The organism is Kitasatospora sp. GAS1066B (genome assembly GCF_041262605.1).
Lineage (GTDB): Bacteria > Actinomycetota > Actinomycetes > Streptomycetales > Streptomycetaceae > Kitasatospora.
This window is the reverse complement of sequence record NZ_JBGCCO010000019.1, coordinates 1-55,889: the sequence shown is the minus strand read 5'-3', so window position 1 is coordinate 55,889 and position 55,889 is coordinate 1. Positions and strand designations below refer to the sequence as shown.

Here is a 55,889-nt window from a genome sequence, read left to right as displayed (position 1 = left end):
GGGCTTGGACCGCGCCGTGGGCGGCGGCCAGGTCGCTCTGCGGCACGGCGGCCGGGGCCGACCCCGGGGCGTCGGCCTGCGCGAGGGGGGTCGCGAGCAGCCCGGCACCGGCGGCGAGCACGGCCGCGGTGACCGCGCGCCGGATGTTCTGACGGTTCGTCATGATGGCCTCCTCACGCGCCGATCTGGTACAGGGAGTGGGTCCAGGAGAAGGAGCCGTTGCTCACGTAGTAGTTGTAGTCCGCCCAGTTGTAGCGGTAGTCCGAGGGCCAGGGGTCGCCCCAGTAGACCCAGTTGTTGCTGAGGTCGTAGCCGTAGAGCACCTCCATGTGGCCGCCGCCCGAGGACCACTGGATCCGGGTCTCCACCGGCCGGTTGTTGTTGATCTCGTTCTGCACCGTGCCGTAGTAGAGGGACCCGGACACGTAGCTGCCCGGGTTGATGCCGATCCAGCTCAGCGCGTTCTGCACATCGTCCAGCGCCGCCTGGCTGTTGGGGCAGGAGGAGTCGATGGAGCGGCCGAACGCGGCGTCGCAGAACTGGTTCTGGCTGTAGTTGTAGCCGTACCAGGCGGCGATGGTGTCGCCGCTGGCCGCCCAGCACCAGTTGGAGTTCTGCTGTTGCTGCATACCGATGTTGAGGGTCTTCGAGCTGCCGTCGGCGGCCGTCTGCGCGCCGGCGGCGAAGGCCGGGCGGGCCTGGGCGAGCGGGCGCTGCGCCGTGGCGCCGGCCCCGGTGGCGGGCTCGGCGGCGGCGCCGGCCGGGGAGCCGGCGGCCACGGTCAGCGCCGGGCCGAGCGCGGCCAGCGCGACCACGGCGAGCGCCTTGCGCAGGCGTCCGGTGGCCCGGGATGGTCTGGAAGCGGACATGGCGTTTCCTCCTTGCGGGCAAGCAGGGAAAGGAAGTGGGGGACACGCGAACCCCGACGCCGTTCGCGGGCGGCGGCGAGGTGTGACAGAGCATCAGGCCGTTGACCGGCCCTGGTCAACGGCGTTCCCGGCGCCACCGCGTCAGGTGTGAATGCCGTCCCGCGAGTGTGAACGCCACCGGCCGCTGCTCTCCGCAGGGGTGACAAGGGGCGCCGGGCGTGTGAATATTCACCACCATGACCGCAGTTGGGAGGCCGCCTTGGGGCGCGTATCAACCCGCACGGCACCGCGCGGCGGCCAACCCGAGCTGGCCACGGTGCTGCGCACCGGCCCCTTCCACCTCGCACTGCGCACCGCGCTGGCCGCGCGCGGGCTGGCCCTGCACCGGGTGCAGCAGCACCTGGCGCAGCGCGGCGTGCACGTCGGGGTGACCAGCCTCAGCTACTGGCAGCAGGGTCGGCGGCGCCCCGAGCGGGCCGAATCACTGCGTGCGGTACGGGCGTTGGAGGAGGTCCTGGGACTGCCCGCGGACTCGCTGACCCGGCTGCTCGGCCCGCGCCGGGGACCCTTGGCCGAGCCGCCGCCGACCGTGACCACCCGCCCCTACCGCGACCTGATCTCCCCCGGCGACGCGGTGGACGAGTTGCTCGCCGAACTCCCCGGGCCGCGCGACACCGGCCTGCACACCCTCACCCACATCGAGCGGATCCGGGTCGGCGCCGACCGCCAACTGCTGCGCCGCGACTCGCAGCACGCGGTGCGCGCCCACCGCGACGGCATCGACCGGTACCTGGCGATCTACCAGGGCGACCCGGGCTGCGACGTCTCCCGGGTGCTGGTGCGGGCCGAGGAGAACTGCCGCCCGGGCCGGATCGCCCGCGACCAGGCCTCCCGACTCGTGATCGCCGAGCTGCTGCTGGACCGCCGGCTGCGCACCGGCGAGACGCACCTGCTCGGCTACGGCTTTGACGACGCCCCCGCGCCCGGCCCGAGCGGCGAGTTCGTGCGCGGCTTCAACTCCGGCACCGGGCAGTACGTCCTACAGGTGACCTTCCACCCGGCCGCGCTCCCGGTGCGCTGCCACCGCTTCGCGAGCAGCACGCCGGGAGCCGAGCCGTACGAGCGCGAGGAGCTCACGCTGGACGGCCAGCACGGCGTGCTCCTGGTCGCCGCCGGGCTGGCGCCGTGCCTGCTGGGGATCAGGTGGGACTGGGCGTGAAGCCGAGGACCACGCAGTCCTCCACCGGCCGGTAGCCGAGCTTCTGGTAGATCGAGTTGCTGGTGGGGTTGGCCAGGTCGGTGTAGAGCAGCACCTGCGCCGCCCCGCGCCCGCCCGCCAACGCCGAGACGGCGGCCGTCGCCGCGCTGGCGTAGCCGTGTCCGCGCAGCTCGGGCGGGGTGTAGACCGGGCCGATCCGGGTCATCCCCGCGAGCACCGGGGAGAGCCCCGCCAGCGCGACCGGGCGGCCCGCGACCTCCCAGAGGTGGAGTTCACCGTTGGCGGTGCGGCGGGCGACCAGGTCCTCCAGCTGGTGGAACGTCATGTTGACCTCGACGAAGAAGGCCTCGAACCAGCCGAGCAGCAATGCGTGGTCCGCCGGGACGGCCTGCCGGAACCGGCCGGCGACCGTGGGCACCGTCAACTCGCCCAGCCGGTACAGCCGCTCCTCCACCTGCACGGTGACCGTGCCGCCCGAGCGCTCGGCCCAGGCCGCGGCGAACGCCCGTGCCTCGCGCACGCCGCCCGAGACACCCGTCAGCTCGGGCCCGTCGAACAGCGCGGCCGCAAGCTCGGTGGCCGCCTCGGGCGGCATCTCACCGAGCCGGAGCGGCTGCGGCGGGGTCTGCAGCCAGGCCCCCGCCACCGGCGACTCGGCACTCGGGCGCCACCAGCCGAAGCGCGGGGGCTTGTTCGGGTCGCCGCCGACCGCACTGCCGGCCGCCAGCCGGTTCACCAGCGTGAGCAGGACGGTGTTCCGCGCCGGGTGCGCCTGAAGGAAGTCCCCGGCAGCTGCGCGGAACTCGGCGAGCGAATCGGTGAAGGTCCAGGTCATCTCCCGATGCTGGCCCATGCCCCCGCCGAACGCACCCGAATTACCGGACCCGCGTGCCGAGTTCCTCCCCCAGCACCACCGGGTCCGCCGTCGGCGCCTGGCAGGCGAAGTGGCGGCACACGTACGCCGCCGGCCTGCCGTCGAGCAGCGGCCGGTCCGCCAGCAACGGCACCTCGTCCCCCGCACCCGCCTCGCCGACGGCCACCACCGCGCCGGGCGCGGTGGCCAGCAGCGCGGTGCGGCGCAGCGCGACGGTCCGCGGATCGCCGGCCGGGCCGACCACCGCCACCTCGCGCGGTCCGTCCAGCAGCGCCTCGGCCGCCGCCAGCCCCCACCCGATGAACCGCGGCGCCTGCCCCGCCAGGGCCCCGACCACGCCCAACGCCCGCTCGGCGGCGGTGCGGTGGCGCTCGGAGCCGGTGTACGCGGCGTAGCTCAGCAGCGCCTGCGCGGCGGCGGTCCAACCGGACGGGGTGGCATTGTCGGTCGGGTCCTGCGGGCGCCGGATCAGCTCCTCCGCGTCATCCGCCGTGTCGTACAGGCTTCCTGACGCATCGTCGGTGAAGTGCTCGAGCACCGTGTCGAGCAGCCCGCCCGCGAGCCCCAGCCACTCGGCCTCCCCGGTCACCGCGTAGAGCGCCAGGAACCCCTCGGCCACGTCCGCGTAGTCCTCCAGGACCCCCGCGTTGGCCCCAGGGTGCCCGTCCCGCGAGGTGCGCAACAGCCGCCCCGGTGCGGTCAGATGGACGCTCAGCAGCAGGTCGGCGGCCCGCTCGGCGGCCGCCACCAGGTCCGGGCGGTCCAGCAGCGCACCGGTCTCGGCGAGCGCGGCGATCGCCAGCCCGTTCCAGGCGGCCACCACCTTGTCGTCCCGCGCCGGCGCCGGGCGCTCGGCCCGCGCCGCCAACAGCCGCTCGCGCACCCGGCGGTGCGCGCCCGCGTCCTCGGGATCCCGCAGCAACTGCAGCACCGAGGCACCCTCTTCGAAGGTGCCCGCCTCGGTCACGCCGAACAGCTCGCCCGCCAGCGCCCCGTCCGCCTCCCCCAGCGCCTCGGCCAGCTCGGCGGGCGTCCAGACGTAGTACGCCCCCTCGCGGTGCGCACCCTGGGCGTCCACGCTGTCGGCATCCAGCGCCGAGGCGAACCCGCCCTGCGCCGTGCCCAGTTCACGCACCAGGAAGTCCGCCGTCTCCAGCGCCACCCGCCGGGCCCGCTCCTGGCCGGTGGCCCGCCACAGGTGCAGGTAGACCCGGATCAGCAGCGCGTTGTCATACAGCATCTTCTCGAAGTGTGGCACCACCCAGCCCGCATCCACCGAGTACCGCGCGAACCCGCCGGCCAACTGGTCGTAGATCCCGCCGCGCGCCATCGCCTCGGCCGTCCGCTCCACCAACTCCAGCGCCACCTCGGACCCGGTCCGCGCGTGGTGCCGCAACAGGAACTCCAACACCATCGACGGCGGGAACTTCGGCGCCCCACCGAACCCGCCCCGCACCGGATCGAAGCTGCGGCTCAACCCCGTCAACGCCTGGTGCAACTCCGCCTTCCCCGGCGGATTGCCACCCCCCGCCCCGTACACCCCAGCCCGCTGCGCCAACTCCACCCGGATCCGCCCCGCGACCTCGGCCACCTCGTCCGGCCGCTCCCGCCAGGCCGCGTCCACGCCCTCCAACACCTGCCGGAAGGACGGCATCCCATGCCGCGGCTCGGGCGGGAAGTACGTCCCGAAGTAGAACGGCTCCTTGCCCGGAGTGAGGAACACCGTCATCGGCCACCCACCCTGCCCGGTCGCCGCCTGCACCGCCTCCATATAGACGGCATCGACGTCCGGCCGCTCCTCGCGGTCCACCTTCACCGCGACGAAGTGCTCGTTCAGGTAGGCCGCAACCGCCTCGTCCTCGAACGACTCGTGCGCCATCACGTGACACCAGTGGCACGCCGCATACCCGACGGAGAGCAGTACCGGCACCCCACGCCGCTCCGCCTCCGCGAACGCCTCGGGGGACCACTCCCACCAGTCGACGGGGTTGTCGGCGTGCTGCTGGAGGTACGGGGAGGTGGCATCGGCCAGGCGGTTCACCATGGCCGGAGTATCTCAGCCGACTGGCCCGCTGCGCGGACTGCCCCGCCAACACGCCGCGGAACTGACCTCACTATTCGAACGAAAGTCCACAGGTCGGTGATCTACCTCGCCGCGCGGAGCGTCCGGGCCGAATAAACCGCTGTTCTCCGCCGCAGGGTGCCCGCACCTCGTCGATCATGGCCAGTAATGGACCCGTACCGGCGGGTAGATAAAGTGGCGCGGTTAAGTGAATGGAAATCGGGCAACTACTGCCAGTTCATCGACAAGATCGGGAAGGACATAGTCTCGGATATTACGACCTGCGTGATTCGCGGAATGCTGACCACCTATACGCAGTCAACGGCTGCAATGTACGGGATACCGCTCGTCGACGATGTCTACTGCGGGCTGGCATGGGACTCGAAGCGACGGAACTGGGATGCCTCCGCGACGCGATTGCCCATAGCGGACGGAAAACCTCTCCTACTCGTCCCGAAGGTGATCGTACGACACGACCTCCTCCTCACGAAGCAGGAGCTCTTGGGGTTCTCACCCCGATACGCGGGTCCCGTCGAGATAGAGGCCTCCCGCAACGCGGACCAGCTCATCGGCCTTCTTCTCGACTTCAGCGACGAAGGCTGGCGGTGCTTCGCTGATCACGTATTCCTCACTGGGGAGGTACTCCCAGGACCACGTCATGCGCCCAGCACCCGGTAGGCGGCCCGGATGATCTCGGCAGCGGTGAGGGCATAACGCCGAGAGTCATCAGGCTCCTCCGTCACCTGCACGAGGTACTCGGCTCGGCGGAGCTTGGCGGCTGTTTCCGGATGCCGTTCGATCTCGACCACGACAGCCCACCGCAGGAGGAACCCTCGGAGAGGATCGAGGGTGTCGGAGTCGATGGCCTTGGTGATCGCTTCGGCCTGCTCGGTCTGCATCTCCAGCAGGCGGTCCGGGGCTACAACGGCAAGGGCAGCCTTGAGAGCGGTGATGGTCCGCTCCGGGCGCGGGATCAGCTCTTCGGCGTGGTGCTCCGGCTGTGCGGTCACGTCTCCTCCGTGCGTGTAGGCCGCTACCACGCTACAACGCGGCAGGCCCGCTGATCCTCCGATTCGGGTGACACATCGCCCCTTGCCTGCCCCTCCCAGTGACACGCCGCATACCCGACCGAGAGCAGTACCGGCACACCCCGCCGCGCCGCCTCCGCGAACGCCTCGGGGCTCCACGGCCACCAGTCCACGGGGTTGTCGGCGTGCTGCACGAGGTACGGAGAGGTGGCGCCTGCAAGTCGGTGCCGGACACCGCAGTGCCCGGGCGCCCGGGCCCGCCGAGCCCCGATCCGCTCCGTTCCGCGGGAGGGCGGCTGGAGTGGGGGCTGGTCGAGGGGCCGGACGGACCCGGGCGGTGCGGTTCAGCCGGTGGCTGCCGTCGTCACGCTCACGAGGTCTGGCCCGACGGGTGGCCGTGGCCGTGGCCGTCGTCGTGGCCGTGGCCGTCGTGGTCGTGGTCGCAGTCGATGCGCAGGGTCAGGGAGTTGTCGGCCTCCTGGTTCTGCGCGAAGTCGATCGAGCGGTACAGCAGCTCGTGCCGGCCGTCCGTGGTCAGCGTGATCGGGCCGGTGTAGGCCGTCCAGCCGGCGCCGTCGAGGTTGTACTCGGTGCGGTCCACGCCCGAGATGTCGTCCGTGGCAGTGAGGGTGACGGTCACGTCCGTCGTGAAGAAGTGGTCCTTCCGGCCAGCGGGGTCGGTGGCGGCGGTGGTGACCGGCGGCGTGGTGTCCAGCGGCAGGACGCCTTCCTCCTGCTCCATGGTCGGCTCGTTGTTCGGGGTCGGTGCGTCGGGGAGGTTGGGGGCGCCGACTCGGCCGATGGTGCCGGCGCGCAGCAGGAGGGCGGCCCAGTCGTCGTGGCCGGTGAGCCGGGTCTTCTGCCCGTCACCGTTGACGTCGGCAGTGACAAAGCCCTGCTGCTGGGTGCCGTTGCAGTTCCAGTCGACCCAGCCCTTGCTCCGCGGGGTGGTGATGAACGGGCCCTTCGGGTCGTTCTGGCAGTAGTGGACGACGTCGTAGTTCTTGCTGCTGAACGGGTAGGTGCCCTCGTTCAGGAACACCTCGTTCAGGCCGCGGGCCTCGCGGGAGTAGTCGGCGATGCCGGTGGTCGTGCCGGCGGTCAGGCCCCGGATCGAGTACGAGTAGTTCATGACGCTGAAGTACTGCGGCTTGTTGTTCGGGAGGTCCGCGTCACCGCCGTGCCGCAGGCTCAGGTTGTGGCCCAGTTCGTGCATGAAGTCGACGGCCTGTGCGGGGATCAGGGGGATGTCGGCCGAGAGGGCGCCCAGGCTGAGGATGAAGTCGCTGCCCGGGAGCGCGGCGATGCCGAGGGTGGTCGAGTCGGGCCACAGGTGGTCGGCCGAGATCGCGTAGTGGAAGATCGGGGCGCGGCCGGCGCTGACGAAGCCGCCCTTCTCCGTCTTGATGGTGTTGAAGGCGTCCCACTGGTAGTCGCCGTTGTCGTCCAGGGTGCCGAGGTTGGCCTGCTCGGGCAGTTGCCGCGCCTTGCTGAGGGTGCCCCAGGTCGCGTTGGTGTCGAAGTTGAGGATGCTGTCCGACCCGGCGTCGATGTGCAGGTTGATGCCGGTGGTCGGCGAGTGCTTGCTGTACGGGGAGTTCTTGAACGCCTCGACCACTTGGCGGATGGCCTGCGGGTCGAGCGCGTGGTTGTGGGTCGCGTCGGCCATCCAGTCGAGCTGGACGAAGATGTCCGGCTTGTTCACGGTGGCGCCCATCGCGGGCAGGTCGATGAACTGCGGCCCGCTGCCGTCGCCCGGATCGATGGTCACGCCGTTGCGCTTCCAGTCGTCGGGGATCCCGTCGCAGGTGGTGGAGTTGCAGTCGAAGGTGAACTGGACGGTCGGGTTCGAGCCCTCGCCACCGGTGCGACCGATCACGTAGCCGCCCGGTGCCGTCTGGGTGTAGGTGTTCGGGCCGGTGGTCGGGCTGTTCCAGCTCACCTGCACCGTGCCGGTTTCCTCACCGGCGACCCGGAAGGACGCGTTGCCCGCACTGCCGTCCGAACCGAGGCAGGGCCCGGACGACCAGCTGGCGGAGGCGCCCGCCGCGATCGCGCTCGGCTGACTGCCGATCAGGCAGCCCCTGGTCGTGGTGAAGCTCGCGAGCGTCAGGGCGCGGTCGCTGCTGTTGGTGAAGTTCACCGTCACGCTGCCGCCCTCGCGCCGCGCGGCGGCGGCCGGCGAGATGACGGCGGCGAAGGTGAGCATGGCCAGGGCCATCACCAGTACGGCGGAGAGCCCGGTCCGCTGCGAGTGGCCGGGCCTGCCCGGTCTGCCCGGTTCTCCGGCTACGGAGGGTGCACATTCTGTATCCATACCGTCACGCTAGGGCGCGCGCTGACGGTGGACCGTCATGACCTGACGGGTCGTCATCCTCTTGTCACCCTCTCGGACGCGGTCCGCTCGCCGCCGCTTCCAGCGGACTCAGGGCGGCGGCCCGGCGGGCCGGGACGGCCGCGGCGACGGCGCCGAGCGCGAGCAGGCCGTACATCAGGGTGAGCAGGTTGCTCAAGCACCCGCAATCACACAATCGGGACACCTGTTCGACCGACAACCCCTAAGATCGGTGCGACAACGGCTACTTGGCGCCACCCTGTCCGGAACTACGCGTGCAATCGAGGAGGAGATCGCATGATCCTCACAGCTACGGATGCCAGTCGTCACCGTTCCGGACACGTACGCTGAACGCCGTCGGCCCCGTCACCGCTCCCCGCGCGATCGGGGGGAGTCTGTTGCTCGGGCATGTGGCTCCCTTGCTCCGCCGTCCGTTGGACTTCATGGATTCCCTCCGCCGACAGGGCCCGGTCGTGCGCGTCCTCCTCGGTCGCCTGGTCGTCTACGTCGTCACCGACGCCGAGTTGACCCACGAGATGCTGACATCGCAGTCGCGCTGTTTCGGCAAGGGCGGTCGGCTCATCGAGGCGCTCAGCCGCTTCGCGGGCAACGGCCTGGCCACAGTGCCCGACGGCGAGGCACACCGGACGCAGCGCAAGCTCATGCAGCCGATGTTCAACCGACCCTTCATCGCCGCGCGCGGTGACGTGATGTTCGATGTCGCACGGGCTGCCGTCGCTTCGTGGGCCGAGGGCGTGCCACGCGAGTTGGACGAGGACATGCAGGAGTTGACGCTTTCGGTGTTCCTGGCCGCGCTGCTGGGAAGTGAGCCGCCGGCCGAAGTGCGGCGCCGCTTCCAGCGTGTGCTCCCGGACGTGATGGCGGGCACCATCCGACAGACCGTTCTCCCCGCGTACCTGGGGAGAATCCCCACCCCGACTCAGCGGCGTCAGCAACGCGGCCTCGTCGAACTGCGCGCATCCATCAGCGATCTCGTCGATGCGCACGAGCACCGCCGTCCCGCCGGGGACCACGGACCGGCCGGACTCCTCGACGTACTGCTCGGCGCCGGAATGAGTCGAACGCAGTTGGAGGACGAGGTGATCACGTTTGTGACCACCAACGGTCAGGCCTCGACCGCGACGGTCCTGTGGGCCCTGCATGAGATCGGCCGGTCACCTGACGTCCACGAGCGCCTGCGGGCCGAAGTCGAGCGGGCCGCCCCGGGACGGCCCCTACGTGGGTCCGACCTGCCGTCGCTGGTCTACACACGGCAGGTGGTCCAGGAGACCATGCGCCTGTACGGGCCCGCCTGGCTCCTCACCCGAACGGTCAACGAGGCGACGGTTCTCGGCGGTTTCTCCATTCCGAAGGGCGCGACAGCGGTGTTCAGCCCGTACATCCTTCACCGCGATCCGAACGTCTATCCCCATCCCGGACGGTTCGACCCGGACCGCTGGTCACCGGAACGGGTCGGGTCGATTCCCCGGACCGCCTACCAGCCGTTCGGCAGCGGCACCAGGCAGTGCATCGGCGAGAACTTCGCTTGGAGCGAGATGATCATCATCCTGGCCGAGGTGGCCAAACAGTGGACGCTGACCGCCGATCCCGGTGTGGTTCCGCGTATGGTGCCCAGGGTCACGATTCATCCAGACCGGGTCGTCATGACACCGCACGCCCCTTCCGCCGCGGTCGGCGACCAGTGACCACGCAGCAGCGCTCTCGCGTCATCGTCCCTCCGCTGTATTGCCCGTTGCCTTCTGCCGTCCACCCGGATGCGGCAGAGATCGGTGAGAACAGCCTCGAATGGCTGGAGAGATTGGGCTTCTTCGCGCAGGCGGGCCTGCGCGAGTCGCTGGTTCGCACGAGCGCGGCAGAGTGGGCCTGCCGAATAGCCCCGCGCGGCAGCCGGCACAATCTGCAGATTGTCTCGGACTGGACGCACCTGGGATTCGCCATCGACGACTGCCGCTTCGACGCGGGTGACATGGCCCAGCAGCCGCAGGTGCTGATTCCGTTGACCATGCGGTTGATGGCACACCTGGACCACCCCGAAGCACCGGTACCCGACGATCCGTTCGCCAGGGGCCTGCGCGATCTGTCCGTCCGGGCCCGTGAGTGTGCGCCTGCGGCAGTGGTGCGCCGCTGGGTCGAGGGGAACATGGAGTGGTTCTTCGCGGTCGCCTGCCTGACGGCGTACCGGACCTCCGGTGCGATGCCGTCGCTCGCCGACTACGTCAACCTCGGCCCCAGAGACCGGGCGATGAAGCTCACCGGTGCCCTCATCGAGCTCGCCGAGGGTACCTGTCTGCCCGATGCCGAGCGTGAGTCGGCGCCGGTTCGGGCAGTGACGCAGGCGGCGAACATGCTGGTGACGATCGGTAACGATCTGTTCTCCCTGAACCGGGAGAGCGATCAGGAGGTGCTGGAGTCCAACATCGTCGGTGTCATGCAGCACGAGCACGCCTGCACTCGAGAAGAGGCGCTGCACCAAGTGGTAGCCCTGCACGACCGCATCATGTGCCGTTACCTGGTTCTGTGCGAAAGAATTCGGCCGACAGCGAGTGATCGGGTACACAGGCATCTGAACCAGCTGGACCATCTGATCCGGGGCAATCTGGAGTGGAGCGGACGCGTTTCTCGCTACCACGACGGTGACGGCCGGCCCCCGTCATCGCTGTGGGCCATGATGCCGACGGACGACCGGCCGACCGCACCTGCGGTTCCGGGCATCGCCTGGTGGTGGGACGACAGGGAACTGGCCCAGCGGTGAGGCCGTGAAGTCGCCAGTACTCCAGCAGGACTTCGACGTTCTGCCTGCTCGCCGACCAGCGCTGGCGCCGTTGCCGGCAACGGCGAAAGCCCGCGCGCGGCGCTACGCCTGTTCCGGCGTCAGCCGGGTCGTGAAGCTGAACCGGTCGCCGCGGTAGAGGGAGCGGACGCACTCGATGGGGTGGCCCTCCCGGTCGCGGGAGACCCGGTTGATCAGCAGCATGGGCAGGGCCGGGCTGGTGCCGATCAGTTGGACCTCGCGGGGGGAGGCGAGGACGGTCTCGATGCGTTCGTCGGCTTCGGCGAACTGCACACCGGCCGCGCGCAGGAAGGCGTAGAGCGAGGTGGCCGGGTCGAAGTCGGTGGCGAGGGTGGGGAATCGCTGGACCGGGAGGTAGGTGCTCTCCACGCCGATCCGCTCGTCGTCGGCGAGCAGCAGGCGTTCGAGGTGCACCACGGGGGCGGCGACCGGGATCCGCAGGAGTGCGGCGAGGTCGGCTCCGGCGGGGAGCTGTTCGAGGGTGAGCAGCTGGCGCCCGGGGCGTCGGCCCTGCCGGCGGACGCCTTCGGTGTAACTGGCGAGGATGAGCGGCTGCACGAACTTGGGGCCCGCGACGACGGTCGAGCGGCCGCGGCGCTGGAGCCTGCCCTCCAGGCGCAGTTCCCTGATGGCTTGACGCACGGTCATCCGCGAGACGCCGAAGCGCTCGGCCAGCTCCCGTTCGGTGGGTACCGCGGCGCCCTGGCTCAGGGTGTCCAGGACTGTTGAGATCTTGTGCTTCACCTGGAAGTACTTGGGAGCCTCGCCGCGCTCGGGCAGGCCCTCGCGGGCGGGCCGCAGCGCGGCGGACGGTGGGGCGCTGGCCTCGGCCCGGCGTGTGGTCACCTCGTCAACGGTAGCCGAGCCGGGGTGTGGCGCGGCGCGCCGTTCGCCGAGCCGTCGTCTGCCGGGCAGCTTCCGGTCGTGCGCCGTCCGCCCGGCGCCGGGATCCTCATCGCGATTGGGCTAGCCCAATTGTACGTACGGACGCCCTGTGGTTCGGATCCCGTATCCCTCGGAGGAACTCGATGTACGGCAAGCTCAGAACAGCCAGTCCAGTCAAACCATGGACGAGCCGGGCGGTGACGGCCGTGCTGCTGGGCGCGGCGCTCGCCGCCCCGGCCGTCGGCCCGGTCGTCACCCCGGCCGCCGCCGCGACCACCAGCGCGAACCTGCTGCTCAACTCCGGTGCGGAGACCTCGCGGTGCAGCCCCGGCGGCTGGGAGGAGACCACCGTGCCGGGCTGGCAGCTCACCTCCGGCGACCCGGTGATCAACTGCTACAACGCGACGAACGGCGCCAACACGAGCACCCCCGGCTCGCCGACCAAGGGCACCGCCTACTTCCAGGGCGGCTCACGCGGCTCCTCGGAGATGACGCAGAGCACCGACGTCTCCTCGGCGGCCGCCGCGATCGACGCCGGCGGCGTGCACTCCACCGTCTCCGGCTGGCTCGGCGGTGTCGGCAGCTACAACGACGCCGCCGCGGTGAAGATCAGCTACCTCGACGCGTCCGGCGCCGCGCTGGGCACCTCGTCGATCGGCCCGGTGCTGGCCGCCGATCGCTCGAACACCACCGAGTTCCTGCAGCGCAGCGCCACCGCCGCGGTTCCCGTCGGCACCCGCTCGATCCTGACGGCGGTCGACTTCACCATGACCGGGACGCAGAACGACGGCATGGCCGACGACCTCTCGCTGACCCTGGACACCGCCGCCGCCCCGGCCCTGACCGTCCCCGCCTCCACGGTGCCCGGGTACGACCACGTCTTCGTCGTCATGATGGAGAACAACAACTACTCGGCGAGCTCGAACACCGTCGACGGCGGCGCCGGGATCATCGGCAACTCCGCCGCCCCGTACGTCAACAACACCCTGCTCCCGATGGGTTCGCTGCTGACGAACTACCACGCCAACACGCACAGTTCCGACCCGAACTACGAGGCGATCGCGTTCGGCAACTCGTTCGGCCGCAGCAGCAAGAGCACTCCGGGAGCCGACTGCATCACCAACCCGGCCTGCGCCGCGACGAACCCCGGGCTGAACGACAACCTCGATGCGGCCGGCAGGAGTTGGAAGCAGTACGTGCAGAGCCAGACCAGCAACTGCCAGACCGCCAGCAGCGGCAACTACGAGAACGACGACGTCCCGTTCTACTACGACCCCAAGATGCAGAGCGACAACGCCTACTGCCAGGCGCACTGGCAGCCGCTGCCCCAACTGCTCAACACCGACCTGGCGTCCACCGCGACGACCCCCGCGTTCGTCTGGGCCGACGCGGACTCCTGCAATGACATGGAAGGTTGCGGCATCGCGTCCGGCGACACCTGGCTGAGCCAGACCCTTCCCACGCTCTTCAACTCCCCCGCGTGGACGCAGCAGAAGTCGCTGCTCGTCCTCACCTGGGACGAGGACGGCGCCAACTCCCCCGGCGGCTTCGGCCCCGGCCAGACCAACCAGGTCGCCACCGTCCTGATCGGGTCGCAGGGCACCGCCAAGGCCGGGTACCAGGACCCGAACCGATACGACCACTACAGCACCGCCCGGGTCATCGAGGGCGCGCTCGGGCTGACCACGACGATGACCGACAACGACAAGTGGGCCACCCCGTACAACGAGGTGTTCACCAACGCCGGTGGCACCGGCGGGAACAGCGTCACCGTCGCCGCCCCCGGCCCGCAGACCTCCACCCTCGGCACCGCGATCAGCCCGCTGCAGATCCAGGTCTCGGACACGGACGGCAGCCAGACCCTGACGTACGCCGCCACCGGACTGCCGGCCGGCCTCGCGATCGACCCGAACACCGGCCAGATCACCGGCACCCCGACCGCCGCGGGCAACTCCACCGTGACGCTCACCGCCACCGACACCACCGGCGCGACCGGCAGCGCCTCCGTCAGCTGGACCGTCGACTCCGGGGGCACGGGCACCGCGTACTCGGTCCCGATCGTCAACCCGGGTGCCGAGAGCGGGAGTTGCCAGGCCTCCATCGGCACCGGAACCCCGGCCCAGGGCTGGACGCTGACCAACTCGCCGCAGCAGGTTTGCTATAGCGCCTCCGGCGGCTTCCCGACCGCCGCCCAGGGACCGACCGCCCCGGCGTCCCCGGGCAACGCGTTCTTCGACGGCGGGAGCACCGCCACCGCCTCGATGACCCAGACCGACAGCGTCGCGGCCCAGTCCGGCCAGATCGCCGCCGGAAACCTCCCCTACACCCTGTCCGCCTGGATCGGCGGCTACGCCGGCCAGGGAGACGACGCCGGACTCGTCGCCACGTTCCTCAGCTCATCCGGCGCGTCACTCGGCACCGCCACCCTCGCCCCGGTCACCGCGGCCCAGCGCGGCAACCAGACCGAACTGCTCGCCGAATCGGCCACCGGCACCGTGCCCACCGGCACCGCCTCGGTCAAGTTCACCGTGAACTTCACCCGCCAGGCGGGCAGCGGCGACGACGGCTACATCGACGACATCGCCATGACCCTCGGCAGCTGACCCTCGACCCACCCGGCGCCGCCGGCGGGGCTGATCCGCTCGACAGCCCCGCCGGCGGCGCCCCATGGCCGACGGCAGCACACCGCCGGATTCCGAAGGCCCGGGCCAGTACGCTGAGCCGAGCAGCACCAAGCCCTCGAGCACGCTCAGAGGAGGCTCGCCATGACCACCGAGATGGTCGCTCCCGCGTGGATGCACTCCCAGATCACCGCGGAGCAGTACGACTCCTGGTCCGAGGAGCAGTGCGCGGGCATCGAGATCGTGGACGGGATGGTCGTGGTGAGCCCGAGCGGCTCCAAGCGGCACAACCGGCTGGCCCGGCTGGCCCGGCTGGCCCGGCTGCTGGCGAACGCCCTGGACGCCGCCTCGGGCCCCGACTGGAACGCCGACACGGACTTCGACGTCCGACTGCGCGACGTGCCGCTCACCAACCGCCGCCCTGACGTGGTGGTCTACCGGGCCGACACCATCGACAGCACGCCCACCCGGCCGGAACACGTGCTGCTGGTCGTCGAGGTGGTGTCGCCCGGGTCGGAGACCACCGACCGGATCGTGAAGGTCGAGCAGTACGCCAGGGCCGGGATCCCGTTCTACTGGCGGATCGAGCAGGCCGCGAACGGCATTCCGCTCGTGTACACCTGCGTCCTCGACCCCGCGAGCGCGAGCTACCGCGACGGCGAGGTGTTCACCGGCGTCGTGCGGGCCGCCGCACCCTTCCAGGTCGACGTCGACCTCCGGAGCAGCTGAACCGCGACAACTCCCTGCGGAGCCAGGGCACCTCAGTCCCCCGGAGCAGAGACCGCTCGGACGTCGGAGGACTTCAGGAACGCCAGGCGGTGGTTGTAGCGGATCGGGTAGTACGTCTCCTGGCCCACCACCAGGGTCCGGTCGTCGGGGGCGTCGCCGTCGATGTTCTTGTCGTAGAAGTAGTCGGCCGGCCGGGGCGTGGCGTCGGCGGCCAGGTACAGCTGGCCGGCCGGGATGGTCGCCTTCAGCGGCTCCACGGGGAGGACCGGGATGGCGGGGTAGCCGGCGTAGGCGGCGGCTTCGGGATAGGCACGGCCGTAGACCGGGATGGTGGCGAGGCCCGGGCGCGGGGTCAGCAGGGTCACCGCGACCGGCTCGGCGCGCCGGTCGGTCCTGGCGGCCTGGCCGTTCGGGTCCAGGAACCAGCACTCCTGGCCGTCGTACCAGATCGCCGTCCAGTCGCCCTGCCGGTCGGCGACGACGTAGCGGGTGCCGGTCACCGCCTTGTCGCTCCAGTCGTCGGCCCTGGTGGTGCCGTTGTTGATCAGCGGTGCGCCGGCCTGCGGCCGGGTCCGCAGATAGACGAAGTTCTCCGGGCGGGCCGCCACTTCGGCGACGGGGGGCTGGTTGGTGGCGTCGAAGGCGGGGGCGATCGTCACTGTGTCGCCGACCCGTGGCGGGACGTCGGTGCCGGGCCGGATCGGGGCGCCGAGCAACTCCAGGTAGTGGGCCCAGTCCCAGAAGGTCCCCGGGTCCCAGTGCATCCCGGCGACGGAGTCCTGGGTCGGCCCGGGCACGTCGTCGTGGCCGATGATGTGCTGCCGGTCCAGCGGCACGCCGAACCGGGCGGCGAGGTAGCGCACCAGCTCGGCGGAGGACTGGTACAGCTGCTCGGAGTACCAGGTCGGCCGGTCGGTGGGCAGGGCGAAGCCCTCGTGCTCGATCCCGATGCTGTGCATGTTGATGGTCTTGTTGCCGGCCTGCCAGGCGATGTCCTTGGTGCGCACCAGCTGGGTGACATGGCCGTCGGAGCCGCGGACCAGGTAGTGCGCGGTGGCCTGCTCGCGCGGGTTCTGGAAGGAGGCGATCGCCCCGTCGTAGTCGCTCTCGGTGTCGTGGATGACGATGTAGCGGATCGCCTGACCGTCCTCGGGGCGGTTGGCCGGGTTGTAGTTCCCGTACGAGGTCGGGTCCTTCGGGTCGGTCAGCGCGTACGCGGCGGGGGTGACGTCGCAGCCGAGGTCGGCCGGGCACTCGGCCGGCTCCTCGCTCCCGTCCGGCTGGTCGGCCGGTGGGGGCATGGCCCCCGGCTCGGGCCGCAGCAGGTCGGGGTCGGGCGGCAGGACGACCCGCTGGCCCTCGGAGGTGGTCCGGGCCGCTCCCGTCCGCACGGTCCGCAGCACCCGGTCCGCGAACGCCCGGCCCGCGCCCGCCCCGGCCACCGCCACGCCGTCGCCGCCGAACCTGGCCACCGCCGCGTACCACCGGGCCGGATCCGTGACGGCGGCCCCGCCGGCCTCCCGCTGGTAGCGCGCGAGCAGCGCGGCACCGCCGCGGATGTTCTGCTCGGTGTCGGCGCGCAGCCGGGCCGCCGGACGGTGGATCAGCGCCGCGGCCGCGTCGAGCGTGTGCAGCGCCGGGGAGTCCACGATCCGCCTGGCCGCAGGGGCGGAGCGGGCCACCGCGCCGTCGCCGCGAGCGTCCGGCTCGGCTGCCGGGCTCGGTCGACCGGCCCGAGCGGGCCGAGCGGCGTTCGCGGCGGTGACGTCGACGCCGGTCAGGCCGAGAACGCCGTAGTTCCCCGTGGTGCTCGGCTGCCCGCCGTGGGACTCCCAGCGGCTCTCCTGGTAGGCCAGCGCCAGCAGCAGACCTCGCGGCACCCCGAACTCCCGTGCGGCTGCGTCGAACCGCCGTTGCAGCGACTGGGCAGCTCGGGCGCCGGGCGTGGTCGACGGGGCCGACCAGGCCGGCCCGGTTCCACCGACCAGCGCCAGCACGGCAAGTGCGGCCGGCAGGCGGCGGGAGGCCATTGAGAGATTGGACATGCCATGGTTCTACCGTGCGCGACGGCCCGTGACACGGAGTGACACGGGCCGTTCGATCAGGGCGCCGAGGCCTGGACGCCGATCAGGGTGCGCGGAGTCCGGCACGCCGATCAGGGCGCGGAGTCCGGCACGCCGGGGCTCTTGTCGTAGGCCTTGGTCGGGTTCATCCCGACGCCGTTGATCGCCACCGTGTCCTGGGTGCTGACCTGGCCGCACTTGGTGGAGTCATCCGCGGTCTGCCCGTTGGCATTGCTCAGCGCCGCCTGCGTGTTGACCGGCGGCGGCGCCTGCGCGGCGGTGCCGGCGCCCGAGGCGGGGGCCGAACCGAAGGTGGTGCCGCTGGTCCAGTCCTTGCCGATCACCAGGGTGATCCCGGGGCCCGTGCCCGGCTTGACCGCCGTGGCGGGCAGCCCGACCGAGGCCGCCACCTCCTGGGCGTCGGCCTCCCGGCCCGCGGTGTAGGTGACCTCGCTGGTGTCGGCGTTGCCGACCAGGGTGGTGCCGGCGGTGAGCGAGCTGTAGCCGGCCGTCTTCAGGGCGTCGGCCAGGTCGCTGGCCCGCCCGGTCACCCCGCTGCCGTTCTTCACGTGCACCGCGATCTCGCTCTTCGGCGCGCCGGCGCCCGCGGCCGGGGCGGCCGGGCTGGCGGGAGCGGCCGGAGCGGAGGAGGACGGTGCGTTGGGGTCGACCGTCGAGGTGGCCTGCGCGGCGGCCGAGGACTTGGAGCCGTCACCGGCGGTCAGCGACTGGTCGTTGATGATCGCGCTGAAGAGGTTCTTCGCCGCCGGGTCGACCACCACCCGACCGTCCTCGCCCTTGACGGTGTCGGGGTCGTTCTGCATCGTCGTCATGGTGATGCGGTTCGCCGGCACCTTGTTCAGGTCGTCGGCCAGGCCCACCAGGTTGGTGATGCCGCTCAGACCGTCGTCGACGGTCAGCGCCTTGGTGGCGGCGTTGGCCAGCGAGAGCACCGCGGCGGGGTTGGTCAGCGTCCCCGCGCTCTTCAGCTGGCGGACCATCGAGCTGAGGAACATGTGCTGGGCCACCGTGCGGCCCAGGTCGCTGCCGTCGCCGAAGCCGTGCCGGGTCCGGACGAACTGCAGGGCCGCCATCCCCTGCAGGGTGTGGTTGCCCTTCTTCAACTTCAGGTGTGAGTACGGGTCGTAGACGTTGTTGTCGACGCAGACCGGCACGCCGCCGATCGCGTCCGACATCTGCACCACGCCGGAGAAGTCGACCATCATGAAGTGGTCGATGGGTATACCGGTCAGCTGGTGGACTGCCGCCACCGTGCAACCCGGGCCGTAGGACAGGCTGCTGTTGATGATGTCGCGGTGCGGCTTCATCGAGGTGTGGTTCTGGGTGTCCGTGCAGCCGGGCAGCTGCGCCATGGTGTCGCGCGGGATGCTCATCACGGTCGCGTTGCTGCGGTCCGCCGAGACGTGCAGCACCATCTCCACGTCGGCGTTGGCACCGGCCCCGCCGTTCGCGCAGTCGCCGCCGATCGCGCAGTCGGCGGCGGTGGCGCGGGTGTCGGAGCCGATCACCATGATGTTGATCGGCGTGCGGCCGAAGGCGTCGGGCTTCTCGTGGCCCGCGTCACCCGAGGTGCCGGCGAAGAGCGCCGAGTGCTTGATGTTGCCGTTCAGCGTCTCGTATATGTAGCCGAAGGTCCCGGCGGTCACCAGCACCAGACCGGCCGTGGTGTAGGCCAGGATCCGCAGGCCTCTGCGCTTGGGCTTCTTCTTGCTCTTGCGCGCCGCCGCCCGGCCGCCGGCCGCCGGAGCCGGGGGCTGGGCACCGCGGGCACGACGACGGGGCCCGGGACCGGGGGTGTCCACCTGCATCTCGCTCACGTCCGCCGCCTTCGTTCGTGCCTGGTCGTGACTATCGGGACGTCGGCGTGTCGCGCCTCGGTTCCCCGGCGCGCAGCATAGCTGTCCACCCTTTGAAGCCGAACTGAGGAGGAACACGCTATGCGACCACTCCTGCCGGCCGACCGGCAGGGGCGGTGGCGCCCGTGGCAGCCGGGCGGCGCCGTGTCACAACCCGGGCCGCCGCCTTGTCCCTTCACCGCAAGCAGTGATCACAGGGAACGGAAGCGGTGGACCGATGCGAGTAGCGGTAGCGGGCGGTACGGGTCTGACGGGGCGACACCTGGTCACCGCGCTGGCGGCGGCCGGGCACGAGCCGGTGGTGCTGGCCCGCTCGCGCGGGGTCGACCTGGTCGCGGGCACCGGGATCGAGCAGGCGCTGGACGGCGTCGAGACCGTGATCGACGTCACCGACCGCAAGACCGTGCGACGGGCGGGCGCGACGGCCTTCTTCGAATCCGCCGGGCGCCACCTGCTGGCGGCGGAACGGCGCGCGGGGGTGCGGCACCACGTGGCGCTGTCGATCGTCGGGATCGACCGGGTCGACCTCGGCTACTACGCGGGCAAGCGGCGCCAGGAGGAGCTGGTGCGGGCCGGCGAGGTGCCGTGGACGGTGCTGCGGACCACCCAGTTCCACGAGTTCGCCGAACGGTTCCTGGCCGCGCCCGGACCGCTGGCCGTCGCACCGCGGATGCTCAGCCAGCCGATCGCGGTCCGTGAGGTGGCCGCGGCGCTGGCGGCGCTGGTGGACGGGCCGCCGCAGGGCATGGCGGCGGAGCTGGCCGGGCCGCGCGAGGAGCAGATGGTCGACGCGGTCCGCCGACTGGCCAGGGCCAGGGGGCGGCGCTGCCTGGTCCTGCCGCTGCGGATGCCGGGCGCCGCCGGGCGGCCGATGGCGAGCGGCAGCCTGCTGCCCACCGGCCCCGGGCCGCGCGGTACCCAGACCTTCGACCAGTGGCTGGCCGAGCAGCGGGGCTGAAAGCCCGCTACTCCTTGGGGCTCTCCGGGTCCTCGACGAAGTCGATCCGCTTGAACCGGCCATTCATCGACTTCAGCAGGAACCAGGTGGCCACGCCGAGGCCGCAGAAGACGACGAAACCGAGCAGGCCGGGGGTGACCGAGTTCGGGTCGTAGGCCAGCTCGGTGGCGGCGTGCGCGAGGTTCACGGAGGTACTCATGGCTCCATGGTGACCCGGCTGCCCGGCGCCCGGACCACCGGGGTGGGGCGTGTCGCGAACGACCCGCCCCACCAGCGGTGTCGGGCTACTGCGCCGCGCCCCCGGCCAGGGTGGCCGCGCGCAGACCGGCGAACAGGTCGTCCTCCGGCAGGTCGGTGTCGACCAGCGAGCGGGCCAGCTCGTAGTCCTCGGTCGGCCAGACCTCCCGCTGCACCGAGAGCGGGACCCGGAACCACGGGCCGTCCGGATCGATCTGGGTGGCGTGCGCCAGCAGCGCCCGGTCCCGGGTCTCGAACCAGTCCGCGCAGTGCACCCGGGTGGTGATCTCGCGCTCCGCCCGGCCGCTCTTCTCCCAGCCGGCGATCCACTCGCCGTAGGGCGACTCGTGCCCGTTCTCGGTGAGGTAGGCGTGCAGGGCGCGGATCCGGCCCATCGGGAAACCGTGGTTGTAGTAGAGCTTCAGCGGCTGCCAGGGCTCACCGGCCTCGGGGTAGGCGTCCGGGTCACCGGCGGCGTCGAAGGCCAGCATGGTGATCTTGTGGGTCATGATGTGGTCGGGGTGCGGGTAGCCGCCGTTCTCGTCGTAGGTGGTGATCACCTGCGGCTTGAACTCGCGGATCAGGCGCACCAGCGGCTCGGCCGCCGCCTTCTCGTCCTGCAGCGCGAAGCAGCCCTCGGGCAGCGGCGGGAGCGGGTCGCCCTCGGGCAGCCCGGAGTCGACGAAGCCCAGCCAGGCCTGCTCGACCCCCAGGATCTCCCGGGCCGCGTCCATCTCCTTGCGCCGGACCTCGTGAATGTTCTCCTCGACGTACGGATCGCCCTGGAGCTTCGGGTTGAGCACAGAGCCGCGCTCCCCGCCGGTGCAGGTGGCCACCAGCACCTCAACGCCCTGGGCGACATACATGGCCATGGTGGCCGCACCCTTGCTGGACTCGTCGTCCGGGTGCGCGTGCACCGCCATCAGCCGCAACTGCTCAGTCAACGCCTGGTTCCTTCCGGGAATGTCCGGGCTCAGCTTGTCCCCCTATAGTGACGGACTGGACGCCCGGCACATTCCCCGCGCTCGGTACGCGAATCGATGCGCCCACCAGCGGCCGCCACCGAAGGGACCGAACCTGCCATGACCGCCACCAGCAGCACCTCCCCAGGGCCGCTCCCCCAGGGACGCTACGGCCGGCGCAGCGACCAGCAGGCGGACCGCACGCTCAAGGTGATCGGCATCGCACTGGCCGTTCTGCTGGTGGCCCTGGTGGCCTGGCTCGGCAGCTCGTACATCGTCACCGCGAGCAAGCTCAACGGAGCGGTGCCGACCTTCGACATCGTCTCCGACAGCCAGGTGCAGGCCGAGCTGTCGGTCCTCAAGGACTCCGGCACCGGCGGCACCTGCACGATCCGCTCGCAGGCCGCGGACGGCTCGGTGGTCGGCCAGCTCGACGTGCCGGTCCCCAAGCAGGGCACCTCCTTCGTGCAGTCGGTCACCATCCGCACCACCGCGCGCGGCACCACCGCCGAGCTGATGGGCTGTACGCCCGCGAAGTAACCCGTGCGGGTGGGCCTTTCCGCAGGTCCGGCGGAGCCCGCAGCGGCCTGGCCGGGCCGCCCGGCGGGCGGTCCGGAGCCGCCCGAGCCGCAAACGGACCGTTAACGCGCCACTACAGGACTCCCACCTGGGGCCGGAGATTGTTAGGCTCGTGGTTTCGCCCCTTCCGTGCCGCACGGCTCGGACGTGGGCGTTGCTTTGTAGAGAGCACCAGTACCACTGCTGACGAATACCCTCAGCACCTCCCAGCACCGACGAGGAGCACCCGTGACCCAGACCAGCGAGAACGTGACCTGGCTCACTCAGTCCGGCTACGACAAGCTCAGGGACGAGCTGCACCAGCTGACCGGTCCCATGCGCGCCGAGATCACGCAGAAGATCGAGGCCGCGCGCGAAGAGGGTGACCTCAAGGAGAACGCCGGTTACCACGCCGCCCGCGAGGAGCAGGGCAAGATGGAGCTGCGGATCCGCCAGCTCACCCAGCTCCTGGAGCGGGCCAAGGTGGGCGAGGCTCCCGAGGACTCCGGCGTGGTCGCCCCCGGCATGGTCGTGACCGTGGCCTTCGACGGCGACCCGGACGACACCATGGCCTTCCTGCTCGGCTCGCGCGAGGTCGCCGGCGACGACCTGGACGTCTACTCGCCGCAGTCGCCGCTCGGCCGCGCCATCGACGGCAAGCGGATCGGCGACAGCGCCGAGTACGAGCTGCCCAACGGCAAGAAGGCCGGCGTGAAGATCCTCGAGGTCAAGCCGTACGTCGGCTGACCCGAGCCGCGCCGCGAACGTGCGAGCGCCCCGGACCGTGAGGCGGTCCGGGGCGCTCTGCCGTATCCGTCCTCCAGTGCCGGCTATCCGACCGCGGAGCGGACCCCGCCTATCCGACCGCGGAGCGGTACTTGCGCACCGACAGCCAGGAGAAGACCGCCATCACCAGCAGCGAGGAGACGATCGACACCCCGATCGCGTGCTGCATCGGCCAGGCGTCGGCCACCGGCCCGATCTGGTTGCCGAACAGGTCCCGGCAGGCCTGCACGGTCGCGCTGAACGGGTTCCAGTAGGCGATCGGCTGCAGCCAGCCCGGCATGCTGCTGACCGGCACGAAAGCGTTGGAGATGAAGGTCAGCGGGAAGAGCCAGATCAGCCCCGCCGAGGTGGCCGCCTCCGGGCTGCGCACCGAGAGCCCGATCAGCGCGCCGATCCAGGAGAACGCGTAGCCGAGCAGCAGGAGCAACGCGAAGGCGGCCAGTGCCTCCGCGACGCCCTTGTGGATCCGCCAGCCGACCGCGAACGCCACCAGCGCGAGCACCAGCAGCGTGAAGGCGGTCTGGCACAGGTCGGCCAGGGTGCGCCCGACCAGCACCGCCGAGCGGGTCATCGGCAGCGAGCGGAACCGGTCGACCAGACCCTTGGTCATGTCCTCCGCGATGCCGGCCGAGGCGCCCGCCACCGCGAAGGTGACGGTCTGCGCGAAGATGCCGGCCATCAGGAACTGGATGTAGATCGACGAGCTGGACCCGGCGCCCGGGATCCTGATCGCCCCGCCCATCACGTACGAGAAGAGCAGGACGAACATCACCGGCTGCATCAGCCCGAAGACCACGATCTCGGGGATCCGGGACATCCGGCGCAGGTTGCGCCGGGCGACCACCCAGGAGTCGTGCATCATCGCGGCGAGGCCGCGCCGCTGACGCGGGACGGCTCCGCCGATCGCGTGCTCGGTGGCGGTGTTCACGGTCATCTCAGGCCTCCTCGCCCGACTCGCCGTTCTCGGCCAAGGTGGCGTGCCCGGTGAGCGACAGGAAGACGTCGTCCAGGGTGGGCCGGCGCAGTCCGATGTCGTCGATCTCGATGTCCCGCGAGTCCAGCTCGCGGATCACGTCGGCGAGCACCTTGGCACCGCCGCTGACCGGCATGGTGATCCGGCGGGTGTTCTTCTCCACGCTGGGCTCGCCCACCGCGTAACTCTTCAGCGCCTCCACGGCGGTGGCGATCAGCTCGGCCTCGTGCACCACCACCGCCACCCGCTCGCCGCCGATCTGCGCCTTGAGCTGGTCGGCGGTGCCTCGGGCGATCACCTTGCCGTGGTCGACCACGGCGATGTCGTGCGCCAGGCGGTCGGCCTCCTCCAGGTACTGGGTGGTGAGCAGCAGCGTGGTGCCCTGCTCGACCAGGGTCTCGATCACCTCCCAGAGCGCGAGGCGGTTGCGCGGGTCGAGGCCGGTGGTCGGCTCGTCCAGGAACATCACCGGCGGGCGGACCACCAGCGCGGCCGCCAGGTCGAGGCGCCTGCGCATGCCGCCGGAGTAGGTCTTGGCGGTGCGGTCGGCGGCCTCGGTGAGGCTGAACCACTCCAGCAGCTCCAGCGCCCGGGCCTTGGCGTCCCGCGCGCTCATCTGGTAGAGCTCGCCGACCATCTGGAGATTCTCACGGCCCGTCAGGTACTCGTCCACCGCCGCGTACTGGCCGGACAGGCCGATCAGACTGCGCACCTGGTTGGGGTGCTTGAGCACGTCCACCCCGGCCACCGTGGCCCGGCCCGAGTCGGGGCGCAGCAGCGTGGTCAGCACCTTGACGGTGGTGGTCTTGCCCGCCCCGTTGGGGCCGAGCAGCCCGAGCACCGTCCCCTCCGGCACGTCCAGGCTCACCCCGTCCAGGGCCCGTACGTCGCCGAAGGTCTTGACCAGGTTCTCGGCTTGGATGGCTGGCGGCATGGGCCTGTCCCATCTCCTCAGGGTCGCGGGCACAGTACAGGTCCACTCTTCCGCGCCCGACCCCGCCGGGCCACCGGAATATCATGAACACCAGGCGCATCAGCGCGAGACGACGTACCCCGCGCCGCCCAACTCCCCGACCACCGCCAGGCAGTGCTCGGGTCCCTTGGTCTCCAGGTGCAGGTCCACCTCGACCTCCGAGAGCCCGAGCGTCGGGTCGGTGCGCACGTGCGCGACGTCCAGCACGTTGGCGTCCACCTCGGAGAGCACGCCCAGCAGGTTGGCCAGCGCGCCCGGGCGGTCGGTCAGCCGCACCCGCAGCGACAGGTAGCGCCCGGCCGCCGCCAGGCCGTGCCGCAGCACCCGCTGCATCAACTGCGGGTCGATGTTGCCGCCGGAGAGCACCGCGACCACCGGGCCCTCGAAGGCCTCGGGGTGTTCGATCAGGGCCGCGATCGGGCTGGCGCCGGCCGGCTCGACCACCAGCTTGAGCCGCTCCAGGCCGAGCAGCAGGGCCCGCGACAGCGACTCCTCGCTGACCGTGCGGACCCCGTCCGCCAGGGTGCTGACCAGCTCGAACGGGATGTCGCCGGGCCGGCCGACCATGATCCCGTCGGCCATGGTGTGGAACGAGGGCAGCGTCACCGGGCGGCCGGCGGCCAGCGAGGGCGGGTAGGCCGCCGCGCCGGCCGCCTGCACGCCGACCACCCGGACGTCCGCACGCAGCGGCTTGACCGCCACCGCGATCCCGGCGAGCAGCCCGCCGCCGCCCACCCCGACCAGGATGGTGCGCACCTCCGGGCACTGCTCCAGGATCTCCAGGCCCACGGTGGCCTGGCCGGTGACGATGTCCACGTGGTCGAACGGGTGGATGAAGACCGCCCCGCTCGCCTCCGCGTAGCGCTGCGCGGCCTCCAGCGCCTCGTCCACGGTGGCGCCGTGCAGCCGCACCTCGGCGCCGTACTCGCGGGTCGCGGCCACCTTGGGCAGCGGGGCGGCGCGCGGCATGAAGACCGTCGAGCGCACGCCGAGCAGCGAGGCCGCCAGCGCCACCCCCTGCGCGTGGTTGCCCGCGCTGGCCGCCACCACTCCGCCGGCCCGCTGCACCGGGGAGAGACCGGCGATCCGCACGTAGGCGCCGCGCAGCTTGAACGAGCCGGTGCGCTGCAGGTTCTCGCACTTGAGGTGGACCGGCGAGCCGATCAGCGCGGAGAGGTGGCGACTGCTCTCCATCGGGGTGATCCGGGCGACCCCGGCGAGCATCTTCTGCGCACCGCGCACGTCGTCCACGGTGATCGGCCAGCTCTGCATGGGGCCAGCGTAGGGCGCCGACCGGCGCCCTACGCGGTATTGACCAGCTGCTGGACTCAGTTCAGTGCCTGGGCCAGGTCGGCGACCAGATCGTCGGCGGACTCGATGCCGACCGACACCCGCACCAGGTCGGCCGGGACCTCCAGCAGCGAACCGGCCACCGAGGCGTGCGTCATCCGGCCCGGGTGCTCGATCAGCGACTCCACGCCGCCCAGCGACTCACCGAGCGTGAACAGCTTGGCCCGGTTGCAGACCTCGACGGCCGCCTGCTCGCCGCCCTCGACCCGGAACGAGACCATGCCGCCGAAGGCCTTCATCTGCTTGGCGGCCACCTCGTGGTTGGGGTGCGAGGCCAGGCCCGGGTAGTAGATCTGGGTGACCCTGGGGTGCCGGGCCAGCAGCGCCACGATCTGCTCGGCGTTGGCGGTGTGCCGGTCCATCCGCACGCCCAGCGTCTTGATCCCGCGCAGCACCAGCCAGGAGTCGAACGGGCCGGCCACCGCGCCCATCGCGTTCTGGTGGTAGGCGAGTTCGTCGCCGAGACCGGCGTCCGCCGCGACCAGCGAGCCGCCCACCACGTCCGAGTGTCCGCCCATGTACTTGGTGGTGGAGTGCACCACCACGTCCGCGCCGAGCGCCAGCGGCTGCTGCAGGTACGGGCTGGCGAAGGTGTTGTCCACCACCAGCAGCGCGCCCGCCTGGTGCGCGATCTGCGCGACGGCCGCGATGTCGGTGATGCCGAGCATCGGGTTGCTGGGCGTCTCCACCCAGACCGCCTTGGTGTTCGGCTTGAGCGCCGCGCGGACCTTCTCGGGGTGCTGGGTGTCGGCGACGTCGTACTGCACGCCCCACCGGGTCAGCACCTTGTGGAAGAGCCGGAAGGTGCCGCCGTAGGCGTCGTTGGGGATCACGATGTGGTCGCCGGGCGCCAGGATCGTGCGCAGCAGGGTGTCCTCGGCGGCCAGCCCGGAGGCGAAGGCCAGCCCGCGCTGCCCGCCCTCCAGTGCCGCCAGGCACTCCTCGAGCGCGGTGCGGGTCGGGTTCGCCGACCGGCTGTACTCGTAGCCGCCGCGCAGGCCGCCCACGCCGTCCTGCTTGTAGGTGGACACCTGGTAGATGGGAGGGACGACCGCCCCGGTACGGGGGTCCGCTTCCTGACCCGCGTGGATGGCAAGGGTCTCGAAGCCCTGAGGGTGCTGATGATCGGTCATGCAGCCGAGCGTAGTGCCAGCCAGGAATCCCCGGCGGCCGCCGCGCGTTCACCAGACATGCTGTTCAACCGCCACAAGACCGCGCTCGTCACCGCCGATCAGGCCCTGCCAGGCCGCCCGGCGCCCGCCTTCACCCTGGCCGAGCCGCACACCGTGCTCGGCCACCCACTGACCGGGCCCTACCCGGCCGGTCTTGAGGTCGCGGACTTCGGCCTCGGCTGCTTCTGGGGCGCCGAGCGGATGTTCTGGCGCCTGCCCGGCGTCTGGACCACCCTGGTCGGCTACCAGGGCGGTCACACCCCCAACCCGACCTACGAGGAGGTGTGCAGCGGGCAGACCGGGCACACCGAGGCCGTCCGGGTCGTCTACGACCCGGCGCTGATCTCCTACGAGACGCTGCTGAAGACCTTCTGGGAGGGGCACGACCCGACCCAGGGCAACCGCCAGGGCAACGACGTCGGCACCCAGTACCGCTCCGCCGTCTACACCCACTCCGCGACCCAGCAGACCATCGCCGAGTCCTCCGCCACCGCCTTCCAGCCCGCCCTCACCGCGATCGGCCTGGGCCCGATCACCACCGAGATCGCCCCCGCCGGCCCGTTCTACCCCGCCGAGCCCTACCACCAGCAGTACCTCTCCGACGCCAAGAACCCGGGCGGCTACTGCGGCCTGGGCGGCACCGGGGCGAGCTGCCCGATCGGGGTGGCCAGGACCGACGGCTGAACCGACGCACGGACGAGCTGCTGCGGGATCTCCCGCGCAGCGGCCACGGCCCACCCCGACGTCTCGGGGCGGGCCGGCGCCGGCGGTCGGCCTGCGGGTCAGCCGGCCCGCAGCACGTCGGCTCGCAGCATCTCGGCCCGCAACGCCTCGGTCAGCCAGCCGAAGGCCGGGCCCAGGCTGATGCTGACCGGCCAGCCGTTGATGGTGGCGATCAGCTGCCAGTACCGCTCGTAGCGCGGGTCGTTGCCGTTCTCCATCCGGTCCAGCAGCCAGGCCCGGAACTCCGGGTCATCGGTGCGTCCGAAGAAGTCGGCGAAGGCGCCGGCCAGTTCGGCGAGCACCGGGACGGCCATCGGGGCGCCGGGGGCGATCCCGGAGTCCAGCGCGGCACCGGCCCTGGCCACCACCAGGTCCACCAGTGCCCGGTTGGCCGCGACGTCGTCGGCGGCCCCGGTCGCCGTGTCCCTGGCCTGGTACTCGGCGGCCTTGCGGACCCCGGCCCGGAAGCCCGGGTCCTGGACGAGTTCGGCCAACTCGATCCAGGCGTCGGTCTGCTCGGGCGTCGGGTCGTCGGGCAGCTCGGGCATCGCGGCGCGCATCTTGGCCATGAACTCGGGCCCCACCTCGATCCCCTCGAAGGCCTCGTCGATGAAGTCGTTGATCAGGCGGCGGCGCTCCTGATCGGTGAGCTTGGCGAGCTTGTGCATCAGTTCCATCTCCTCCGGTGTGGCCCCCCGCCGGGCCACCGCGCGCAGCACGGACCGGCGCAACCGCAGCGTGCGGATCTGCACGTCCAGCGCCTCGGCGTGCGCGTGGGCGACCTCGGGGACGGTCACCTCACGGGCCAGCAGGCGCTGGATGGTGGTGAGGTCGACGCCGAGGTCGCGCAGCGTGCGCACCAGGTCCAGGCGCGCGAGCGCGTCGGATCCGTAGAGCCGGTAGCCGGCGGGGGTTCGGTCGGTCGGCGGCACCACGCCCACATCGGACCAGAACCGGATGGTCTTGACCGGCAGACCGGTCAACCGGGCCAGCTCACCGATGGTGCGCAGGGTGTCGTCGTCCATGGCCACCACCTTGGGGTCTCCCGTCACTGGAGACTCAAGACTAATCGCGGCGTCACACCGCGCTGCCGGCCGTCCAGTCGGCCCAGGAGAGGTTCCAGTCGCTCAGGCCGTTGGCCGGATCCACCGTCCGGTCACCGGAGTTGACCACCTCCACCACGTCACCGACGAGCGAGGAGGCGTAGAACCTCGCGCCGTCGGTGCCCGGGTTCCCGGCGCCCTTGACGTCGCGCAGCGCGATGCAGCCGTGGCTGAGGTTGGCGTGGCCGTAGGCCGAGGCGGGCGACCAGTAGTTGCCGTGGATGAAGGTGCCGGAGGCGGTCAGGCGCTGGGCGTGCGGGACGTCGGGGATGTCGTACTCGTCGCCGAGGCCGACCGTGGCGCTGTCCATCCTGGTCGCCTCGAAACGCTCCGAGATGACCATCTTCCCGGCCCAGGTGCGGTGTTCCGGAGCACCGCCGATCACCTGGTAGACGGCGCCGACCCGGCCGTCGGTGGTCACCGTGAGCGTGCCGGCCGCGAGGTCGACGACCGAGGTCTGGGCCCGCCCGACGGTGAAGGCCACCTCCTTGGACTGGGTGCCGAACACGCCCTTCGCGCCCTCGACGTCCTTGAGCCGCAGCTTGAGCGTCACCTTGGTGCCCTTCGCCCAGTACTGCTGCGGGCGGAAGTCGAGCCGGGTGCTGGAGTACCAGTGGCCGACCACCGGCACGCCGGGGTCGGCGGCCACGGTGATCGCCTGCTGGACGGCCTTGCGGTTGGTCACCGGCTTGTTGAAGGTGATCGAGATCGGCATGCCGACGCCGACGGTGGCGCCGTTCTCCGGGGTGAAGGAGCCGGCGAAGGTGCTGGCGGGCTTCGCGGTGCTGAACGAGGCGGTGCTGTCCGCCGCGAGCTTGCGCGCGTCCGTGGCGGCGGCCGCCACGCTGTACTTGGTGCCGCTGCTCAGCGGCGCGGTGCTGGTCCAGCTCCGCGCGTCGGGCGCGAGCTGCCCGGCTATTCGCCCGCCCGCGGCGTCGGTGACGGTGACCTGGCCGAGGGTGCCGTCGGTGACCGTGACGGTGACGGGGGCGGTGAACGGGGCGTCGGCGGTGCCGTCGGCGGGCGAGACGGTGATCCGCGCCGCCGAGCCACCCACGGTGGGTCCGGCCGACGCGCCGGTCCCACCCACCGTGCCCCCGACCTTGCCCTTGCTGTTGCAGGCCGCGACCAGCATCACCGGCGCCCCGAGCAGCCCGGCCAGCACCCCGCGTCGACTCCAGGTCCCGTCGCTCGCCGTCACGTCCGTCTCCCTACCCTGATGGCCAATTCGGATCTAACGACTCATTTCAGGGCGAACCGGTTCCCCCGAAGAGGATCAGATCGTATGAGATGACCCGAGAGTGCGCCAAAAATGGACATACCGCCCAACCGGCAAGCGGCGGGCGGTATGCGGGAAGCGACGGTGGGCTACTCGACCTCGAACTCGTAGCTGTCGTCCTCCGGGTCGAACGCGGTCTGCGCGGACTCCCAGGTGGCCTGGGTCAGTTCGATCCCGGGAACGTCGCCGAGCAGCGCGACCGGGTCGATGAAGTGGGCGAGCGAACCCGACGGGTCCACCTCGATCGCCTCGACGGACTGGGCGCGCTCCTCGTCGTCGAGGTACTCGTCGGCCTCGACCTGGGCGAGCGCGGCGGCCTTGAGGGCGCCCTCGTCGGTGATCTCGGCGATCAGCTCGATGCTGAGCCGGACGTAGCGAGGGGCGTCGGTGTCTTCGATGCTGGTGCCTTCGGTGCTGGTCATGGGGCGAGCGTAGGCGAGAACCGGGTCCGGAACCCAATGAGGGCGCGGACAGCGGAAGAACGACGAGGGCCGGCCCCGGGAAACCCGGGACCGGCCCTGCCGGTGCCCCGCCCAGCTCCCCCACCCGGGAGCCGCGGAGCCGCGCCACCGAGGGCGCGAGGTGCCGTGGGAGCCGCCACACCCTGCCTCCCCACCGAGACGCGGCAGAAGCAGGGGCGGGACGACGACGGCTCCCACGTGGAGCCCCTCCGACCCGCGGACGGGTCGGGAGGGAGACACAGTGCACCGGGTCAGGACCGGTCCGTGTGTCCGACGGCACGGCGATCGGGGAGCCGCTCCCGGTCGCCGCCGCCGTCACGTTCGGCGTCTTGCCGTGCTCACTACAGTGCCGCACGGGTGTTAACCGGTTGCTGCGTCCAGATGTCGCGGGTGTACCAACCGCGATCGCCAACGAACCATCAGGTAAACCGCGCCTCGGCTCGGCTCGGCTGACGGTGCGTCAATACATCGGTGCGTCAATACATCGGTGCGTCAGTGCGTGGAGCGCCCTGCCATGAAGGCGAGCAGGTCCTGGCGGGTCACGATGCCCTGCGGCTTGCCCTCCACCAGCACCACGACCGCGTCGTTCGCCTCCAGCACGCTCATCAGGCCGGTCACCGACTCGCCCGAGCCGACCACCGGCAGCGGCGCCGACATGTGCTGCTCCAACCGGTCGCTCAGCTGCGCACCACCGCTGAACAGCGCCGCCAGCAGGTCGCGCTCGGCCACCGAGCCGATCACCTCGCCGGCCATGATGTCCGGGTGCCCAGCACCCGGCGAGACCACCGGCATCTGCGAGACGCCGAAGTCGCGCAGCACCTGCACGGCCTCGCCGACCGTCTCGCCCGGGTGCATGTGGACGAACTGCGGGATGCCCTCGTGCTCGATGGCGTCCTTGCGGGCCAGCACCTCGCCGATGTGCGCCTCGTCCTCGGCGGTGGGCAGGAAGCCGTAGTCGGCCATCCAGTCGTCGTTGAAGATCTTCGACAGGTAGCCGCGGCCGCCGTCCGGCAGCAGCACCACGACCACGTCGTCCGGGCCCAGCCGCTTGGCGACCTCCAGCGCGGCCACCACGGCCATCCCGCAGGAGCCGCCGACCAGCAGGCCCTCCTCCTTGGCCAGGCGACGGGTCATCTGGAAGGAGTCCTTGTCGGAGACCGCCACGATCTCGTCGGCCACCGTGCGGTCGTAGGCGGTCGGCCAGAAGTCCTCGCCGACACCCTCGACCAGGTACGGGCGCCCGGTGCCGCCGGAGTAGACCGAGCCCTCCGGGTCGGCGCCGATCACCTGGACCGCGCCGCCCGAGGCGTCCTTCAGGTAGCGACCGGTGCCGGAGATGGTGCCGCCGGTGCCGACGCCCGCGACGAAGTGGGTGATCTTGCCGGCGGTCTGCTCCCACAGCTCGGGACCGGTGGAGTGGTAGTGCGAGGCCGGGTTCTCCGCGTTGGAGTACTGGTCCGGCTTCCAGGCGTTGGGGGTCTCGCGGACCAGGCGGTCGGAGACGTTGTAGTACGAGTCGGGGTGCTCGGGGGCCACCGCGGTCGGGCAGACCACCACCTCGGCGCCGTAGGCCCGGAGCGTGTTGATCTTGTCAGTGGACACCTTGTCCGGGCAGACGAAGATGCACTTGTAGCCCTTCTGCTGGGCCACGATCGCCAGGCCCACCCCGGTGTTGCCGCTGGTCGGCTCGACGATGGTGCCGCCGGGCTTGAGCGCGCCGGAGGCCTCCGCCGCCTCGATCATGCGCATCGCGATGCGGTCCTTGACCGAGCCACCCGGATTGAAGTACTCGACCTTCGCCAGCACGGTCGCGGAGATGCCCTCGGTAACCTTGGTGAGCTTCACCAGAGGGGTGTTTCCGACCAGCTCGATGATCGAATTGTGGTACCGCACGGGGGTCCTCCCGGTCGTTGGCCTTGGCAGTTCTTCGGTGCCTCAAGCCTATGGCTCCAGATGGCCGATGCCGCCCGATAGCGCGAAGGTGTCAAAGGGTATGGAGGCGATGGGTCCACGCGCTGTAAGAAGGGTGAAGTACCCACCAGCGGCGAGCCGCGCGTTAAGAGAGGACCGGCACCGCGTACCGCGGGTGACCGGACGGATGCGAAGGGGGTAGCCGGATGCCTGGGGCGCAGCATTCGAGGGCGCGGGTCGCCCGACGGATCGCCACCGCGGCGGCGTACGGCGGCGGCGGGCTCGGCCTGCTGGGGGCCGGACTGGCCGGAGTGCTGTTCACCGAGAGCCGGCTCGCGGTGCGCGCGGTCGGCCTGCTGGAGGGCGATCCGCCGAAGGCCGACGGCGTCTACGGGGAGGGGCTGGCCGACCACAGCGCCGAGCGGCAGGAGCCGCTGGTGCTGGCCTTCCTGGGCGACTCCACGGCGGTGGGCCTGGGGGTGCGGCGCAGCCGGGAGACCCCGGGCGCGCTGCTCGCCACCGGGCTGGCGGCGGTCGCCGAGCAGCGGGTGCGGCTGGTCAACGTGGCGGCCTCGGGCGCGCGTTCGGACGACCTGGCACGCCAGGTGCGGCTCGCACTGGTGCACCGGCCGCAGGTCGCGGTGATCATCATCGGCGCCAACGACGTCACCCGGCACACCCCGGCCGCCCAGGCCGTGCGACAACTCGGCGAGGCGGTCCGGGATCTGCGCACCCTCGGCTGCGAGGTGGTGGTCGGCACCTGCCCGGATCTGGGCACCATCAAGCCGGTGCGGCCGCCGCTGCGCTGGCTGGCCCGGCGGGTCAGCCGGCAACTGGCGGCGGCGCAGACCATCGCGGTGGTGGAAGCCGGTGGGCGGACCGTCTCGCTCGGCTCGCTGCTCGGGCCGGAGTTCGCGGCCAGACCCGAGATGTTCGCCTCCGACCGGTTCCACCCCTCCGCCCAGGGTTACGCCACCGCCGCGATGGCCGTGCTGCCCTCGCTCTGCGCCACCCTGGGGCTGTGGCCCGAGGCGGCCGAGCAGGAGCCGCCGGCCCGGCGCGAGGCGGTGCTGCCGGTGGCGGTGGCCGCGGCGACCGCGGCCGGGCAGTCGGGCACCGAGGTGGCCGCCACCGCGACCGGCGCCGGCGGCAAGCGCTGGGCGCTGGTCAAGCACCGGCTGCGGTTCGGCCTGCCGGAGGGCGCGCAGCCGCTGTCCGGCGAGTCGGCCAGCTCACAGCCGGGCACGGATGACGTACGCGCTACTTGAGAGTAACTTTCCTCTCCGTAGCAGCCGGACACACACCAGGGAGCCGTCATGCCCGAAGCCGTCATCGTCAGCGCCGCCCGTTCGCCGATCGGCCGCGCCTTCAAGGGCTCGCTCAAGGACGTCCGGCCGGACGACCTCACCGCCCAGATCATCGCCGCCGCGCTGGCCAAGGTCCCCGAGCTGGACCCGCGCCAGATCGACGACCTGATGCTCGGCTGCGGTCTGCCCGGCGGCGAGCAGGGCCACAACCTGGCCCGGATCATCGCGGTCCAGATGGGCATGGACTACCTGCCCGGCACCACCATCACCCGCTACTGCTCCTCCTCGCTGCAGACCACGCGGATGGCGCTGCACGCGATCAAGGCGGGCGAGGGCGACATCTTCATCTCGGCCGGCGTGGAGACCGTCTCGCGCTCGATCAACGGCAGCTCGGACGGGATGCCGAACACCCAGAACCCGCTCTTCGACGAGGCCGTCGCCCGCACCGCCAAGCGCGCCGCGGAGGGTGGCGGCCAGTGGCACGACCCGCGCGAGGACGGCCTGCTGCCGGACGCCTACATCGCGATGGGCCAGACCGCCGAGAACCTGGCCGCGCTCAAGGGCATCACCCGCGCCGACCAGGACGAGTTCGGCGTGCGCTCGCAGAACCTGGCCGAGGCCGCGATCAAGGCCGGCTTCTGGCAGCGCGAGATCACCCCGGTCACCACGCCGGACGGCACCGTGGTCTCGGCCGACGACGGCCCGCGCGCGGGCGTCACGCTGGAGGGCGTGCAGGGCCTCAAGCCGGTCTTCCGCCCCGACGGCACGGTCACGGCCGGCAACTGCTGCCCGCTGAACGACGGCGCCGCCGCGCTGGTCGTCATGTCCGACACCAAGGCGCGCGAGCTGGGCATCACGCCGCTGGCCCGGGTGGTCTCCACCGGCGTCTCGGCGCTCTCCCCCGAGATCATGGGGTACGGCCCGGTCGAGGCCTCCCGCCAGGCGCTGAAGCGGGCCGGGCTGACCATCGACGACATCGACCTGGTGGAGATCAACGAGGCCTTCGCGGCCCAGGTGATCCCCTCCTACCGGGACTTGGGCATCGACCTGGACAAGCTGAACGTGAACGGCGGCGCGATCGCGGTCGGCCACCCCTTCGGCATGACCGGCGCCCGGATCACCACCACGCTGATCAACTCCCTGCAGTGGCACGACAAGCAGTTCGGCCTGGAGACCATGTGCGTGGGTGGGGGGCAGGGCATGGCGATGGTGATCGAGCGACTGAGCTGAGGCCTGGGCTGCGCCGAGGACTTAACCCGAGGCCGTACCAAGCGGCGCCACCCGTTTGGCGTCACTGACGGTAATTGAGGGCCGGATCACACCACGAGGTGCGATCCGGCCCTCAACTCGTCTCCAGGCCCCCCGATTTCAACGCAGCGAAGTCGCCCAACCGCGCAGCGTACACCAGGGCACCCCAGAGATTTTTGGACAATGACGAACGTCACTGACATTTCGGACATCTTCCACTGCAGCACCACCCACCCATACGGCAGTGTGGAACCGTTCCCCTGTTCCACTCCGCGCGAGGAGTACGTTCCGTGAGCGCTGTGTACGTCGCCCTGCTGCTGGTCCTGATCTCCGTCTGCACTGCCGTGCTGCTCCAGGTGCGCGCCCTGCGCAAGCTGGCCGCCGACCGACCCGCCGGGTCGGGCGCGGTGGACGAGGACGCGATACGCCGTGCCGTCACCGAGGCGCTGGCGGCCGACCGCGAGCGGGAGATCAGCGAGGCCCGGGCATTCTGGGCCGAGCAGGAGGCCCGGGCGGCCGAGGACGACCCGCTGCTGGACGCCCCGTTCGGGGACGCCGCCGGGGAGCCGCTGGCCGGGCTGGGCGGTCTGGGCCCGGTGGAGAGCTGGCCGGTCTTCTTCCCCCGCCCGACCGGCCCGGAGGAGGCCGTGGACAACGCCGGCACCATGGACCCCTCGTTCGGCGAGGCCCTGCGCTCGGCGCTGGAGGACATGATCGGCGACAGCGGCCCGCTGCCGGGCCCGGTGGGCGGTGGTGCGCCGGGCGGCGAGGCCCACGAGGCCCGGGCGGCCCGCGAGGCGGACCTGCTGGCCACCGGACTCGACGCCGGACTGCTCGACCCCGATCCGACCGCCGCTGCCACCCCGGCGCCCGCGCCCGACCCGCGCCGGCACCCCTCGCACCCGGACTTCGTGCCCAGCCAGGCCCCGTCCCGCGAGTGGACCGACACCCGGCTGACCACGCTCGCCGAGGAGCGGATCGGGCTCACCGACGTGCGCCCGGGCCCGCTGGGCACCCTGGACGTGTACGCCTTCGCCGACGGCACCACGCTCTGCGTGGCCCCCGGCGACCGCGAGGCCGCCTACCGCCTGATCGACGCGGTCCGGGCCGGCGAGGACGTCCGGCTGCTCGGCGGCTCGCGCTTCTCCGGCTCGTACTCGCTGACCTTCTCGACCGACGAGGAGACGGTCTACGTCCTGGCCGACCGCGTGGTGGCCAGCATCTGACAGCCCGGCTCCGGATGGACCGCCTGCTGACCATCCGTCAGAGCGTCGCCTTCATCGTCGTCCGCACCGCCGCGACCGCCTCCGCCAGGAGTCCGGGCGCGGCGGTCGGCGTCTGTGCCAGCGCGGTGACCAGGTCGTGGCCGGCCACCGAGAGCTGATCGCCGACCGCGAAGACCCCGGCGTCCGGGATCTCGCGCGGCCGCGCGCCCGCGCCCTCGCCCTCCTCGACCAGCTGCGCCCAGTGCGCGAGTTGCCGGGCCAGCGCCAGCCCCGCCGTCGCCCGCGAGGGGTGGCCCGCGACCTTGCCGAGCAGGTAGCTCTGCGGCATCGCGCGGAAACGGTCCGCCAGCTGGTCCAGCACCGTGACCAACTCGTCCAGGCCGTCCGGCCCGTGCAGCCCGTCTTCACCCATGCCGCGAGCCTAGTGCCCCGCCGACGGCCGCTCCGGCGCCGGCCCCCGGCCCCGCTCCGGCCCCTGCCGCCAGTCGTCAGTCGTCGCCCCGCAGGATCGCGATCAGCCGCAGCAGCTCCAGGTAGATCCAGACCAGCGAGAGGGTCAGCCCGAAGGCCGCCCGCCACGACTCGCGGCGCGGTGCACCGGCGCCGATCGCCCGCTCCACCGCCGCGAAGTCCAGCGACAGGAAGAAGGCACCGACGCCCACCCCGACCAGCCCGACCACGATGCCCAACGGCCCGGAGTCCAGCCCCAGCGAGGCGCCGAGGAGCGAGGCCACCAGGTTCACCGCCAGCAGCAGCACGAAGCCCAGCGCGATGGCCAGCCCGACCCGGGTGTACCGGGCGGTGACCTTGATCCAGCCGCTCCGGTAGGCGATCAGCATGCCCGCGAAGACGGCGGCCGTGCCCAGCACCGCCTGGATCGCGATGCCCGGCCAGATGGCGTTGAAGGCCTTGGTGAGCGCCCCCAGGAAGAAGCCCTCCAGGCCCGCGTAGAGCAGCACCAGCGCCGGATTGACGCTCCGCCGGAAGCTGACCACCAGACCCACCACGAAGGCCGCCAGCGCGGCCAGGCCGGCGATCGCGAAGCTCGCGGTCCCCAGCGCGAACCAGGCCACCGCCCCGGCGGCCACCACCGTGAGCAGGGTCAGCGCGGTGCGGGCGACCACGTCGTCCATGGTCATCCGGCCGGTGCTGCGCGGGCCGGCGGCCGGCGCCCGGTACAGCTGCTCCAGTTCCTCGACGGTGCTGGGCTGTTGCTGCCCGCCGAACCCCGCGTATCCGGTGTCGCGGCCGAACGACCCCTCCCGCGAGAAGACCGGGTTGCTGCTCCTCATGATCTTCCTCCCAGGGCGGCGCGGCGCCGCCCGCAGGGGCCATGGTAATGCGTTGGTAAAGGAAACGCGGGAGGCCCGTACAACGGACAGCGCCCCGCCTCCCGAAGAGGTGGGGCGCTGTGACGTGCGCTGATGCTGGTGCCCGGAGCCGGACTCGAACCGGCACGGCCTCGCGGCCAAGCAGTTTTAAGCTGCCCGTGTCTGCGTTCCACCATCCGGGCGGGGGACCGCTGAGCCCGTGTGCGAGCCACCCCTGAGCCTAGTCGTCCCGATCCCCCTCGCGCATGTTCCTTGGCGGGGAAGTTGTCATGTTTCCTTGCCATCTGACGAACTGTCCGCAATTCGGCCAGCGCAACCACAGGATCCGGCCAGCGGGGGTCGTGTCATCCCGCAGGAGGAGGCGGAGCGCCCCGGCTAAGCCTGCGGGCCCCCCGGTCAACCGTCCGCCGGGGCGACGAAACCGGCGCCGGCACCGGCGAGCATGAAGGGACATATCGCACCGAACCGCCGTGCCCCAGCCGGCCGACGGCCGACCCCCAGGAGCACCCGTGACCACGACGACCGCCGTGCGAACCGGCCGGGCCGCCGCCCGAGCCGTCCGACTGAGCAAGGTGTACGGCTCCGGTGAAACCCGCGTGGTGGCACTGGACGAGGTCGATGTCGAGTTCCGGCAGGGCGAGTTCACCGCGATCATGGGCCCCTCGGGCTCCGGCAAGTCCACCCTGATGCACTGCATGGCCGGGCTCGACTCGGTCAGCTCCGGCTCGGCCACGATCGGCGAGACCGAGCTGGTCGGCCTGCGGGACAAGCAGTTGACCCAGCTGCGCCGGGACAAGATCGGCTTCATCTTCCAGGCCTTCAACCTGCTCCCCACGCTCAACGCGCTGGAGAACATCACGCTGCCGATGGACATCGCCGGCCGCAAGGTCGACGAGGCCTGGCTGGACGCGGTGGTGGAGACCGTGGGCCTGTCGGGCCGGCTGACGCACCGCCCCTCCCAGCTCTCCGGCGGCCAGCAGCAGCGGGTGGCCTGCGCCCGCGCGCTGGCCAGCCGCCCGGAGATCGTCTTCGCCGACGAGCCCACCGGCAACCTCGACTCCCGCTCCGGCGCGGAGATCCTCTCCTTCCTGCGCAACTCGGTGCGCGAACTGGGCCAGACCGTGGTGATGGTGACCCACGACCCGGTGGCCGCCTCCTACGCGGAGCGGGTCGTCTTCCTCGCCGACGGCCGGATCGTCGACGAGCTGGCCGACCCCACCGCCGACGCCGTCCTGGACCGGATGCGTCGTTTCGACGCCAAGGGCCGCACCAAGTGATCCCGACCCGGCCGTGAACGACCGGGGCTGGAGGCAGGACCGCTTGGCGGCGGGACCGCCTGACGGCCCGTCAGTGCGGCGGGCAGCAAGAAGGCCCCGGCCGGTGGTCCTCGCCACCGGCCGGGGCCTTCTCGCGGTCCTGCTTGTCCTGCTCGTCTTGCGTTTCGTACCCCGCCCGGTCGCACGGCCGGCTGAGCACCACGGAGGTCGTGGTCCGGCGACACTGCCGGGCGGAGGGCCTCCGACTCACACCCCGGCTCCCTGCCGCCGGGGTCAGTCGCTTACTGCTGCGCTTGCGTACCGCGCCTACGTGCTGTGCCTACTTGCTGGCGAGCGCCTTGTCGGCCTTCTCGGCCTCGGCGGGCACGGCCGGCGCGGGGACGGCGACGGTGACCTCCTGGAAGGCACCGAACGGCTTCTCCATCTCCGAGAGGCCGACCGTCTCGCGCTTGAGGAACATCGCGAGGGTCCAGTCGGTGAAGACCCGGACCTTGCGGTTCATGGTCGGCACCCGGCTGCCGTGGTACAGGCGGTGGAACCACCAGGCCGGACGGCCCTTCAGCTTGTACTTGCCGAAGAGGATCGCCACACCCTTGTGCAGGCCCAGACCGGCGACCGCACCGAGGTTCTTGTGCTTGTACTCCTTCTGCGGGAAGCCCCGCATGCCGGAGATCACGTTGTCGCCGAGCGCCACGGCCTGGCGCACCGCGTGCTGGGCGTTCGGCGGGCACCAGGCACCCTCGCCGGCGGCCAGGTCCGGCACCTGCGAGTTGTCGCCGGCCGACCAGACGTTGTCGAAGCCCTGGACCTGCAGCGTGGGAGCGGTGTCGACGTGGCCGCGCGGGCCCAGCGGCAGGCCGAAGTTGGCCACCACCGGGTTGGGCTTGACGCCCGCGGTCCACACGATGGTGGAGGCGTCGGCCTCGACGCCGTTCTTCAGCACCACGTGCTGGTCGACGCAGGAGTCCATCGAGGTCTCGATGTAGATCTCGATGGCGCGCTCTTCGAGCTTCTCCTTGGTCCACAGACCGAGGTCCGGGCCCATCTCCGGGAGGATCCGGTTGGCCGCCTCGACCAGGATGAAGCGCATGTCGTCGCGGCTGACGGTCTTGTAGAGCTTCGCCGCGTCGCGGGCCATGTCCTCGACCTCGGCGATGGTCTCGACGCCGGCGAAGCCGCCGCCGATGACCACGAAGGTGAGGGCCTTGCGGCGGATCTCCGGGTCCGTGGTGGACTCGGCCTTGTCCAGCTGCGCCATGACGTGGTTGCGGAGGCTGATCGCCTCCTCGACCGTCTTCATGCCGATGCCGTGCTCGGCCAGGCCGGGGATCGGGAAGGTGCGGGAGACCGAGCCGGTGGCCACGACCAGGTAGTCGAAGGTCAGCTCGTAGCTGTCGCCGGCCAGCGGCGCGATGGTGGCGACCTTGCGGGCGTGGTCCACAGCGGTCACGTGACCGGTGAGCACCTCAGCCTTCTTCAGGGCGCTGCGCAGCGGGGCGACGAGGTTGCGAGGCGCGACGTTGCCGCCGGCCGCCTCGGGAAGGAAGGGCAGGTACGTCATGTACGACCGCGGGTCGACGACCGTGACGGTCGCCTCCCCGTAACGCATCTTCTTGAGGATGCGCATCGCGGCATACAGGCCGACGTAACCACCGCCGACAATGAGGATGCGAGGACGCTCCGTGGTGCTCATATCGGAAAGTATCCAGCACCCCTTGGAGCACCCTGCGTGAGGCCCGTCACAAGGGTCTGGACAGCCTCTGCTACACTGCCCGGCCACAGTTGGGGGCTTGAGGATCGGTCAAGCGGTGCCCGGCGGGCTCGTGCGGAGGTTTGGGCTCCGGAAGCCCGGTTGAGCAGCAACGATCCGGCTGCCCACCAGGTTCCCGAGCACTGTTTCGATTGCACCGGCGGACCCGGAGCTCCACCTGGGATCCATCGGGCCGGCGCCACCGGCGACCTTCACTCTCGCAATCCGGACGAAGTGCCCCGCGGACCGAGCCGAAAGTCCTATTCTCCATGTGAAGAAATTCACGAACTTTCTCGCGGGACCCGGCGCGGCCACCGCTCCGGGCGGCCCGCCGGGTGTCCGCAAGGGGGTCCGACAGGTGGACGCGAGGCGTCCGCGAGCCGGCCGACGGACCCTCAGACCGCCACGCTCCAGGCGATCCCGTCCAGGATGTCGTGCTCGCTGACCACCAGCTCGCCGGCTCCGGTCCGCTCCATGATCGCGAGCAGCACCAGCGCGCCGGCCCCGATCACGTCGACCCGGCCCGGGTGCATCACCGGGATCGCGGCCCGTTCGGCGTGGGTGGCCGCGAGCAGCCGCTCGGTCACCTCGCGGACCTGCGCCAGCGAGAGCCGGGAGTGGTGCACGGCGGTGGAGTCGTACGCCGGCAGGCCGAGCGCGATGGCGGCCACCGTGGTGACCGTGCCGGCCAGGCCGACCAGCGAGGCCGCCTCGGACAACGGGACCACCTCGGCGGCCTGGTCCAGCGCCGCCTCGACGTCCACCCTGGCCGCCGCGATCTGCGCGGCCGTCGGCACCTCGGAGCCGGCGAAGTGCCGCTCGGTCAGCCGCACGCAGCCGATGTCCACCGAGCGGGCCGCCTGCACCCGCTCGCCGCCCAGCACGAACTCGGTCGAGCCGCCGCCCAGGTCGAAGACCAGGTAGGGGGCGGGCACAGCGGTGCCGGTCAGCTCCTTGGTGGCGCCGGTGAAGGAGAGCTGGGCCTCCTCGTCGCCGCTGACCACCTCGGGCTCGACGCCCAGGATCTCCCGCACGCCCTTGGTGAACTCCGCGCTGTTCTCGGCATCCCGGGAGGCGCTGGTGGCCACGAAGCGGGTCCGCTCGGGGCCCACCCCGTACGAGGCGATCACCGCGGCGTACTCGCGGCAGGCGGCGAAGGTGCGCTCCAGCGCCTCGGGGGCCAGCCGCCCGGTGCGGTCCACGTCCTGGCCGAGCCGGACGATCAGCATCCGGCGGTCCAGGTCGCTGATCTCGCCGGTCGTCGGGTCGAGGTCGGCGATCAGCAGGCGGATCGAGTTGGTGCCGCAGTCGACGGCGGCGACCCGGGTGGCGGTCACTTGGCGCCCTCTTCCCGCTGCTCGTCCGGCTGCGCTTCGTGCTGGTCGTCCTGCTGGTCGGCCTGGCGCTTGGCCGCCCGCTCGGCGGTCTTGCGCTCCTTGGCGGCGATCACCGCCGCGTGGTCCTCGGCCTCGGCGCGCTGGGCGACCAGCGCCTCGATCCCGTCCGCGACCTGCTGCTCGCTCACGCAGGCGCCCTTGCGCCACCACTCGGGCAGCATCGCCAGCGCCTCGTCACCCAGCGGGTTGACGCCGGGCCCGGCCGCCAGCGAGTGGCCGACCAGCACGTGCAGGCACTTCACCCGGTCCGGCATCCCGCCGGCCGAGGGGAAACCTTCCAGCACCTCGATGGCGTCGCGGCGGGCGATGTAGTCCTCGTGCGCCTTCTGGTACGCGGCGGCCAGCTCCGGGTCCTCGGCGAGCCGGGCGGTCTGCTCCTTCATCACCCCGTCCGCCTCCAGCGTGCCGATCAGCGAGGCGGCCTTGGGGCAGGTCAGGTAGTACAGGGTGGGGAACGGGGTGCCGTCGGGCAACCGCGGGGCGGTCTCCACCACATCCGGGTTGCCGCACGGGCAGCGGTGCGCCACCGCCCGGGTGCCGCGCGGGACGCGGCCGAGCTGGGCCGCGACGGCGGCCAGGTCGCGGTCGGCGACCGGCTGGTTCTCAAGTGTCATGTCGGGTCTTCTTCACGGGGCGGGCTTCTCACGGAGCGGGGGCGGGAGCGGGGGTGGCGGCGGCCGCGTCCACCGAGTCCCAGACGGTGGCGTACCAGGGCTTGGCCGCCTGCGCGGCGGCCTGCGCGGAGCCACGGCCCGAGGCTTGGGAGGAGGCGGCCGAGGGGGTGGGGTCGACCGAGACGAAGGGGGTCTCACCGGGCATCGCGTAGTGCAACCGCTCGCGGGCCTGGGCCTTCACGAACTCCGGGTCCTGCCAGCGGGCCAGCTCGGTGGTCAACTGCTCGACCTGCCGGCGGGCCTGCTCGGCCTTGACCCGCTGGGCGCTGATCTGGTCGCGCTGGTTGATGAACTGCCGGGTCGGATAGGCGAGGATCGCCACCAGCGAGCAGAGCACCAGGACCAGCACGGTGGCCCGGCTGGTGAACCGCGGCCGGCCGCCCAGACCCGGGATCTTCCAGCCTGCCATCTCCTGACCCCTCCCAGTCGCGCCGATACCCCGGCATCCACCCTACGGGGTGCACACCGGGGCATCGGTCAGGCTGGCTGTCGGCCCTCGCGGGGGTCAGTCCGCGACGCGGAACCGGGGGAAGGCGGCGCGGCCCGCGTACTCGGCGGCGTCGTCGAGGATCTCCTCGATGCGCAGCAGCTGGTTGTACTTGGCGACGCGCTCGGAGCGGGCCGGGGCACCGGTCTTGATCTGGCCGCAGTTGGTGGCGACGGCCAGGTCGGCGATGGTGACGTCCTCGGTCTCACCGGAGCGGTGCGACATCATGCAGCGGTAGCCGTTGCGCTGGGCCAGCTCGACGGCGTCCAGGGTCTCGGTCAGCGAGCCGATCTGGTTCACCTTCACCAGCAGCGCGTTGGCGGTGCCGGTCTCGATGCCACGGGCCAGGCGCTCCGGGTTGGTGACGAACAGGTCGTCACCGACCAGCTGGACCTTGGCGCCCAGCTTGTCCGTCATGGCCTTCCAGCCGTCCCAGTCCGACTCGTCCAGCGGGTCCTCGATGGAGACCAGCGGGTAGTTCTCGACCAGGTCGGCGTAGTACTCGATCAGCTCGGCGGCGGTCAGCGCCTTGCCCTCGAACTGGTAGGCGCCGTCCTTGTAGAACTCGGAGGCGGCCACGTCCAGGGCCAGCGCGACGTCCTTGCCGGGCACGTAGCCGGCCTTCTTGATCGCCTCGGTGATCAGGTCCAGCGCCTCGCGGTTGCTGTCCAGGTTCGGCGCGAAGCCGCCCTCGTCGCCCAGGCCGGTGGACAGGCCGCGCTCCTTCAGCACGCCCTTGAGCGTGTGGTAGACCTCGACGCCCCAGCGCACGGCCTCGGAGAAGGACTCCGCGCCGATCGGCGCGATCATGAACTCCTGGATGTCGACGTTGGAGTCGGCGTGCGAGCCACCGTTGAGGATGTTCATCATCGGGACCGGCAGCACGTGCGCGTTCGGACCGCCGAGGTAGCGGAACAGCGGCAGGTCGCTGGCCTCGGAGGCGGCGTGCGCGACGGCCAGCGAGACGCCGAGGATCGCGTTGGCGCCGAGCGAGGACTTGTCCGGGGTGGCGTCCAGGTCGAGCATCGCCTGGTCGATCAGCCGCTGCTCGGTGGCGTCGTAGCCGACCAGCTCCGGGCCGATCTGCTCGATCACGGCGAGGACGGCCTTCTCGACGCCCTTGCCGAAGTAGCGGTTCTTGTCACCGTCACGCAGCTCCAGCGCCTCGAAGGCACCCGTCGAGGCGCCGGACGGGACAGCGGCACGACCGGTGCTGCCGTCGTCGAGGCCGACCTCGACCTCGACCGTGGGGTTGCCGCGCGAGTCGAGAATCTCACGGGCTACGACGACATCAATGGACGGCACGAGGCATCTCCTAGACGGAAGCGGTCCTGCGGACGTGGGTAGGGAGTCGTTACGACCAGAGCCTAACCGCACCGGCCACCGCGACGACCCGGACCTGCCTCCCGTCTCACGGTGTGGCTCGGCTACCTGCCGGTAGTTCACCTGAATGCGTGTCGGTGGTCGTTTCGCGAGCCGCTCGCGCGGGGCCGCATCGGCGCGGCCCCGCGCGGGCTGTCGGCCGGTCAGCCGAGGTGCAGCAGCTGGCCGGGCATGATCAGGTCCGGATTCCCGCCCACCGTCTGCTGGTTGGCCTGGTAGAGCTGCTGCCAGCCGCCGGTCTGGTGCTGGGCCTGGGCGATCATCGAGAGGGTGTCGCCGGCCCGCACCGTGTAGTCGTGACCGGAGCCGCTCGGCGCGGCGGCCGGTGCCTGGGCCGGGACCTGGATCGGGGCCTGGATCGGTGCCTGGGCCGGGGCCTGAGCGGGCACCGGGGCGGGCATGTTCCGGTCGTACACGCTCTGGTGGCTGGTCCAGTACCACCCGCCGTCGCTCTGGTACCAGTAGACCTGACCCTTCGCGTCCCAGCCGGCCTTGCCGGGGAAGGCCGGGGCGGTGGACTGCGGCACCTGCTGGGGCTGCGCCCGCTGGGCCTGCGGAGCCGGCGTCTGAGGCCGCGTCTGCTGCCGGCTCGGGGCGACCGGCGCACTGGCGTCCAGCGCGGCTGCGGCGCCGCCCTGGGCCAGGCCCGCCTTGACCGAACAGACCGGCCAGGCGCCGGGACCCTGGTCGGCCAGCACCTTCTCGGCGACCGAGATCTGCTGCGCCCTGGTGGCCTGGTTGGCCTGCGACGCGTACTGGGTGCCGCCGTACGCGGCCCAGGTGGAGGAGGTGAACTGCAGACCGCCGTAGAAGCCGTTGCCCGTGTTGATGCTCCAGTTGTTGGTGCTCTCGCAGTTGGCGACCTTGTCCCAGACCGTGACCGGGGCGGCATGCGCGGCGGTCGCGGTGAGCAGCGGCACCGCCAGACCCGCACCGGCCACGCCGGCCACGGCGATCGCCCGCTCGGTCTGGGTACGACGACGATGACGGCCATTGCCCTTGAGCAGCATGAACTGTCCCTCTCCGCACGCCTGCGAGGTGAGCTGTCGGGTTCGGGCCCGTGAGGTCGGCCCGGCCGCTGACGCGGCTTCACCCCTAGCCGTGGGAGACGGCAGAAAATCCTGGGTCCCCCGCCCCTGCCCCGAGGTAGGTCGGCGTCCCGACGGCGCGGTGGGCAGGACTCGGCGTACCGCACGCGGGGTTCGCAGCTGCGAACTCCTGGGAGGGTAGGCAGATTGACGGACCAATCACAAGCTCATATCGCATACATCACACGAGAATTACGACGCCGTCAGATCGTCCACTAACCGATCAGGTTTGTCCGCATTGATGCGTATTCAGATCGTGCCTGCCGGAACACTTCCGACACGCCGTCAGACATCCGACACGCCGTCAGGAGCTGCCGGTCGAGGATTCCGGTGTGAAAGAAACCGGCAGTTCGCGCAGCCCACGCATGATCAGACCGCCCCGCCAGCGCAGTTCCGCCGGCTCGCCGGCGAACTCGATGTCGGGCAGCCGGGTCAGCAGGGTGGCCAGCGCCGCCTGCCCCTCCAGCCGGGCCAGCGGAGCGCCGATGCAGTAGTGGATGCCGTGCCCGAAGCCGAGGTGCGGGTTGTCCTTGCGGGCCAGGTCCAGGGTGTCGGGTCGACCGAACCTGGCCGGGTCGCGATCGGCCGCGGCCAGCACCACCAGCACCGGATCGCCGACCGGGATGTCCACCCCGCCGATGCTCAGCGGCGCGGTGGCGAACCGCCAGGTCGCCAGCTCCACCGGACCGTCGTAGCGGAGCAGTTCCTCGACGGCGGTGGTCAGCAGCTCGCGCTCGCCGCGCCGCACCGACTCCTGCAGGCGGGCGCGCTGCTCGGGATGGTTCATCAACGTGTACATGCCGTTGCCGATGAGGTTGACGGTGGTCTCGAAACCGGCGAAGAGCAGGATGAAGGCCATCGCGGCGGCCTCGTTCTCGCTCAGGTGCTCACCGTGGTCGCTGGCCCTGATCAGCCCCGAGATCAGGTCCTCACCCGGCTCGGCCCGCTTGCGGTGGATCAACTCCGCCAGGTAGGACCGCATCCGCTTGACCGCGCGGGCCACCCCGCCGCGCGGGCCGCCGCCGTGTCGGATCATCATGCCGGCCCAGTCGCGGAAGTCGTCCTGGTCCTCGGCCGGCACCCCGAGCAGGTCGCAGATCGCGTAGATCGGCAGCGGGAAGGCGAACTCGTGGATCAGGTCGGCCGAGCCGCGCGCCGCGAAGCCGGAGATCAACCGGTCCGTCAGCTGCTGCACCCGGGGTTCGAACTCGGCCACAGTGCGCGGGGTGAAGGCCTTGGAGACCAGGCGGCGCAGCCGGGTGTGGTCGGGCGGGTCGATGTTCAGCAAGTGGGTCATCAGGTCGGCCTGCCGCTCCCCCGGGATGCCGACCCGTCCGGTGCGATGTGCCTGCTCACTGTGGTGGGCCGGGTTCTTGGAGAGCCGGGCGTCGGCCAGTGCCTGCCGGGCGTCCGCGTACCGGGTCACCAACCAGGCGTCAACCCCGCTCGGCAGGGTAGTCCGATGCACCGGGGCGTGCTCCCGCAACCAGGCGTACGCCGGGTACGGGTCGGCGGCGAACTCCCAGGTGAACAGGGGTGGTGCGGGCGGCAACGGGATGGCATCGGGCTGGTCCGGCATGTCTTGACGGTATCCCGTCCCCAGGAGGAGTGAGCCTGGTCACCTGACGGGTAATCCCTGTTGCGGAGGGTCAGGAGAAGCCTACGATCCTCCGATACGTGGTTGGCGGGCGTTGCAGTGCGGCGGCGCCCCCAGGGAGGAGCAGGCCATGCGAGTAGCCGGGGCAGTGGTGGTCATCGCGGTACTCAGCGGCGGCGACGGCGACGGGCCGGCCCGCCGCTTCGCCGCGGCGGGCGCCGCCGGCCTGCTGATCGCCGACCCGCGGACCGGGGTGGCCGAGGACCTGGCCGCCGCCATGGACCGGATCGGCTGCCCGGTGATCGGGGTCAGCTCCGACATCCACCAGCCCAGCGACATCGCCGCCCTGGTCGACACCACCGAGAAGCACCTGGGCCCGATCGACCTGTTCTGCGTGAGCGGCCCCGACGGCGAGCGGATCGTCGCGATGGCCGAGCTGCCCGGCCAGCTGCACCGCCTCGCCGAGCTGCTGGACCCGCTGGGCGAGGCGATCGGCGCGGTCGTCCCGCCGCAGCGCCAGGTGCACGCCCACCAGCAGCCCGCCTGACGGCCCGCCCTGGCCCGGCTCCTAGTCGGCGGCCAGCCCCTCGGCTGCCCGCACCGCCGCCCGATAGCCGCGCGCGGCCGCCCGCAGCGCCGCGTCCGGGTCCACCTTCGCGTCGTGCGCGCGCTGCACCACCGCGAGCAGCAGCGCGCCGGCCGTCTCCTCGGTCAGCTCGGCCGGCAGCGCGTACGGCGCGTCGGGAACGCCGGTGAAGCCCGCCCGGCGGACCCGGGAGACCAGCTTCGCCGCCAACGCCAGAGCCGGCAGCCCCGCCGGCACGCCGTCCAGCACCGACTCCCGGTGCTGCTTCTCGGCGGCCTTCAGCTCCTCCCAGTTGGCCTCCACCTGGTCGGTGGTGGCGGCGTCGGAGTCCCCGAAGACGTGCGGGTGGCGGTACATCAGCTTCTCGACGATCGCCCCGGCCACCTCGTCGATGGAGAACGGGTCCTCGGGGTCCTCCTCGGCGATCCGGGAGTGGAAGAAGACCTGGAGCAGCACGTCGCCCAGCTCCTCGCGCAGCGTCTCGCGGTCGCCCTCCTCGATCGCCTCGACCAGCTCGTAGGCCTCCTCGACCAGGTACTTCACCAGGCTGGCGTGGGTCTGCTCGGCGTCCCACGGGCAGCCGCCGGGCGAGCGCAGCCGGTCCATCACCGCGACCAGGTCGAGCAGCCGGGCGCCGGGCAGGTCGTAGGAGCCGGGCAGCAGCTCGATCTCCGGCGCCCGACCCGCCGCCTCGACCGCGATCCGGGCCAGCGCGTCGGTCAGCCCGGGGTCGCCGTCCGGGCTGCCCAGGAAGAGCACCGGGGCGCGCTCGACCAGGGTGCGGGCCAGCGCCGGGGCACTGTCGCGGGCCACCAGCTCGACCGCCACCCGCGCCTGGGCGAGCGCGGGCAGCTGGGGGTGCGCCGGGTCGGCGGCCAGCACCAGGGGCGCTGCCCGCAGCGCCTCCCAGGCGGGCCAGCTGAGCAGGCCGGGGGCGACCCGGTGGGTGGTGGTGAGCAGGGTCAGCTTGGGGGTGTCGGCGCTGTTCGGGGTGTCCGTGTTGGTCTCCACCCCTCGAACCTACCGCTCAGGCGGCGGCGCCCGACTGCGGCAGCCAGTCCTCGCTCGGGCTGTCCAGCACCGCCTGCTGCGCGTCCCAGCTGCCGTAACGCGGGTTGACCGTCACCTTCAGCTGGGCGGCGGCCTCGGCCAGCAGTTGGTGCACCGTCTTGTTGCCGTCCGTGGTGCCGATCTGCCGCCCGCCCAGCGCGGCCAGCTTCTGCAGGCCGATCTGCTCGCGGTGGAAGTTGTCGATCTCCCGGGCCGGCACCGCGTGCTTGAGCAGCAGCATCTGCTCCAGCCCCGCCTCGCCGCCCCAGGCCTGCGCCTGGTCGGACCGCGCCTGGGCGACCTCGGTGTCGCTGACGGTCAGCCGGTGCTCGGCCAGCGCCTGCGCGACCACCTCACTGAAGATCATCCCGGAGACGGTCGCCCCCACCAGCCCCGCCTGCTCCTGGTACTGCCCGCTCGGCAGCCGGGCCGCCTGCGCCCGGAACTCGGCCACCCGGGCCTGCACCGCCGCCTCGGTGATCCGGTCGGGGCCGACCACCGCCGCCGCCCCGGCCTGCAGCGGCCGCCCCCCACAGGCGGTCAGCAGGGCGGCCGCGAGCAGCACACCGACCGCGGGCAGCACCCGGCGCGGCCCGGGGCGGGCGGGGGCGGCGGGGGTACGGCGAAGGCAGTGGCTGCGGATCACGCGGGGCCTCCCGGGCGGGGCTGCGGTGGCGACTGACTCCTGACGGGACACGACAATAGAGAGCCGGGGCGGCCAGCGCGGACATGTTGCACCGAATGAGTGAGCGTCGGCAGGTCGAGCTGATGGATCATCAGTTCTTAGGCGCGGTACGGGTTCCAGGCCGACGCCTGCGGCGCCGGCGGATGGGTCGGCCAGCTACCGGTCCGCGGGTCCAGCGGCGGGAGCGACGGGAGCGACGACGGGGACGCCGCAGCCGCGGGCAGCGCCGGCTGGGGGCCGGTGCGGCGATGGTGCTGCAGCTGGTCCAGGTGCTGGCGCAGCCGCTGGACGTCCGGGTGGTGCGGCCCGAGCCGCGGCTCGCGGTCGAAGAGCAGCGCAAGCAGCCACTCCCAGGCGCCCTCGGCGTCCCCCGACCCCGCGAGCAGCAGGCCGATCCGCTCACGCAGGTCGAAGCAGCGGGCCGGGTCGGCGTCCTGACCCGAGGTCAGCCTGGCCGTGTGGTCCGCCAGCAGCGCGCGGTACTCCGCCAACGCCTCCGGCGCCCGGCCCAGTTGCTCCAGGCAGGCAGCCGCCTTCCGGCGGTGCTCCAGCGCCTGCTCCGCCTGCGGCCCGTCCTGCGCCGTCGCGGCGGCGGCCAGCAACTGGTACTCGGGCAGCGCCGCGCGGTACTGCCCCTCCTGGAGCAGCGTCCGGGCGTAGATCGTGCGCAACGTGCGGACCAGCGGCGCCCCGTCGCCGTGCGCGGCCCGGGCCAGCGGGAGCAGCCGGGCGGCGAGGTCGATCACCTCGGCGTACCGCTGCGCGGCCAGCAGGTCGGAGACCTGGCCGCAGGCGGCGACCAGGTCGGTGGGCGCCGGCTGCGTGGCCGGGGGAGACGGGGACGACGAGGACACCAGCGGCGGCGCGGGCAGTGTGGTGGCGGCCCCGGGCAGCGGCTGCTGCGGGTAGCGGAACGGCCCGGTCGGGTCGGGCGCCGGACCGTACCCGGGGTGGGCGCCCGCCTCCGGCGCCGGCAGCAGTGGACGCAGCCGCCGGTACACCGTCTGCGCGTCGGCGGGCCGCGCGGCGGGCGGCTTGGCCAGCAGCTCCAGCACCAGCGCCTCCAACTCGGCAGGCACTTCGGGCCGCAGCCGCCGCAGTGGCACCGGCGCGTCGTCCACCTGGCGGCGCAGCACCCCGAGCGCGGTCGGCGCCCGGAACGGCTCCTCGCCGGCGAGCATCTCGTGCAGCAGGCAGCCGAGCGCGTACAGGTCGCTGCGCGCGTCCACCGCCCCGGAGAGCGCCTGCTCGGGCGCCATGTAGGAGGGGCTGCCGATCGGCACGCCGGTCAGGGTGAGCCGGGTGTGTTCGCCGTCCAGCGCGGTGGCGATGCCCAGGTCCAGGACCACCACCCGGCCGTCCGGACGGACCATCACATTGCTCGGCTTCAGGTCCCGGTGCACCACCGGAACGGCGTGCACCACCGAGAGCGCCGCGCAGATCTGGGCGGCCACCGCCACCGCCCAGGCGATCGGGAACCGGCCCTCCTCGGCGATCAGATCGCCCAGCCCGGCCCCGGGCAGCCGCTGCATCACCAGGTAGAGCTCGCCCGCGTCCTCGCCCGCGTCGAAGACGGTGACCAGTCCGGGGTGGTCGAGACCGGCGGTGATCCGGCACTCCCGCAGGAACCGCCGTCGCAGTTCGGCCCGCCGTTCCTCGACCTCCTCGGGACCGTCCCCGGCGAGCAGCGCCTCGGTGCGCAGCAGCTTCACCGCCACCCGGCGGTCCAGCCGCTCGTCGTAGCCGGCCCAGACCTGGCCCATGCCACCGTGCCCGATCTTCTCCGCCAACCGGTAGCGGCCGCCGATCACCCGACTGCTGTGCGCACTCACCGCCCGCCGTCCTCGGCCTGCCGGCGCAGCAGTTCGCCGAGTTGCCGCAACTCGTCAACGGGGGCGGGGGCCTGGGCGCTCGGCGGCTGGTACACCGGGGGCTGGGGCGCGGGCGGCCAGGCGACGGGCGGCGCCACCGGCACTCGGACCTGACGGTCCATCAGCAGGAAGTGCGTCGGCGCCGCGAAGACCAGCAGTGCCATGGTGCCCTCACCGAGCCCGTTGACCACCGCCGCGTGCTTGTCCGCTCCCCCGATCACCGCGCACACCAGCATCAGCAGCGACAGCGCCGTGAACACCACGGCTCCCACCACATCCACCCGCCGCTTGCGCCGCGCCGCCAGTGCCACCGCGGGCACGAACCCGAGCAGCCCCGCCGTCAGCACCGCCACCAGACAGAGAAGGACCTTCGCGCCCACCCCGAACGGCCCCTTCGCCGCTGTCGGCACCACCGGCCCGAACTGCCCGGGAAACTGGCCAGCCATGCGTCTCCGTCCCCGCGCGATGAGTGCCCTCGATGATCATCGCCAACGGTACCGCCCACGCCCCACGCGCCGCCGGGCATACCGGGAACCGCGACCGCTCCGTGACCAGCACCGGCCCACCTCCCGAGCCGCTCGGCGTGTTGGCGGGTCGGACGGCGGCCGCCTCCGGATCATCGGACTCAGCGACGCGCGCCGTCCCGGCGGGCGACCGAGGACAAGGAACCAGCCGTGTTCGACACCAGCAAGGCCTTCAGCAGCTTCTCCGTGAACGACCTCGACAAGGCCAAGCACTTCTACGGCGAGATCCTGGGACTGCGGGTCTCCGACCTGACCATGGAGCGGCAGTACCGGCTGCTGCGGCTGCACCTGTCCGGCGGCGGCGAGGTGCTCGTCTACCCGAAGGACGACCACACCCCGGCGTCGTTCACCGTCCTCAACTTCCCGGTGGCGGACGTCGAGCAGGCCGTCGACGAGTTGGCCGGGCGCGGCGTGCGGTTCGAGCGGTATCCCGGGCTGGCGGCGGACGAGAAGGGGATCTTCCGGGGCGGCGGCCCGCACATCGCGTGGTTCACCGACCCGGCGGGTAACGTCCTCTCGGTGCTGCAGCAGGACAAGTAGCCCGACCCCGCCGGTCAGCCCACCTTCAGCCCGCCGTCCGCCAGGCCGTCCGTCAGGCCCTGGGCCAACTGCCGCCCCAGCTCCTCGGCCTGGCGCAGGCCGGCCGCGAAGGCGGCGGTCCGCCCGAAGGCCTCGCCCAGCGCGCGCTGGGCTTCGAGCGGGAGCCTGGGCACCTGGACCCGCCGGACGTCGAGGCGGGAGGTGGTGGAGGCGTGGGTGCTGGCGGAGCGGGCGGCGGCGGTGGAGCGCAGGCGGCCGGCCAGGAACTCGGGGTCGAGCAGGGCCGGGTCGGGGCGCAGCAGGTGCAGGCGGGCGCCGAGGGCGGCGCCGTCGGCCGGGTCGCCGGGGTGCACGACCAGCGCGGCGCCACTGCCGAGGGCCGGGACCAGGACGTCGCCGGGGCGGGCGAACAGCGCGGTGGCGTCGGCCAGCGCGGCGCTCGGGCCGCGTCCGGTCGCCAGGTCCTGGTCGGTCAGCACGGGGGTGGCCGACGGGTCCTCGGCGAGGGGCCGGGTGGCCGGTCCGGTGCCGGAGGAGAGGACCTCCAGGGCGCCGCCGCGGGCGAGTTCGCCGATCGTGGTCAGCGGTGTGCCGGGACGCTCGCCGGCCGCCGAGACGGCGGGCAGTGCCTGGTCCAACTCGGCCAGCGAGGACAGGAGTTCGCCGAGCCGGCCGCGCAGCCCGGTGAGCGCGTCGGTGCCGCCTGCCGCGGCCGGCGGCGGCAGGTGGCGGGCGGGGGCCAGATCGGTGTCGTCGTCGAGCAGTTCGATCGAGTCCAGCACCCGGTAGACGCCTGGGCGATCCGCCACGGTGGCACCGCCGTCGAAGGCCTGCCATCCTTCCAGCACGGTGCGGTGCAGGGTCGGCCAGTCGAACTGCCCGGGCTGCGTGGCGGTGGCGTCCAGCAGCAGCAACCGGCGGGCGGGCGCGGTCTCCTGGGGGTCGGGGCGGCGCAGCAGCCAGAGCTGCAGCGGCACTCCGTAGGGTGGCGCGGCGCCGGCCGGCAACGCGACGACCGCGCGCAGCGCGCCGGTGCGCAGGAGTTCCGCGCGCAGCCGGCGCCCGGAACGGCGGGAGGCGACGGTGGGCGGCAGCAGCAGGGCGGTCAGGCCGCCGGGGCGGGTGTGCGCCAGGCAGTGCAGCAGCCAGGCGAGTTCGGACTCGCCCCGGGGCGGCACCTGGTCGAAGAGCCAGCGCGGGTCGTAGCGCAACTCCTCGTAGCCCCAGTCCCGTTCGTTGTAGGGCGGGCGGCAGAGCACGGCGTCGGCGAGCAGTTCGGGCCAGGCGTCGGCCCGTAGCGCGTCACCGGCGCGCAGCCGCAGCGGCAGCGGTCCTGGCGCGGCGGCGGGCGCGGCCAGGGCCAGCCGGAGCAGGGCGATGCCGGCGGCCACCGGGTCGCGGTCCTGGCCGTGCCGGACGGCGCCGGCGGGCGCGGCCAGCAACAGCGAGCCGAGCCCGCAGCAGGGGTCGAGGACACTGGCCGCCTCGCCCGCCAGCGCGAGCAGCAGGGCGGCCGCCTCGGGCGGCAGCTGACCCGGCTGCCGGGCGCCGGCCAGCAGCGCCTCGAACACGGCGGCGGGCGTCTGCTCGGCGGCCAGCCGGGCGAGCAGGCGGCAGAGTTCGAGCTGCGTGCTGCCGTAGAGCGTGGGCAGGTCCGCCAGCGCGCCCGCCGCCGGGTCGAGCGTCTCGGCGAGCAGTCGCGCCACCGCCCGGGGCAGCGCGAGGGCCAGCCGGGTGTCGGATTCAGCGGCCAGCTCCACCCACGTCTCGGGGGCCCGGTGCAGCAGCAGCAGGAAGGCACCGGCCGGCAGCAGCGGGGCGTTCGGGTGGCCGGCCGGGTCGCGCAGTGCGTCCAACTGCCGGCGGCAGCGCTCCAGTAGCGGCAGCTCGGCGATCTTGCCCTGGCGGCGCAGCCACTCCTCGATCTGGGGGAGCGCGAAGGTGGGGCTGCTCTCGCTGCCACCGACGGGCTGCGGGAAGTCGGCGTGCCGCTTGCGCCAGTTGCTCACCGCCGCTCGCCCGACCCCGGCCAGCCGGGCGATCTCGACGGCGGTCACCTCGGGGGTCGGCGGCATCGGGCGGCTCCTCCATGGACGGCGGCTGTGACCACTCAGCATAGCCAGACGGGACAGGGATCCCTGTTCACGCGTGAACAGATCAGTTCTGTATTTCCCTGTTGACGATGTTCACAGCAGTCTGGTCTGATGGAGCCATCGCCGAACGGGGCGAACAGCAAGACCCAGAACCAGCAAGACCCAGCACGCCCAAGACCCAGTCGAAGCAAGGGAATCCGCCATGCGCACCTCCGCCACCGCCCGCCGCCGCTCCACCACCACCGCGCTGCTCGCCGGCGGCGCCCTGCTCGCCCTCGCCACCACCGCCTGCGGGCCGACCGCCACCACCTCGGTCTCCACCAAGCCCGTGCGGTCCACGGCCGCGACCGCCGCGACCGGCGTGGGCACCCCGGGCGCCCCGAGCGCCGCGGCCGGCAAGACCCCCACGGTCGCCAAGGTCGGCGACGCCATCGCGCTCAAGGGCATGGACAAGGGCGCCTCGGACGACGTGAGCGTGGTCAAGGTGGTCGACAACGTGCAGAGCACCGACGGCATCAGCAAGCCCGCCGACGGCAAGCGCTGGATCGCCGTGCAGTTCCAGATCAAGGACAGCGGCAGCACCGCCTACAGCGACTCCCCCGAGAACGGCACGACCGTGGTGGACGACAAGGGCCAGTCCTACAACTCGGTGATCGCCGACACCGGCGCGGGCCAGAGCTTCCCCGTCCCGCTGAACATCGCCCCCGGCGACACCGCGCTCGGCTACATCACCTTCGAGGTCCCCACCGACGCCAAGATCGTCAAGGCCCAGTTCACCCTGGACAGCGGCTTCGCGGACCAGACCGGCCAGTGGAAGCTCAACTGACCTCCCGGCACGGTGCGCCGGGGCGGCAACGACGAAGCGGCGGATGGCACCGAGCCACCCGCCGGGGGGGGGGGGGCCCCCCCCCCCCCCCGGGGGGGGGGGGGCGGGGGGGGGCGGGGGGGCGGCGGC

51 protein-coding genes, 1 tRNA gene, 1 pseudogene and 1 riboswitch (1 of these 54 running past the window's edge) are annotated in these 55,889 nt (G+C 71.9%); of the genes and pseudogenes, 17 read left to right on the top strand and 36 right to left on the bottom strand.

Going from position 1 to position 55,889, the window contains the following annotated elements:
* A protein-coding gene (locus tag ABH937_RS21770; RefSeq protein WP_370219152.1) for a hypothetical protein crosses the window boundary here: on the bottom strand, positions 1-163 show its start. 692 nt of this gene lie to the left of the window's left edge; 163 of the gene's 855 nt are visible here — the first part of the coding sequence; the start codon lies at positions 161-163; its stop codon lies off the left edge, out of view.
* Positions 164-173: 10 nt separating this feature from the next.
* On the bottom strand, positions 174-869 hold the full coding sequence (locus ABH937_RS21765; protein WP_280687852.1) for a papain-like cysteine protease family protein: 696 nt from the start codon (positions 867-869) through the stop codon (positions 174-176).
* Positions 870-1,128: 259 nt separating this feature from the next.
* Between ABH937_RS21765 and ABH937_RS21760 the strand changes: the two genes are divergently transcribed.
* Positions 1,129-2,088 carry a helix-turn-helix domain-containing protein gene (locus tag ABH937_RS21760; protein ID WP_370219151.1) on the top strand — a complete coding sequence of 320 codons (960 nt, stop codon included), beginning with the start codon at positions 1,129-1,131 and terminating at the stop codon, positions 2,086-2,088.
* On the opposite strand, the gene ABH937_RS21755 is transcribed toward ABH937_RS21760, so the two are convergent.
* Together ABH937_RS21755 and ABH937_RS21750 are read right to left on the bottom strand one after the other, a co-directional pair.
* Positions 2,069-2,923, bottom strand: coding sequence for a GNAT family N-acetyltransferase (locus tag ABH937_RS21755; protein WP_370219150.1), 855 nt, complete (start codon positions 2,921-2,923; stop codon positions 2,069-2,071). The two genes, ABH937_RS21760 and ABH937_RS21755, sit on opposite strands and share 20 nt — an antisense overlap.
* Positions 2,924-2,963: 40 nt before the next feature.
* Positions 2,964-5,006: a thioredoxin domain-containing protein gene (locus ABH937_RS21750; RefSeq protein WP_280687858.1), complete on the bottom strand. Its 2,043-nt coding sequence runs from the start codon at positions 5,004-5,006 to the stop codon at positions 2,964-2,966.
* 186 nt (positions 5,007-5,192) lie between these two features.
* Here ABH937_RS21750 and ABH937_RS21745 point away from each other — a divergent pair, with 186 nt between their 5' ends.
* Positions 5,193-5,702 (top strand): hypothetical protein, encoded by a 510-nt coding sequence (locus ABH937_RS21745; RefSeq protein ID WP_280687860.1) that lies wholly within the window; start codon positions 5,193-5,195, stop codon positions 5,700-5,702.
* Here ABH937_RS21745 and ABH937_RS21740 read toward each other — a convergent pair.
* The 4 genes and pseudogenes from ABH937_RS21740 to ABH937_RS21725 form a co-directional block, all read right to left on the bottom strand.
* Positions 5,681-6,034 carry a hypothetical protein gene (locus ABH937_RS21740; protein ID WP_280687862.1) on the bottom strand — a complete coding sequence of 118 codons (354 nt, stop codon included), beginning with the start codon at positions 6,032-6,034 and terminating at the stop codon, positions 5,681-5,683. The two genes, ABH937_RS21745 and ABH937_RS21740, sit on opposite strands and share 22 nt — an antisense overlap.
* Before the next feature lie 95 nt (positions 6,035-6,129).
* A pseudogene (locus ABH937_RS21735) lies at positions 6,130-6,324 on the bottom strand (DUF255 domain-containing protein); the annotation flags it as partial.
* A 98-nt stretch (positions 6,325-6,422) separates the two neighbouring features.
* On the bottom strand, positions 6,423-8,273 hold the full coding sequence (locus ABH937_RS21730; RefSeq protein WP_370219149.1) for a hypothetical protein: 1,851 nt from the start codon (positions 8,271-8,273) through the stop codon (positions 6,423-6,425).
* Positions 8,274-8,433: 160 nt separating this feature from the next.
* Positions 8,434-8,565, bottom strand: a complete 132-nt coding sequence (locus ABH937_RS21725; RefSeq protein ID WP_370219148.1) for a hypothetical protein — start codon at positions 8,563-8,565, stop codon at positions 8,434-8,436.
* A 97-nt stretch (positions 8,566-8,662) separates the two neighbouring features.
* On the opposite strand from ABH937_RS21725, the gene ABH937_RS21720 reads away from it, so the two are divergent.
* Together ABH937_RS21720 and ABH937_RS21715 are read left to right on the top strand one after the other, a co-directional pair.
* Positions 8,663-10,093: a cytochrome P450 gene (locus ABH937_RS21720; RefSeq protein ID WP_370219147.1), complete on the top strand. Its 1,431-nt coding sequence runs from the start codon at positions 8,663-8,665 to the stop codon at positions 10,091-10,093.
* A complete protein-coding gene (locus tag ABH937_RS21715; RefSeq protein ID WP_370219146.1) occupies positions 10,090-11,160 on the top strand; it encodes a terpene synthase family protein in 1,071 nt (356 codons plus the stop codon). Before ABH937_RS21720 ends, ABH937_RS21715 begins: the two co-directional genes overlap by 4 nt.
* A 102-nt stretch (positions 11,161-11,262) precedes the next feature.
* Here the strand turns inward: ABH937_RS21715 and ABH937_RS21710 are convergent, their stop codons facing one another.
* On the bottom strand, positions 11,263-12,045 hold the full coding sequence (locus ABH937_RS21710; protein WP_370219145.1) for a GntR family transcriptional regulator: 783 nt from the start codon (positions 12,043-12,045) through the stop codon (positions 11,263-11,265).
* Between the two features lie 236 nt (positions 12,046-12,281).
* Between ABH937_RS21710 and ABH937_RS21705 the strand changes: the two genes are divergently transcribed.
* Both ABH937_RS21705 and ABH937_RS21700 read left to right on the top strand, forming a co-directional pair.
* Entirely contained in the window at positions 12,282-14,687 is a 2,406-nt protein-coding gene (locus ABH937_RS21705) for an alkaline phosphatase family protein (RefSeq protein WP_370219144.1), read from the top strand.
* Between the two features lie 162 nt (positions 14,688-14,849).
* The gene (locus ABH937_RS21700; RefSeq protein WP_370219143.1) at positions 14,850-15,434 is read left to right on the top strand and encodes a Uma2 family endonuclease; all 585 of its coding nucleotides are present in this window, start codon (positions 14,850-14,852) and stop codon (positions 15,432-15,434) included.
* A 32-nt stretch (positions 15,435-15,466) separates the two neighbouring features.
* Here ABH937_RS21700 and ABH937_RS21695 read toward each other — a convergent pair whose 3' ends face one another.
* Both ABH937_RS21695 and ABH937_RS21690 read right to left on the bottom strand, forming a co-directional pair.
* Positions 15,467-17,479, bottom strand: coding sequence for an N-acetylmuramoyl-L-alanine amidase (locus ABH937_RS21695; RefSeq protein WP_280687873.1), 2,013 nt, complete (start codon positions 17,477-17,479; stop codon positions 15,467-15,469).
* Positions 17,480-17,589: 110 nt separating this feature from the next.
* Positions 17,590-19,326 carry an LCP family protein gene (locus ABH937_RS21690; RefSeq protein ID WP_280688052.1) on the bottom strand — a complete coding sequence of 579 codons (1,737 nt, stop codon included), beginning with the start codon at positions 19,324-19,326 and terminating at the stop codon, positions 17,590-17,592.
* A gap of 265 nt (positions 19,327-19,591) precedes the next feature.
* Between ABH937_RS21690 and ABH937_RS21685 the strand changes: the two genes are divergently transcribed.
* Entirely contained in the window at positions 19,592-20,332 is a 741-nt protein-coding gene (locus tag ABH937_RS21685; RefSeq protein ID WP_280687875.1) for an SDR family oxidoreductase, read from the top strand.
* Positions 20,333-20,339: 7 nt separating this feature from the next.
* Here the strand turns inward: ABH937_RS21685 and ABH937_RS21680 are convergent, their stop codons facing one another.
* Together ABH937_RS21680 and mca are read right to left on the bottom strand one after the other, a co-directional pair.
* Complete coding sequence (locus tag ABH937_RS21680) at positions 20,340-20,531, bottom strand: hypothetical protein (RefSeq protein WP_280687876.1); 192 nt, start codon at positions 20,529-20,531, stop codon at positions 20,340-20,342.
* Positions 20,532-20,616: 85 nt separating this feature from the next.
* On the bottom strand, positions 20,617-21,513 hold the full coding sequence (mca, locus tag ABH937_RS21675; RefSeq protein ID WP_280687877.1) for a mycothiol conjugate amidase Mca: 897 nt from the start codon (positions 21,511-21,513) through the stop codon (positions 20,617-20,619).
* Between the two features lie 138 nt (positions 21,514-21,651).
* Here mca and ABH937_RS21670 point away from each other — a divergent pair, with 138 nt between their 5' ends.
* Positions 21,652-22,071 (top strand): DUF4307 domain-containing protein, encoded by a 420-nt coding sequence (locus ABH937_RS21670; protein ID WP_280687878.1) that lies wholly within the window; start codon positions 21,652-21,654, stop codon positions 22,069-22,071.
* Between the two features lie 267 nt (positions 22,072-22,338).
* Positions 22,339-22,836, top strand: coding sequence for a transcription elongation factor GreA (greA, locus tag ABH937_RS21665; RefSeq protein WP_280687879.1), 498 nt, complete (start codon positions 22,339-22,341; stop codon positions 22,834-22,836).
* Positions 22,837-22,945: 109 nt separating this feature from the next.
* On the opposite strand, the gene ABH937_RS21660 is transcribed toward greA, so the two are convergent.
* The 4 genes from ABH937_RS21660 to ABH937_RS21645 form a co-directional block, all read right to left on the bottom strand.
* On the bottom strand, positions 22,946-23,809 hold the full coding sequence (locus tag ABH937_RS21660; RefSeq protein WP_280687880.1) for an ABC transporter permease: 864 nt from the start codon (positions 23,807-23,809) through the stop codon (positions 22,946-22,948).
* A 1-nt stretch (position 23,810) separates the two neighbouring features.
* Entirely contained in the window at positions 23,811-24,782 is a 972-nt protein-coding gene (locus ABH937_RS21655; protein WP_280687881.1) for an ATP-binding cassette domain-containing protein, read from the bottom strand.
* Positions 24,783-24,881: 99 nt separating this feature from the next.
* Positions 24,882-26,093, bottom strand: coding sequence for a threonine ammonia-lyase (ilvA, locus tag ABH937_RS21650; protein ID WP_370219142.1), 1,212 nt, complete (start codon positions 26,091-26,093; stop codon positions 24,882-24,884).
* Positions 26,094-26,149: 56 nt separating this feature from the next.
* Positions 26,150-27,304 (bottom strand): cystathionine gamma-synthase, encoded by a 1,155-nt coding sequence (locus tag ABH937_RS21645; protein WP_280687885.1) that lies wholly within the window; start codon positions 27,302-27,304, stop codon positions 26,150-26,152.
* A gap of 57 nt (positions 27,305-27,361) precedes the next feature.
* On the opposite strand from ABH937_RS21645, the gene msrA reads away from it, so the two are divergent.
* Positions 27,362-28,027, top strand: a complete 666-nt coding sequence (gene msrA, locus ABH937_RS21640; RefSeq protein ID WP_370219141.1) for a peptide-methionine (S)-S-oxide reductase MsrA — start codon at positions 27,362-27,364, stop codon at positions 28,025-28,027.
* A 98-nt stretch (positions 28,028-28,125) separates the two neighbouring features.
* Here the strand turns inward: msrA and ABH937_RS21635 are convergent, their stop codons facing one another.
* The 4 genes from ABH937_RS21635 to ABH937_RS21620 form a co-directional block, all read right to left on the bottom strand.
* The gene (locus tag ABH937_RS21635; RefSeq protein ID WP_280687889.1) at positions 28,126-29,091 is read right to left on the bottom strand and encodes a MerR family transcriptional regulator; all 966 of its coding nucleotides are present in this window, start codon (positions 29,089-29,091) and stop codon (positions 28,126-28,128) included.
* 52 nt (positions 29,092-29,143) lie between these two features.
* A complete protein-coding gene (locus tag ABH937_RS21630; RefSeq protein WP_370145755.1) occupies positions 29,144-30,304 on the bottom strand; it encodes an Ig-like domain-containing protein in 1,161 nt (386 codons plus the stop codon).
* A gap of 233 nt (positions 30,305-30,537) precedes the next feature.
* A complete protein-coding gene (locus tag ABH937_RS21625) occupies positions 30,538-30,870 on the bottom strand; it encodes a hypothetical protein (protein ID WP_280687893.1) in 333 nt (110 codons plus the stop codon).
* Between the two features lie 531 nt (positions 30,871-31,401).
* Positions 31,402-32,802 carry a cystathionine beta-synthase gene (locus tag ABH937_RS21620; RefSeq protein WP_370219140.1) on the bottom strand — a complete coding sequence of 467 codons (1,401 nt, stop codon included), beginning with the start codon at positions 32,800-32,802 and terminating at the stop codon, positions 31,402-31,404.
* 224 nt (positions 32,803-33,026) lie between these two features.
* On the opposite strand from ABH937_RS21620, the gene ABH937_RS21615 reads away from it, so the two are divergent.
* From ABH937_RS21615 to ABH937_RS21605, 3 genes are all read left to right on the top strand, one after another.
* Complete coding sequence (locus tag ABH937_RS21615; protein WP_280687896.1) at positions 33,027-34,088, top strand: SGNH/GDSL hydrolase family protein; 1,062 nt, start codon at positions 33,027-33,029, stop codon at positions 34,086-34,088.
* A 48-nt stretch (positions 34,089-34,136) separates the two neighbouring features.
* On the top strand, positions 34,137-35,357 hold the full coding sequence (locus ABH937_RS21610) for an acetyl-CoA C-acetyltransferase (RefSeq protein ID WP_280687897.1): 1,221 nt from the start codon (positions 34,137-34,139) through the stop codon (positions 35,355-35,357).
* A 308-nt stretch (positions 35,358-35,665) separates the two neighbouring features.
* Positions 35,666-36,601, top strand: a complete 936-nt coding sequence (locus ABH937_RS21605; RefSeq protein ID WP_280687899.1) for a hypothetical protein — start codon at positions 35,666-35,668, stop codon at positions 36,599-36,601.
* Between the two features lie 37 nt (positions 36,602-36,638).
* Here ABH937_RS21605 and ABH937_RS21600 read toward each other — a convergent pair whose 3' ends face one another.
* The 3 genes from ABH937_RS21600 to ABH937_RS21590 all read right to left on the bottom strand — a co-directional run bounded on the left by ABH937_RS21600 (position 36,639) and on the right by ABH937_RS21590 (position 38,114).
* On the bottom strand, positions 36,639-37,013 hold the full coding sequence (locus ABH937_RS21600) for a hypothetical protein (RefSeq protein ID WP_280687901.1): 375 nt from the start codon (positions 37,011-37,013) through the stop codon (positions 36,639-36,641).
* Between the two features lie 76 nt (positions 37,014-37,089).
* Positions 37,090-37,893 carry a Bax inhibitor-1/YccA family protein gene (locus ABH937_RS21595; protein WP_280687903.1) on the bottom strand — a complete coding sequence of 268 codons (804 nt, stop codon included), beginning with the start codon at positions 37,891-37,893 and terminating at the stop codon, positions 37,090-37,092.
* 136 nt (positions 37,894-38,029) lie between these two features.
* Positions 38,030-38,114: transfer RNA gene (locus ABH937_RS21590), tRNA-Leu, on the bottom strand.
* 327 nt (positions 38,115-38,441) lie between these two features.
* On the opposite strand from ABH937_RS21590, the gene ABH937_RS21585 reads away from it, so the two are divergent.
* Entirely contained in the window at positions 38,442-39,209 is a 768-nt protein-coding gene (locus tag ABH937_RS21585; protein WP_280687905.1) for an ABC transporter ATP-binding protein, read from the top strand.
* A 319-nt stretch (positions 39,210-39,528) separates the two neighbouring features.
* On the opposite strand, the gene ABH937_RS21580 is transcribed toward ABH937_RS21585, so the two are convergent.
* From ABH937_RS21580 to ABH937_RS21550, 7 genes are all read right to left on the bottom strand, one after another.
* A complete protein-coding gene (locus ABH937_RS21580) occupies positions 39,529-40,902 on the bottom strand; it encodes an NAD(P)/FAD-dependent oxidoreductase (RefSeq protein WP_280687907.1) in 1,374 nt (457 codons plus the stop codon).
* A 452-nt stretch (positions 40,903-41,354) separates the two neighbouring features.
* Complete coding sequence (locus ABH937_RS21575) at positions 41,355-42,296, bottom strand: Ppx/GppA phosphatase family protein (RefSeq protein WP_280687909.1); 942 nt, start codon at positions 42,294-42,296, stop codon at positions 41,355-41,357.
* Positions 42,293-42,970: a DUF501 domain-containing protein gene (locus ABH937_RS21570; RefSeq protein WP_280687910.1), complete on the bottom strand. Its 678-nt coding sequence runs from the start codon at positions 42,968-42,970 to the stop codon at positions 42,293-42,295. The genes ABH937_RS21575 and ABH937_RS21570 overlap by 4 nt, the downstream gene beginning before the upstream one ends.
* 28 nt (positions 42,971-42,998) lie before the next feature.
* Entirely contained in the window at positions 42,999-43,439 is a 441-nt protein-coding gene (locus ABH937_RS21565; protein ID WP_280687912.1) for a septum formation initiator family protein, read from the bottom strand.
* 96 nt (positions 43,440-43,535) lie between these two features.
* Complete coding sequence (gene eno / locus ABH937_RS21560) at positions 43,536-44,822, bottom strand: phosphopyruvate hydratase (RefSeq protein ID WP_280687914.1); 1,287 nt, start codon at positions 44,820-44,822, stop codon at positions 43,536-43,538.
* 221 nt (positions 44,823-45,043) lie between these two features.
* Positions 45,044-45,910, bottom strand: coding sequence for a transglycosylase family protein (locus tag ABH937_RS21555; protein WP_370219139.1), 867 nt, complete (start codon positions 45,908-45,910; stop codon positions 45,044-45,046).
* Between the two features lie 4 nt (positions 45,911-45,914).
* A riboswitch (cyclic di-AMP (ydaO/yuaA leader) is annotated at positions 45,915-46,063 on the bottom strand.
* A gap of 229 nt (positions 46,064-46,292) precedes the next feature.
* Positions 46,293-47,567, bottom strand: a complete 1,275-nt coding sequence (locus tag ABH937_RS21550; protein ID WP_370219138.1) for a cytochrome P450 — start codon at positions 47,565-47,567, stop codon at positions 46,293-46,295.
* A gap of 148 nt (positions 47,568-47,715) precedes the next feature.
* On the opposite strand from ABH937_RS21550, the gene ABH937_RS21545 reads away from it, so the two are divergent.
* Positions 47,716-48,132 (top strand): hypothetical protein, encoded by a 417-nt coding sequence (locus ABH937_RS21545; protein ID WP_280687918.1) that lies wholly within the window; start codon positions 47,716-47,718, stop codon positions 48,130-48,132.
* A gap of 21 nt (positions 48,133-48,153) precedes the next feature.
* On the opposite strand, the gene ABH937_RS21540 is transcribed toward ABH937_RS21545, so the two are convergent.
* From ABH937_RS21540 to ABH937_RS21525, 4 genes are all read right to left on the bottom strand, one after another.
* Positions 48,154-49,182, bottom strand: a complete 1,029-nt coding sequence (locus ABH937_RS21540; RefSeq protein WP_280687920.1) for a MazG family protein — start codon at positions 49,180-49,182, stop codon at positions 48,154-48,156.
* Positions 49,183-49,198: 16 nt separating this feature from the next.
* A complete protein-coding gene (locus ABH937_RS21535) occupies positions 49,199-49,867 on the bottom strand; it encodes a SurA N-terminal domain-containing protein (protein WP_370219137.1) in 669 nt (222 codons plus the stop codon).
* 137 nt (positions 49,868-50,004) lie between these two features.
* The gene (locus tag ABH937_RS21530) at positions 50,005-51,738 is read right to left on the bottom strand and encodes a protein kinase (protein ID WP_370219135.1); all 1,734 of its coding nucleotides are present in this window, start codon (positions 51,736-51,738) and stop codon (positions 50,005-50,007) included.
* The gene (locus ABH937_RS21525) at positions 51,735-52,223 is read right to left on the bottom strand and encodes a hypothetical protein (protein ID WP_370219134.1); all 489 of its coding nucleotides are present in this window, start codon (positions 52,221-52,223) and stop codon (positions 51,735-51,737) included. The genes ABH937_RS21530 and ABH937_RS21525 overlap by 4 nt, the downstream gene beginning before the upstream one ends.
* Positions 52,224-52,451: 228 nt before the next feature.
* Between ABH937_RS21525 and ABH937_RS21520 the strand changes: the two genes are divergently transcribed.
* Positions 52,452-52,841 carry a VOC family protein gene (locus ABH937_RS21520; protein WP_280687928.1) on the top strand — a complete coding sequence of 130 codons (390 nt, stop codon included), beginning with the start codon at positions 52,452-52,454 and terminating at the stop codon, positions 52,839-52,841.
* A 14-nt stretch (positions 52,842-52,855) separates the two neighbouring features.
* On the opposite strand, the gene ABH937_RS21515 is transcribed toward ABH937_RS21520, so the two are convergent.
* Positions 52,856-54,916 (bottom strand): N-6 DNA methylase, encoded by a 2,061-nt coding sequence (locus ABH937_RS21515; RefSeq protein ID WP_370219133.1) that lies wholly within the window; start codon positions 54,914-54,916, stop codon positions 52,856-52,858.
* Positions 54,917-55,136: 220 nt separating this feature from the next.
* Between ABH937_RS21515 and ABH937_RS21510 the strand changes: the two genes are divergently transcribed.
* A complete protein-coding gene (locus ABH937_RS21510) occupies positions 55,137-55,760 on the top strand; it encodes a DUF4352 domain-containing protein (protein ID WP_370219132.1) in 624 nt (207 codons plus the stop codon).
* Positions 55,761-55,889: the final 129 nt, after the last annotated feature.

What these genes read in the sequence shown, in the direction of transcription:
- ABH937_RS21610 (WP_280687897.1), top strand. Translation starts at nt 34,137, where the DNA reads ATGCCCGAAGCCGTCATCGTCAGCGCCGCCCGTTCGCCGATCGGCCGC.
- ABH937_RS21525 (WP_370219134.1), bottom strand. Translation starts at nt 52,223, where the DNA reads ATGGCTGGCCAGTTTCCCGGGCAGTTCGGGCCGGTGGTGCCGACAGCG.
- ABH937_RS21695 (WP_280687873.1), bottom strand. Translation starts at nt 17,479, where the DNA reads ATGTCCAATCTCTCAATGGCCTCCCGCCGCCTGCCGGCCGCACTTGCC.
- ABH937_RS21750 (WP_280687858.1), bottom strand. Translation starts at nt 5,006, where the DNA reads ATGGTGAACCGCCTGGCCGATGCCACCTCCCCGTACCTCCAGCAGCAC.
- ABH937_RS21580 (WP_280687907.1), bottom strand. Translation starts at nt 40,902, where the DNA reads ATGAGCACCACGGAGCGTCCTCGCATCCTCATTGTCGGCGGTGGTTAC.
- ABH937_RS21595 (WP_280687903.1), bottom strand. Translation starts at nt 37,893, where the DNA reads ATGAGGAGCAGCAACCCGGTCTTCTCGCGGGAGGGGTCGTTCGGCCGC.
- ABH937_RS21700 (WP_370219143.1), top strand. Translation starts at nt 14,850, where the DNA reads ATGACCACCGAGATGGTCGCTCCCGCGTGGATGCACTCCCAGATCACC.
- ABH937_RS21765 (WP_280687852.1), bottom strand. Translation starts at nt 869, where the DNA reads ATGTCCGCTTCCAGACCATCCCGGGCCACCGGACGCCTGCGCAAGGCG.
- ABH937_RS21625 (WP_280687893.1), bottom strand. Translation starts at nt 30,870, where the DNA reads ATGACCAGCACCGAAGGCACCAGCATCGAAGACACCGACGCCCCTCGC.
- ABH937_RS21685 (WP_280687875.1), top strand. Translation starts at nt 19,592, where the DNA reads ATGCGAGTAGCGGTAGCGGGCGGTACGGGTCTGACGGGGCGACACCTG.
- ABH937_RS21555 (WP_370219139.1), bottom strand. Translation starts at nt 45,910, where the DNA reads ATGCTGCTCAAGGGCAATGGCCGTCATCGTCGTCGTACCCAGACCGAG.
- ABH937_RS21660 (WP_280687880.1), bottom strand. Translation starts at nt 23,809, where the DNA reads ATGACCGTGAACACCGCCACCGAGCACGCGATCGGCGGAGCCGTCCCG.
- ABH937_RS21655 (WP_280687881.1), bottom strand. Translation starts at nt 24,782, where the DNA reads ATGCCGCCAGCCATCCAAGCCGAGAACCTGGTCAAGACCTTCGGCGAC.
- ABH937_RS21565 (WP_280687912.1), bottom strand. Translation starts at nt 43,439, where the DNA reads ATGGCAGGCTGGAAGATCCCGGGTCTGGGCGGCCGGCCGCGGTTCACC.
- ABH937_RS21600 (WP_280687901.1), bottom strand. Translation starts at nt 37,013, where the DNA reads ATGGGTGAAGACGGGCTGCACGGGCCGGACGGCCTGGACGAGTTGGTC.
- ABH937_RS21615 (WP_280687896.1), top strand. Translation starts at nt 33,027, where the DNA reads ATGCCTGGGGCGCAGCATTCGAGGGCGCGGGTCGCCCGACGGATCGCC.
- ABH937_RS21745 (WP_280687860.1), top strand. Translation starts at nt 5,193, where the DNA reads ATGGACCCGTACCGGCGGGTAGATAAAGTGGCGCGGTTAAGTGAATGG.
- ABH937_RS21645 (WP_280687885.1), bottom strand. Translation starts at nt 27,304, where the DNA reads ATGACCGATCATCAGCACCCTCAGGGCTTCGAGACCCTTGCCATCCAC.
- ilvA (WP_370219142.1), bottom strand. Translation starts at nt 26,093, where the DNA reads ATGCAGAGCTGGCCGATCACCGTGGACGACGTGCGCGGTGCGCAGAAG.
- ABH937_RS21730 (WP_370219149.1), bottom strand. Translation starts at nt 8,273, where the DNA reads ATGGCCCTGGCCATGCTCACCTTCGCCGCCGTCATCTCGCCGGCCGCC.
- ABH937_RS21545 (WP_280687918.1), top strand. Translation starts at nt 47,716, where the DNA reads ATGCGAGTAGCCGGGGCAGTGGTGGTCATCGCGGTACTCAGCGGCGGC.
- ABH937_RS21515 (WP_370219133.1), bottom strand. Translation starts at nt 54,916, where the DNA reads ATGCCGCCGACCCCCGAGGTGACCGCCGTCGAGATCGCCCGGCTGGCC.
- ABH937_RS21570 (WP_280687910.1), bottom strand. Translation starts at nt 42,970, where the DNA reads ATGACACTTGAGAACCAGCCGGTCGCCGACCGCGACCTGGCCGCCGTC.
- ABH937_RS21635 (WP_280687889.1), bottom strand. Translation starts at nt 29,091, where the DNA reads ATGGACGACGACACCCTGCGCACCATCGGTGAGCTGGCCCGGTTGACC.
- ABH937_RS21550 (WP_370219138.1), bottom strand. Translation starts at nt 47,567, where the DNA reads ATGCCGGACCAGCCCGATGCCATCCCGTTGCCGCCCGCACCACCCCTG.
- ABH937_RS21755 (WP_370219150.1), bottom strand. Translation starts at nt 2,923, where the DNA reads ATGACCTGGACCTTCACCGATTCGCTCGCCGAGTTCCGCGCAGCTGCC.
- ABH937_RS21680 (WP_280687876.1), bottom strand. Translation starts at nt 20,531, where the DNA reads ATGAGTACCTCCGTGAACCTCGCGCACGCCGCCACCGAGCTGGCCTAC.
- ABH937_RS21670 (WP_280687878.1), top strand. Translation starts at nt 21,652, where the DNA reads ATGACCGCCACCAGCAGCACCTCCCCAGGGCCGCTCCCCCAGGGACGC.
- ABH937_RS21690 (WP_280688052.1), bottom strand. Translation starts at nt 19,326, where the DNA reads ATGCAGGTGGACACCCCCGGTCCCGGGCCCCGTCGTCGTGCCCGCGGT.
- ABH937_RS21630 (WP_370145755.1), bottom strand. Translation starts at nt 30,304, where the DNA reads ATGCTGGTCGCGGCCTGCAACAGCAAGGGCAAGGTCGGGGGCACGGTG.
- msrA (WP_370219141.1), top strand. Translation starts at nt 27,362, where the DNA reads ATGCTGTTCAACCGCCACAAGACCGCGCTCGTCACCGCCGATCAGGCC.
- ABH937_RS21510 (WP_370219132.1), top strand. Translation starts at nt 55,137, where the DNA reads ATGCGCACCTCCGCCACCGCCCGCCGCCGCTCCACCACCACCGCGCTG.